Raw genomic sequence first — 57,671 nt, forward strand, 5'->3', positions numbered from 1 at the left:
GAAAAAGAGGCTTTAAATGATCTTTGAAAGGTCTTTGAAGACCCTTTGAGAACCCCTTAAAAACTCTTTGAAAAAAATAAATTGGTACAAAACCTAGTGGCAAAATATACAAAACCTGCTGGCAAGCTACAAACACCTTAAAAACTCTTTGAAAAAAAATAAATTGGTACAAAACCTAGTGGCAAATTATACAAAACCTGCTGGTAAGCTACATCCACACAAGAACGAATAAATACAAAATTCAATGGAGCGGGCGATGGGATTCGAACCCACGACCCCAACCTTGGCAAGGTTGTGCTCTACCCCTGAGCTACACCCGCTTACCGATTCGATATATGTCTTGTCTGTATGGCGTAGGCTTCTACGAATTGCAACAAAAAAATATCATTTTAGTTTGATTTATTTTGTCCATGTTTAAATAAAATGAAATAAAGATTGATTTTAGAAAATTCTTCAGTAATAAATTATTCCTTTTTTAATTTTTGCATGGAGAGGGGTGGAATATAATGTTGAAGAGAATAAATATATTAGGGATTATCATTGCAACTGTTTTTATGATGAACAGTGTTGCAAAGGCCGATGACCAAGTTAAACACGTTAAAGTTGCAATAACGCAAATTATGGTCCATCCTGCTGCGGATGCTGTTCGTAAAGGTGTGGAAGATGTGCTTGCAGCAAATGGTTATAAGCAAGGTGAAAATTTTCAACTTACCTTTTTATCAGCGCAGGGTAATATTTCAACAGCAACGCAAATTGCGCGTAAATTTGTTGGTGATAAACCCGATGTTATTGTAGCAATTACCACGCCTTCAGCACAAACGATGCTTGCGGCAACAAAAACAATTCCTATCGTCTTTGCAGCAATTTCTGATCCTATCGGAGCTAAAATCGTTTCTTCACTTACCAAACCTGGCGGTAATATGACGGGGAGTTCTGATCGTATAGATGTTGCAGAAAGTGTTAGACTTTTACAAGAAGTAAAACCAGATTTGAAAAAAATTGGTTATCTTTATAATGCTTCTGAGGCAAATTCTGTTTCGACACTTAAAACGTTAAAGGATGTAGCAAAAAAAGCTGGAATTGAAATTATTCCCTCATCGGCACCAAAGCCTTCAGATGTTCAGGCAGCAACACGCGCTTTAATCGGTAAGGTCGATATTATTTTTGTTCCTGCTGATAATACGATTTTATCTGTTTTAGAAGGTGCAATAAAGGTCTCAGAGGAAGCCAATATGCCTGTATTTACTGTTGATGCTAATACTATCGGGCGTGGGCCTTTTATGACGCAAGGTGTGAATTTCTATGATGTAGGGGTTGATGCTGGGAAATTGGTTGTGCGTATTCTAAAGGGTGAAAAGCCTGGTGATATTGATGTTGTGCAGGCGGCTAATAATGACATTCGAATTGATTTGAAAGCAGCCCAAAAAGCAGGGATTGTTATTCCGCAGGCAGTTATTGACCGTGCAACAAAAGTGATTCAATAACTTTTATTGATAGAGTGTTGATACAATAAAAATACGTTAAGTTTTCATGGGGATTGTCTTTACATGAATATATTTGCGTTTTCTGGTGCTGTGGAATTAGGCCTTATTTATGCGTTTGTTGCTATAGGGGTTTATCTTTCATTTCGGGTTTTAGATTTTCCTGATTTAACAGTTGATGGATCGTTTCTTCTTGGTTCCTGTGTCTGTGGTGTTTTGATTCTCTTGGGTTTCAATGCATGGACAGCTATGGTATGCGCTTTTTGTGCAGGTATGGCGGCTGGTTTATTAACAGCTCTATTGAATTTGCGTTTTGGCATTTTGAATCTTTTAGCTTCTATTTTAACAATGTCAGCACTTTATACAGTTAATCTTCGTATTATGGGAATTATGGGAGGGTCTAATGTTAATTTAGCACTTGCTGATACGGCGTTAACCCCCTTTTATAATCTGTTTGGTTTGTCCGATATTTTTGTGCGTCCTCTTTTCGTTGGTATTGTGTTGCTCGTTATGGCGTTTTTGATTTGGCGCTTTTTGGAAAGTGAAATTGGTCTTGCTATGCGTGCAATGGGAGCTAATCCACGCATGGCGACGGCGCAAGGTGTTCATACATCAGCATTGATATATTTTGGAATGGGGCTTTCCAATGCGTGTGTGGCACTTGGTGGTTCTCTTTATATTCAAACTGCGATTGCAACAGATATTACCGGTGGAATTGGAACAATTGTTTTTGGATTGGCAGCCGTGATTATCGGTGAAACTCTCTTTCGTACGCGCAATATTTTTTGGATTATAATCAGCTGTATTGTAGGGTCTGTGCTTTATCGTGTGGCGGTGCAATTTGCATTTGAAGCAAATGGCATTGGTATTGATACGTCGACAGATCTTCAGTTGATTACTTCACTGTTGGTTATTTTAACCCTTATTGTGCCACGCTATTGGAGGAGGCATAAACGTGATTGAGTTTTTTCATGTTGGGGTCACATTTAAACCGCAAACACCTTTGGAAAAACAGGCTTTAATTGATATTAACCTGAAAATTGATCAGGGTAGTTTTGTTACGGTTATTGGTTCAAATGGTGCTGGTAAATCAACTTTGCTTAGTGTTTTAGCGGGTGCAACGCTTCCTTCAACAGGGAAAGTGGTTATCAATGGACAAAATGTTTCTAGGCAATCAGTCAGTGAACGCGCTGGAAAGATTGCTTGTGTTTTTCAAGATTCTTTAGAGGGAAGTTGTGGTTCTTTAACAATTGAAGAAAATTTGGCTCTTGCTGCTCTTCGAGGAAGTCGTCGTGGTTTGCGTGCGGCTTTAAATCATGAGAAACGGCAATTTTTTCGAGAGAAAATTGCTCAATTAGGCATTGGTCTTGAAGCATATATTCATAATCCTATGGATAGTTTATCAGGTGGGCAACGCCAAGCAGTTTGTCTTGTGATGGCAACATTAGCACATGCGGATGTTTTATTGCTTGATGAACATACCTCAGCGCTTGATCCTGGAATGGCTGATTTTGTGATGCGGTTGACTGAAAAAATCGTTGAAGAGAAAAAATTAACGACTATCATGGTGACTCATTCTATGCGTCAGGCTCTTGATTATGGCGATCGTACCTTGATGTTGCATGGTGGAAAAGTGATTTTGGATGTCTGTCATGAAGAGCGTAAGGGCTTGGATGTCAATGATTTAATTGGCATGTTTCAGAAAGTTCGCGGGGAAGTTCTTGATGATGATGAACTGTTAATGGATTAATAGTGTGGCTCAGAAAAAAGCACATGAAGTTGATCAGTTTCTAATGCGTTTTTCACGTGCTTTTCCTATTGTTCTCATTTATGGGCCAGATCGTGGTCTTATTTGTGAGCGTGCACAATGTTTTGCAAAACTTACACGGGTAGCAATAGAAGATCCATTTTCGACAATTCGTTTGGATGCTGCTGAAATTGATAAAGATCCTGCACGTTTAGAAAATGAAGCGCGTACGTTATCGCTTTTTGGGGGAGATCGTTTGATATGGATCTCTAATGCTGCTAACCAAAAAGGTTTTCTTGCTGCCTTAAAACTTTTAATTGAGAAACCACCAGAAGCTTGTTTTATTCTCATTGAGGCAGGGGATTTAAAAAAAGGAACAGGGTTGCGCAATGCTATTGAAACAGCATCAAAAGCGATGGCTTTGCCCTGTTTTGCCGATGATATGCGGTCTCTTGACGGTTTGATTGATGAGGTTTTAGGACAGTTTAAGAAGACTCTTTCTTTAGATGCACGTAGATGGTTGCATGAATGTTTAGGGGCGGATCGCCTTGTATCACGCAGTGAATTAGAAAAGCTTTGTCTTTACGCTGCAAATGTTCATATTACTCTTGAAGATGTGAAAGCTGTTGTAAGCGATGTCAGTGCTCTTTCTCAAGATGAAGTCATTGATGCTCTTTTATTGGGCGATATATCAGGCTTTGAAGCGCATTTTAACCGACATGCAGCAGTGCAGGGGGCACTTTTTTTAATTTTGAGTACAGCTCAAAGGCATTTTCAGCAATTACAGCTATTGCGTTATCAGGTAGAGGTTGAAGGAAATTCACCTTTTACGGTGGTTTCTCAGGCACGCCCTCCCATTTTTTTTCAACGGAAAAAGATCGTTGAACAAGCTTTAAAATATTGGAAGTTAGAACAAATTTCTTATGCAATGGAAAGAATTCAGAGTGCTGTTTTAGACAGTCGTAAAAATCCACTTTTGGGCGAAGCTATCATTCGTCAAGTTTTGTTAGGGCTTACAATTATTGCACGACGCCAGATGGCAGCTTAACAGCCTAGAAATATAATGATTTTTTATTTTTGGTATACCACAGAGGTATTTTCAGTAATTAAAACTGTTATGCTATCAAGTAGAGGTTGATGGAACTTGTATTTTTGAGGATGCATTTTAGGAGCTTGAAAGCTTGATAGAAATTTTTCTTCAAAAGAAATAGTTTATTTTCAAAAGGCCATTTTGAAACAGTTTTATTATTTTGTTGTGTCGTAAAATACTGTTTTTAGGATAGTGATACGAGGCCCATATCAAATTTTATGTGTTCGATGTTTTTTGTGTGGGTATTTGGTGAATATTAGGTTGGTTCATAGAGTCTTAATGGAGTAACACCCCCATGTAAAACAGAGTATCTCAAACAACAGAAGACACTTGTATGGTAGATTCATACGCTTTCTTAGAAATATTTTTCAATACGCGTCATATCTATTTCGCGGCGGTGTTTATGAATGGTGTAGAAGTAAAGTTCCTTGTGAAGAATATAAAACCCATAGAGCAACTCTATCTTTATGCTTAATAAAAGCGCAAGTCGACACTCATTATATACTTTGCTAGCCTCTAATGTTACTACAGTTTTTAGCATTAGAGAGCGTTTTTCATCATTTTTTCTCACATGTCTTCTTGTGACGTGTAGCCAAGAGATTTTAATTGATAAGAGGGTTTGTGATGGAAGAATTTTACAGTATTCGAAGTTATGATTCAAATTGAAAAAAAGTATTATTTTTATAAATCAATGTATTATAGATTAATTGAATCACTTAAAATAGTGAGCCAGAGGAATCTTTTAGACAAGAAAATGAATTGTTTGCAGATCGGTATGAATTAAGAATCTTCATGGGATGAGAAGAAAGTCAAAATAGATTATGATGAAAACCACAGCACCTATGGGGAAACTTTTATGTTTGATACAGAGATGATTATCTTAGCAATGAATGTGTCTCATAAACAGAGCTAGCCATTGTTTATTATTAATAATTTATTATTTTTCATATTAAATCAATCAGAACAATGTCTTTTGCACGTCATAAGTGGGGGGGGCGTGTGGATAAAAACTGTACAAGAAAGCACTAAAAATGCCTCTTATGAATGCTCTCAAATTCCAAGGTTTTTTGCAACATTGGGGGTAGGAAAATATAATGATAGTGTTTTATTAAGTGTGAAGAGGGTCGTGCTTAATAGATTTATAGTTATAACATTTACGAACACTGTCGTAAGATAGGCTAGGGAGCGAGATGTCTTTTAAAACAAACCCATGAATTTGTAATCCAAATTTATTCTGTTGAGGGCGTTCTGTTTTACGTGAGGGGTGTGATTCCATTAAAGGGATATTCGGTGTTTTTGTTATCAAACTTTTTCTTTATTGAGAGGGCGTGTTTTTCTCATATTTATTTGATTTATGGTATCCGGAATCGGGAGAGGAAAATGTTTTTAATGGTATCTTTTGGTATGCGTTGTTTTACGGTGTTTTCAATATTCGCGAAACTTATGTTGATGTTGTAGGTGGAGGCGCAATACGTTTTATATAGGTCTAATGTACAAATTAATGAACGTATCGGGATAATTGGAGAAGAGTTAGTGTCTGCTTACGCTTTTGATGTGTTTTTTTGTGAGTAAATTAGTAAGATAAAGTAAACTGATGGGATTTTATGTAGAGTCGTTGTTATCCTAATTGAGAGTGCATTTTATTTTGTTTCGGTGATGCGCTTTGATCAGTAATTAAGAGGGAGTTTTAGAGCGTGATGTTAGATTTCTCGTCATTTATTTTTTATGTGTTTTCTAGGTAAAGTGATCTGTTGTCAGCTTGCGCAGGTGATAATTGGTAAACTGCGTTATTCTTTATTCCCTAGTTGTCATTTTTTAATGTTTTACGCATAACTCTTGAACAAACAAACAAGAAAATTGTGATTTTACAATTAGTCTTTATTGCCATTTGCAAAGAATCTTTGAAGGTGAAAGATGCTCCATATTCAGTTTGAAAAAATAGCACTCATTGGGATCGGTCTGATTGGGTCTTCTTTAGCAAGAGTGATTAAAAAGAAAAATCTTGCGGCTCAGATTTCTATTGCAACACGTCGTCCAGAAACCCTGAAAAGAGCGCGAGAATTGGAGCTTGGGGACTTTTATACGACAGATAATGCAAAAGCTGTTGAAGGAGCAGATTTGGTTATTCTTTCTGTTCCTGTTGGGGCTAGTGCAGAAGTGGCAAAAACCATTCGTGATCATTTAAAACTTGGAGCGATTGTGAGTGATGTTGGTTCTACGAAAGCGTTGGTTATTGCGGAAATGGCACCTTTATTGCCAAAAACGGTTCATTTTATTCCAGGGCATCCAATTGCTGGAACGGAATATTCAGGACCGGATGCTGGTTTTGCTGATTTATTTATGAATCGTTGGTGTATTTTAACGCCTTTTGCGGATAGCGATGCTGCTGCTGTCGCACAATTAACAGCGTTTTGGGAAGCTTGTGGTGCGCGTGTCGAAAAGATGGAACCTAAGCATCATGATCTTGTTTTGGCTATTGTTTCACATTTACCCCATTTGATTGCGTATAATACTGTTGGGACAGCGAGTGATTTAGAAAAAGTAACAAATTCGGAAGTGATTGCTTATTCCGCTTCCGGTTTTCGTGATTTTACGCGTTTAGCATCTTCTGATCCCGTTATGTGGCGAGATATTTGTTTGCATAATAAGGATGCTATTTTAGAAATGTTGAGCCGTTTTAGTGAGGGGCTTGCTTTTTTAGAACGGGCAATTCATTTAGGAGATGGTGAGACACTGTTTAACTTTTTTACACGTACGCGTGCTGTACGCCGCAATATTATTGATGCTGGACAGGAAATTGATGCTCCTGATTTTGGGCGTCAGAATGTTTCTAAAAAAGGGTGAGTAAAAACAAGAGGTTTTTGTTGAATTTCGTTGGTTTTTTCTAAAAACCGATAAGAAGTTTTTTCTCTACTCAGTCATAGATTGCAATAAAAAAGAGTGGCGATTGCTCCGATATAGATAACCATGACTTCAAAAGGTTTTATGTGTGCACGATCATCTTGCTTAGTTCTCTATAGGGCATATGATGTACAGAAGAGGTTACTGATCTGTAGAAGTAACAAAAAAATGAGGTCGTTGTAGAACTTCAGAGAGTGGGTTATTGTTTTTGTTTTGGTATAAAGTCGGGCTTGACCGTATTGATTATTGACCGTTATATTGCAACATTGCAAAATGTTTATTTGCAGAGTTTTGATGATTTTTATAAAACTTGAAATAGACTGAGGAAGAGTTTTACCAGAAAGTATTGAGTTTTGTTAAAAAATATCTTTTGGTATAGCTATCGTATTTTGTGTGACGCAGTAAGTCATTATTGGCGTGATAATGGGAGTGCTTTTGCAAGCCATGTTGCGCTATCGGGGCTTTTAGCATTTTTCCCTTTTTTTATTTTTGGAACATCTTTTGCTCGTTTTCTAGGTGCTTTTACTTATACACCGCAAAAAATTAAAGCACTGGTGCAGTTATTGCCTGATGTTATTGCAGAGCCTTTATCTCAGGAAATTGTTAATGTTTTAACCATTCATCGAGGAGGTGTGTTGACGCTTTCTGTCATTGGAGCGGCTTATTTTGCTTCTAATGGGATAGAGGCTTTGCGTACGGCTTTAAATAAAGCTTACCGTGTTACTGATCGACGGAGTTTGTTATTTTGTCGTTTTCAAAGTCTGTTTTTTGTAATCCTTGGAGCTGTTGGTCTTGTTGTGATTAGTTTTTTATTGATTCTGGCGCCTTTGTTGATCAAAATTATGCAAAATCATTCTTTTTTTATGACTGAATATATTGCTGTTATTCGTGTATGGCGTTATACAGTTGCAATCGTTATTTTGTTTATCAGTCTTTTGATTGTTCATAAATGGCTTCCAGCAGGGCGGCGGAAAATTATAGATATTTTACCAGGAATAGTGGTGACAATGTTTATATGGTTTATGGCTTCTATCGCTTTTGCGCAATATTTAACGATGTTTGATTATATTTCTACCTATGCAGGGTTGGCATCTATTATGGTTGCTATTATTTTTCTGTACATATTGAGTGCAATTTTTATTTTGGGAGGAGAAATAAACGCGGCGATAATGTTTTATCGCAAGGATTTGCAACATTCAGATAAATGAAAGAGCTTATTATTGCTTGAAAGCCAAGGTATGATTATCCCAATAAAGCCTGCTATCACTTTGTTGATTGATGCAGATGCTTGTCCTGTAAAAGATGAAGTTTATCGTGTGATGAATCGTTATCAGCTTAAGACATTTGTTGTGGCAAATCGTTCTTTGTCCCTTCCAGATGAAGCACTCATTGAAAGAGTGGTCGTTGCTGGTGAATTCAATGGTGCTGATGATTGGATCGTAGAACATGTGCATGAGGCAAGTATCGTTATTACCAGTGATATTCCTTTAGCAGCGCGGGTTGTGCAAGCTGGGGGGGGTTGTCTTTCGCCAACGGGGCGTATTTTTGATGTAAATTCAATTGGTCAGGCTTTGGCGATGCGCAATTTGATGGAAGATTTGCGTGGACAGGGCAGTATAATAGGTGGTCCCCGTCCTTTTTCTCGTAAAGACCGTTCTGCTTTTTTGTCAGCACTGGATCTTGTTATACAACGTTTAAAAAGACGCGGTTATTAAAGTTATAGGGCTTCTTTAATGACTGCTTTTATAAGTGCTTTGGCATCGTCATTGGCCCATGGAGCTGCACCATTGAAGGAAGCAATGAGATATCCCTCTTTATCAATGAGCAATGTAATGGGGAGTCCTAAAGCGAGCCCCTGTTTTCTAACATTGTTGAAAATATCCATTGTTTCATCGCGATAGTAAAGCAAATTATCTGAATGAATATTCTGTAAAAATTGCTGAATTTTTTCAAGAGAAGCAGTTTTATCGATATTTATAGCTATGACATCAAAGTTTTCTCCACCTAATTCACGTTTTAATTGCGCAAGTTCAGGCATTTCTGTGCGGCAAGGTGCACACCAAATAGCCCATAGATTGACCAGCATTGGTTTTCCGGTAAATTCGCTGAGTGTGTGCTCTTTTCCTTGAATATCCTTGAAAGAGAGTTTATTCATATCTGAGAGCGTATCAGCAAATCGTATGTGGCTAAAAAAGCCTTTTGCTGCTTTTCGTATCGCCATCATTTTTTCTGCTCGTGCTTTATTAATGTTTATTTCTTGTGCTTGTGCTGCTGAAATGAAATTGAAAAGAAAAAACTCTCTTTTGGTATCGTAGTTTATGGTTGCGTATAAACTCAGTGCAATGATAAAGAATGCAAGGGAGAGTTGCCTTTTTTTATTGTTTTTTTCGCTGATGAAAATTTGAAAAATCATAATTTTGTCCTTTGGATGGGTGTTTTCAGAATATGACAGATGAGAAGTTAAAGAACCAAATGTGGGGTGGTCGGTTTGCGGCAGGCCCTGCTGCAATTATGGAAGAAATTAATGCTTCTATTGATTTTGATCAAAAACTTTATCGACAAGATATTGAAGGTTCTCTTTCTCATGCAGCTATGTTAGCGCAAACGAAAATCATTTCACAATCAGATTATGAAAAAATTGTTCATGGTTTGAAACTTATTCGCCAAGAAATTGAAGACGGTAAATTTGTTTTTTCACGAAAGCTTGAAGATATTCATATGAATATTGAAGCGCGGCTGAGCGAATTGATAGGTCCTGTAGCTGGGCGTTTGCATACGGCGCGTTCACGCAATGATCAAGTTGCTGTTGATTTTCGCTTGTGGGTACGTGAAGCAACGCAAAAGATAGCACAAGCTTTAAAAGGATTGATAGAGCAATTACTTATTCGCGCAGAACAACATGTTGATACCTTTATGCCAGGCTTTACGCATTTACAATTGGCTCAACCCGTAACATTGAGTCATTATATGATGGCTTATGTTGAAATGTTTGGTCGAGATTTATCGCGGATGCGTGATGCTCTTGAGCGAATGAATGAATCGCCTTTAGGGGCGGCTGCTTTAGCGGGGACAGGCTTTCCAATTGACCGTTTTATGACAGCAAAAGCGCTAGGCTTTCGCGAACCTACACGCAATTCAATTGATAGTGTTTCAGATCGTGACTTTGCATTGGAATTTTTAAGCGCTGGCGCTCTTTGTGCAACACATCTTTCGCGATTGGCGGAAGAAATTGTCCTTTGGTCAAGTGCACAGTTTTGTTTTATTCATTTATCAGATGCTTTTTCAACAGGGTCTTCCATTATGCCACAAAAGAGAAATCCTGATGCGGCAGAGTTAGTACGAGCGAAAGCAGGTCGATTGAATGGTGCACTTATGGGATTGTTAACGGTGATGAAAGGATTACCGCTTGCTTATTCAAAGGATATGCAAGAAGATAAGGAATATGTGTTTGATGGGGCTTTGAGTTTGGAATTATCACTAGCAGCAATGACAGGGATGATTGCTGATTTGAAAGTGAATAAAAAAGCCATGAAACAAGCAGCGGATTTAGGGTATGCAACAGCTACAGATTTTGCGGATTGGCTTGTACGCAATTTAGGGATTCCTTTTCGCGAAGCACATCACATCACAGGGTGTGCTGTGGCATTGGCAGAAAAAAAACAGTGTCGCCTTCATGATTTATCATTAGATGAACTTCAAGCAATTTGTCCTGATATCAATGCGGCACTTTTTGATGTTTTGACCGTTGAAAAATCTGTTGAAAGTCGTAAAAGCTTTGGGGGAACAGCGCCTTCAGAGGTTCTTCGGCAAATTGCGTATTGGAAAAAGCGTCTCGTGAGCGCTTGAGTGATTGTATTTTAAAGGTAACAAAGAGATCGAGATGAGGAAAGAGGACAGATGAAAATTATATTAAAGGGGTTGATAATTGTCCTTTTTGGGGGCTTGGGTATCGTTGGGTGTGGGCGTAAAGGGTCATTAGAGTTACCTCCTTCAACAGGAGTGAATTCTTCACAAGGAACTTTTGTTTCTCAAGGTAAAACAGATAAACCTTTTATTCTTGATCGGTTAATACAATAGGAATTTTTATGCGTTTTTTTTCTTATCATCAGGGTGTGCTTCACGCTGAAGGTCTTTCTCTTTTGGAACTTGCGCGAGAAGTTGAAACACCTTTTTATTGTTATTCAGCTAGCGCAATCGTTGCACATTTTAAAGATTATCAGAATGCATTTCATGATATGCCGAGTTTAATTGCTTATGCGGTTAAAGCGAATTCCAATCAAGCAGTTTTACAACTTTTAGCTAACAATGGAGCGGGAGCTGATGTGGTCTCAGAAGGGGAATTACGGCGTGCACTTGCTGTTGGTATTCCTGCGCAGAATATTGTTTATTCTGGTGTTGGTAAAACAGTGAGAGAAATAGATTTTGCTCTTGCACAAGATATTTATTGTTTTAACGTTGAATCAGAGCCAGAACTTGAACAATTATCGGCGCGGGCTGCTGCGCTTTCAAAAACGGCTCGTATTTCTTTACGCATTAATCCTGATGTGGATGCTAAGACTCACAAGAAAATTACAACAGGTAAGTCTGAGAATAAATTTGGTATTCCACTGTCTTTGGCGGGTGATGCATATAAAAAAGCAGCTCAATTGCCTGGTCTTCATGTGTGTGGTGTTGATCTCCATATTGGCAGTCAAATTTGTGATTTAAAACCGTTTGAAGATGCATTTGTTATTGTTGCAGATTTTGTGCGTCAATTATGGAATAATGGTTATGCGATAACCCATATCGATATTGGGGGCGGGCTTGGTATTCCTTATGGTTATGAGAAGCATCCAGTACCTTCTCCTTTTGAGTATGCAGCACTGGTAAAGAAACATATTGCGCCTTTAGGGATCAATATTATCCTAGAACCTGGGCGTAGTATTGTTGGTGAAGCCGGTGTGTTGGTAACATCGGTTGTGTATTTAAAAAAGGGGGAAGGACGAAATTTTGTTATTGTTGATGCGGCGATGAATGATTTCATGCGTCCAACGCTTTATGATGCGTGGCAAAATGTAATGCCAGTGAAAAAAACACCAGTAGATGCCCCTCTGATTAATGCTGATATTGTTGGTCCTATTTGTGAAACTGGTGATTATTTAGGCTTGGAACGTTCTTTACCAGTGTTGAAAGCGGGTGATGTTTTGATGTTAACAGGAGCAGGGGCTTATGGCGCAGTGATGGCAAGCACTTATAATAGTCGACTTTTGGTGCCGGAAGTTCTGGTTCAGGGTACACGTTATGCAGTCGTTCGTCCACGCCTTGATTATACGCAATTGATAGGCTGTGATCATATTCCAGATTGGATTGAGCCCAAATTAGATTGAGCATTATTAAATATTTTGGGTCTTATTTTTACTAAACTTTGATGAAACAATTTATTTTCTAGAAATTGTTTTGTATGGGGTTTATGATCTTAATGCACCACGATAAAAGGGGATAAATGCTTGTTTATGAAAAATAAAAACATCAAAGGTTTTGCAATGAAGCTTTTGTGTGTGCGCATTTTGATGTGGGGGATCCTTTCATTTGAACGGATGTGGGTACGGTTGTTGCCATTTTTCCTCGTTCTTAGTCTCTTTTGTTCGTTTAGCTGGTTGGGACTTTTTGGCATTTTGGGCTATTGGTCACATTTGCTCTTACTTGGGGTTATACTTATTTGTGCTGGGGCGAGTTTATTTTTTCTTATTCGTTTTCGGTTTCCCACAATGCGGGAAGTAAATTGCCGCCTTGAATGCGTCAATGATCTTAGACACCAGCCTTTGAATATTCAGACAGATCGTTTATGTTCTGAAAATGATGAAGATTTTAGTGCTGTTATTTGGCGTGAACATCAACGCCGAATGGCAAAGCAATTATACCATTTAAAAACGGGATTTATCTCTCTTAATAGTGCGGATTATGATCCTTTGGCTTTGAGGGCTTTGTGTGCTCTTCTTTTTGTGTGCGCTTTTAGTTTTTCTTTTGGTTCACAAGGGGGGCGTTTGGCTGATGCCTTTGATTTTCGTCCTGTCGTTGATGAAAAACTCATGCGGATTGATGCTTGGGTAACACCACCTGCTTATACCGGTGTGGCACCGATTTATTTGACAAAAGATGAGAAAACACAACGAGAAATCCCTGAAGGGAGTAATGTTGTTGTGCGTGTTGTCAATGGGGCTGGCATTACAGTAAAAGCAAAGTCTGTAGAAGATGGGAGGGAAGTTTCGTTTTCAGAGAAAACGGAACAAACAGCTTTGAATGATCCAATTGTTCATTTTGAAACACATTTAAAGCATTCAATAAATTTATTTGTATCATCACGTCGTAAAAAACAGCAATGGCATTTGCAGATAATTAAGGACACGCTTCCAACAATTCATTGGTTGGAAAAACCAGGGAGGATTTTAACGGGATCATTGGAGTTACGATATGTGGTGGATGATGATTATGGTGTGACAAAGGCTTTTGTTGAAATAGAGCCTTTTCTTCCTCAGAATAAAAGTGCTTCTTCTCTTTATAATGCTCCGGAAATAGAGCTTCTTCTTCCGCGTGGTGGAAAGGGGAAAATGCGAATGGTGCAGGATATATCAGCGCATCCATGGGCAGGTTCGCAAGTCAAAATTACTTTGGTGGCAGAAGATGGTGCGGGGCAGAAAGGGCGTAGCAAAACTTTTGTTATGATATTACCACAGCGTGTTTTTTCGAATCCTGTTGCACGCGCAGTGGTTGAATTGCGTCGTCTATTAGCTCTTGATGCTTCTGTGAAAGAGCGTGTATTGGATATGCTTTCTGCTTTGCTTGTGCGTCCAGAAAAGGGGTTGCAAAATGCATCGCATTTTATTGTTCTACAAAGTGCGTGGACAAGACTTTCTTTAGCACAAACAGACGAGGATTTGCGCGATGTGGTGGATTATTTATGGCAAATTGCTTTGGGTATTGAAGATAATCAGCTTGAATCCGTGCAAAAAAAGTTAAAACAAGCACAAGCTGCTTTACGTGATGCATTGCGTTACGGTGCTTCAGCGGCAGAAATTGAACGGCTTATGGCAGATTTACGTCAAGCTATGGATGAGTATATTCGTGCTTTGGCTGAAAAAGCACCGGATAGTCAAGTTTCTAAAAATTCTAAAAGCTCAAAAAGTCCTAATCTTTCTGAATCTACATTACAAGAAAAGCTAAATTTAATTGAGGAAATGGCTAAAACGGGCTCTTCTTTAGCAGCTGAACAACTCTTGGCGGAAGTTGAACAGACGCTTGATCATTTGCATGTGCAAAAAGGCAATCAAAATGAGGGAGAAAAAAGCCAATCTGCACAAATGAAAGAAAAGATGGACCAGCTTGGAGATTTAATGCGTCGTCAGCAAGAAATTCTCAATGAAACACATCAGTTAGAGATGGAACAAAAACGCGGAGAAAATGTACCGGAAACACAAAAAAAATCTTTAAAAAAACGTCAAGCTGAATTGCAATCTGAATTATCAACATTAGAAAAAGAATTATCAGAACAAGGATTTGAAACAGGGGGGGCGTTGAAAAGGGCAGAAGAAAAAATGAATTCTGCGGAAAATGCTCTTGATAATGGAAATCATCAGGTATCTATACAAAATCAGTCTGATGCTTTGGAATCTTTGAGGCAAGGTGCACAAAATGTTTTGAAAAAAATGCGCGAAACACTTAAAGAAACGGGAGATGATCAAAATGCTGATTTTGGTCCTAAAGATCCGTTAGGACGTCCACTTTCTTCAACAACAGATGAAGAACAAGAAGGCGAGGCACTACCACAAGAAAGTGATCAAATGCGTACGCGGCAGATTTTGGATGAAATTCGCAAACGTCTTGGTAAAGAGCATCTTTCAGAAGAAGAAAAAAACTATCTTGAAAGATTGCTTCATTTTAATTAACCAGTGTTGGCTTTTTTCTTAATTGATGTCAAAAACAGTGTATGAAGAACCTCTATGGGGTTTATCTCCAAAAAAATGATTAAAGTGCTTGTAAGGCAATAATCATCCTGTTGTACTGATTTTTTAATCATTTAAGTTTAAGATATGCAATATTGAAATGTTCGCTATTGCGGAAAAAAAGCAGAAGTCCATATAGGTTTGGTATATGAAAATCTGTAATGTTTGAAATTTGTTTCTACATGGTATGTTGAGTTGGATATCGTTACGCTGAAAGATTTTTATGCTTCTGCACTTGGACTGCGTGTGCAAAAGACGCTGTGTGACCAATTGAATTTATGGTGGCCTGATCTTACGGATAAACGGATTATGGGATTGGGTTATGCACTTCCTTATCTTTCTACATTGCGTGAACGTGCCCAACAATGTTTTGCTTTTATGCCTGCTGCTCAGGGTGTTTCGCCTTGGCCTTGTTCTGAGCAAGTTGCTACAGCGCTTGTTTTTGAAGAAGATTTGCCGCTTCCGGATGCGTCAGTTGACTGTATTTTATTGGTACATGCATTAGAATATACAGAAAATTCATTTGAAACGTTGAATGAAATATGGCGTGTTTTAGCACCCAATGGCCACTTGATCGTTATTGTACCTAATCGCTCTGGCTTTTGGGCGCGCAATATTACTACGCCCTTTGGTTATGGCGAACCCTATAGTCGGCAACAAATTACTCGTTTGTTCGAAAAAACAAATTTTGTTTCTGGGCCAATACAAGAAATTGTACACTATATGCCCTCTACGGGGTATTTTTCGCGGTTGTTCTCATTTTTTTACGAGCCATTTGCTCGCTATCTTTTGCCTTATTTTGGTGGACTCTTAATGTGTCAGGCACAAAAACGTGTTTATCAGGGTTTGCTCGTACAGCGTCGTCAGTCGCGACGTATTTTTATTCCTGCTTTATCACCACAGACAAGAAATATTTTAATTTATAAAGATAATTAATCATTTTGTCATTGTCATAAGAACCGCAAGTATAGAAGAATTCTCTTATTTCAATTTTTTGCATTTACAATTAAAAAATATTCTTTTGTACATTAATATGTGGAATTGGTATGTGAATAAAAATCTCAAGTATCTATATACCGAACCATATTTCATGAATAGTGGAAACATTTTAAAAGAAAAAAATGCTGGTATCTTCGTAAACGTAAAAATAGCAGAGTCCAAGAGATCTTACATAATATGGTTTATGGTGGTTAAAAACTGTACAAGGAAGGATTACAATGCTTCTTATAAACCATCTCAAGTATCAAGGGCTCCTCTGCAACATCGAGATCTAACATAAGTGTGTGATGGTGCTGGCTTGTTCTTTTATAAGCGTAAAGATGGTGGTGCTCAGTGGCTTTATCGTTAGGATAAACATTTAGCGTTATATCATGAATTATATAACCTCTTAAGAGGAGATAAAGTCATAAAGAATGGAGGAAAACTATAAAGATAAAAAACATCTCTCAAGTTAGGTTAGTGAATGTCAGATAAAGCAGTGCGTGGAGCGGTTTTTCTGAAAAAAATAATCATAAATAGTACTCATCTAAAGATGATAGTTATGATCAAGAATGTTGCTAAAAGATATCACGATTATTTATATGCGAAACATATTAAAAACTTTAGAAAGAACAAAAGTATGTGAAACAGAAGTTACAAAGTATATCGTGAGGGTTGAAAGCATTTTTGTTTCTGGTTCTCATGTTGGAATATTTCGTTTTTTATTCATAATGTTATATATTTTGTCATAAAAGTAAGTTCTATGTAATAGCATTCGAATTATACGTGAAGTTTTTTCATCTCGTTTCTGTTTTCATTTAGGATATTAAAATTATTTTTGAAACAGTAAATCTCGAATTAAAGATTTAAACGGTAACCATTTTGATCTGTTATGAGAATTTGTGCATTGGAGGGATCGTTTTCGATTTTTTGTCGCAAACGATAGATATGGGTTTCTAAAGTATGGGTGATAATATTTTCATTATATCCCCAAACTTGTTCTAACAATGTTTCACGGCTGACAATTTTATCATTGGCATGATAGAGACATTTAAGGATCGCTGCTTCTTTTTCTGTGAGACAGATTTTATTGTTGCATTGATCAAGAAGAAGTTTTTGTCTTAGTTTAAAAGTATAGGGACCAATATGAAAGGTTGCGTCTTCATTTTGTTCATATTGGCGCAACTGTGCTCGAATTCTCGCCAATAACACCGCAAAGCGAAAGGGTTTTGTTACATAATCATTGGCGCCTGTTTCAAGATCTAAAATATTATCACAGTCTGTATCATAATTTATTATCATGATAATGGGGGCACGAAATCCTTGGGTGCGTAATTGTTTAACGGCTTTGTAGCCATCAAGATCAGGAAGTTGAAATCCCAAAATAGTGAGATCAATATTTTCTTCTTGGATTATTCTTATTCCCGCTTCTGCTGTTTTTGCTTGGAAAATTTTAAACTCTTGATGCATTTGCAATTGTTCTACTAAAATGGGGCGTAGATCATCGTCTTCAACGATTAAAAGAGTATAGTGGTTCATGTTTTTCCTTATAGGCATGTTGATGCACTGATTGATATAGTTTCATGAAAAATAAGATTTCATGCAAGAAAAATTAAAAGAGGAAAATTAAAAAAGAGCGCTTCTAAAAAATAAACTTTTATAATTTCTAATGGTTGCTTGCTGAAAAGAAGGTATTCCGTCTGCAGGGTATTTTACGTATTGGTTGGAAGCGTTTTTTATGTTCTAGAAGGTGTTTTAGCTATTGAGTGTCATCATCTTTACGCTTATGGAGAAACAAGCTGGCACTATCATTCACTTTACCAGCTCGTGGGTGTTGCGGACAGTCCTTGGCACTTGAGACGATTCATAGGAGGAATTTTTAGTCCTTTCTTTCACGTTTTTTATCTATATGGGACTTTCTCCGCTTAGAATGTGCAAGCAAATAGCTTTTGATTGATTCAATATAAAACAGGTTGGGAATGAGAGAATCCTGCGGTATGAGGCGCACTCGTCCAACATGCAAAACAATAAACACGCAATATGATGCGTTTTTTAAGTGTGAAGAGAATTGTGCAACACCTAGCACATATGCACTGTTTAGGAGAATTTCACGATCATTTTTATTGTTTTTTATCCACGTTCAGTTTTGTTTTTTCGTTGCATTTGTGTGCGAAGGGGCTGTGTGTTATGTTCATGGTGTTGCTTATTATAATTGTTGAGTAAGCCTTGCTTTTAGCAATGCCGAAAAGATGCATCATAAAGAGGTTTTTTGTGTAATTTGGAAGGAGACTGTATTGAGAAAGAGTGCAGGATAAAAAATGACAAAAAAAATATCATATTTATGCATTTAGCATGAGAATACCTCAACAGAAGGAGGTGTTGTGCTTATTCTTCTGCGCTATGAAGCATCTTTTTATATGAGTTAATGAATAAAAATTATTGTTTTAAGATAAAAGCATTTCCCTCTTAAGGTTGCCCATCAAACAGACTTCTTTCCATTCATCTTCTGTCACGGGTTGCACTGATAAGCGGCTGGCTTTGACCAGCACCATATTTGCTAGTTTGGGATTAGCTTTAATTTGTTTTAATGAAACAGGTGTTGGCATGTCACAAAGTGCACGGATGTCCACACATTCCCAGCGTGGATCAGAGCTTGTAGAATCAGGGTGCGCTTCAGCACATATTTCTACAATTCCTACAATTTCTAAACCTTTATTTGAATGATAAAAAAAACCTTTATCACCATATTTCATAGCGCGCATATTATTACGAGCTTGATAATTGCGTACACCATCCCATTGTTCGCCATCAGCTCCTTTTTTCTTTTGCATCTCCCATGACCATTTATGGGGTTCAGATTTAAAAAGCCAATAAGCCATGTGTTCACCTTTTTCATAGATTGTTATGCATTCGTCATGTCCAATTTTTTATAAGTATCTTTGTAATATCATCAAGGGTGATTTTTAAAATGGAGTAAAGAACGGGCATTATCTGTTTTTTCTTATTTCAAAATAACTTGTATATAGAAAAATGCGCTCCATTGATATTTTATGTTGTATAAAGGTATTTTGCTTATCTTGTAGCAGAAAAATATATCAGTGTATCGAAGTAATAGACTTAAAATTGCTCAGCCATGTGGAAGCTTAATCATCTTTTCAGCTGCTGTTTGAAATGTAGTTACTATAGGATCATTGGAGCATTGCGTTGGAGAGAATTTAGCAAGAAAATTGGTTCTAAAAAGCTTTAAAATTACAATGACAATGAAACGAATAAATGGTCAAAGATGATGAGGTCAACGAATGGCATTCATATCTATGCTTTGTGGGATAGAGTGCGTCTTATTATGCTGTAAAATACCGTCATTTGAAGTGTAATGATATAAAGCAATTTTTTGAAACATGAAGTTTTTAAGAATGTGTGGTGAATATTTAGGTTTACGTGTCGATCTTTGGGTTAAGTGAATTGTGTGAGTGGGAAGCAGGTGGAATCTGCTCGATAGAGAATTCGGACTATCTATAGACCGGATTGAGTAGAAATCTTCGTTCTTTAAGATGTGTGTGGGACGTCAATTTTATTATGCTTTTGTTCCACGGCGTCCCATCCCGATCAAGGGCGGGGCTTTTTCATCTAATGGCCAGCGTGAGCGGGGTGCAATGTCAAGAGAGCTTGTTTCTCCTCGTGCGAGTTTTTGTGCACCGGCAAAAGCAATCATTGCAGCATTATCGGTACACAAGGAAAGAGGAGGGGCTATAAATTCAAAACCATGTTGACGGGCAAGTTCTTGCAACGTAGAGCGAATGGCTTGGTTTGCGGCAACACCGCCCGCAACAACTAAAGCAGGAGAATGCTTTTCTTGATCATGAGAGAGAGGATATTGGTGGGCAAAGTGTTGTAAAGCTAGGTGAACACGATCACGTACCGTATCAGTCACGGCGGCTTGAAAACTTGCGGCAATGTCAGCAATATCATTTTCTGTAAGAGGAGCTATGGCTGTTGCGGCTTGTCGAACAGCAGTTTTGAGTCCTGAAAAAGAAAAGTCTAACCGTTTTTCACCTTTTAAAGGTCGTGGAAGAGGGATGCGATTTTTATCACCAAATAAAGCTGCTTTTTCAAGTGCTGGTCCACCAGGATAAGGAAGACCTAAAAGTTTTGCTGTTTTATCAAAGGCTTCTCCTAATGCATCATCAATAGTGGTTCCTAAACGTTGATAGTTGCCTACTCCATGAACAATAATTGTTTGTGTATGACCTCCTGAAACTAAAAGTAATAAATAAGGAAAGCTGACGTTGTGCGTTAACACAGCTGTTAAAGCATGTCCCTCTAAGTGATTTACCGCAATAAATGGTTTGCCAGTGGCAAGAGAGAGTGCTTTTGCGCTCATAACGCCTACCAACAATCCTCCTATCAAACCAGGCCCACTGGTGGCTGCAATGCCATCAATATCTTTTAATTTTGTGTTTGCTTCTGTTAGTGCTTGCAGAATTAAATGATCAAGAACTTCAACATGGGCACGAGCAGCAATTTCAGGAACAACACCGCCGTAAGGTGCATGGTGATCAATTTGACTCCAAACAACATTGGAAAGAATTCGGCTGTTTGATTCATTGTTATATTCAATGACAGCCGCTGCCGTTTCATCACAACTTGTTTCTATTCCCAGCAGACGCATTTTAAACAAAACCTTATATTGAAGCTTCTTTCCTGCGTGCGTACCATGAACAGAAAAAGATGCAAAGTATTTCTCTTAGAATTGTTTTTTCTATGAAAAATATGTGTTTTGGCGTTTTCTTTGAATTTTATGATATCATTGATTAAAAAATAAAGCTGTATTTTCGAGTATAAAATGCAAATGTTTTTTTAAAACTTGTCTATTAAAGGCGATAATTGTAAATATTATTGAGAAAAGCTGCGTTTTTAAAACTTTTTTCATTTTATTATTTTATCATTAAAAAAAGTGTGCACGAAAAGTGACAGAGATGGTCGATTCTTCAAAACCAAAAGTTAAACCACATTATGCTGGTACGCGCCGTAAGAAACCAGTTATTGAACATGAAGCTGTTCCCCATGATTCAGAGGAAAAAATCCATAATTCTGTAGAATCTCATGCGCGAGAAAAACAGAATATGCAAGGTCAGGATAAAAGTATCTCTAGTACAACTTGGCTTTTCTTGTCCCTTTCTGGGATTTTGGGAGGATTCATTGCTTTGGGAGTTTTTATGGGGCTTCAATGGGCTGGTTTTTTTCCTTCTCCTTTTGTGGAAAATTCTGCTGGAGGAGAAAAAGCTTTGCAGATTGCTGAAGCCGCAAAAAGTCAAGGTGAAGACACAAAGGAACAATTGAGGCGGGTCTTTCAAGAAATTGATACGTTAAAAACAGAGTTTTCTTCTTTTTCATCACAACAGTTTAAAACAACGAAAAATGATGAACTATCGAAAGAAGAAAGCAAAAAAGCTTTTGCGATTTTAGAGGAAAAAGTAAAAGCTCTTGAAGAAACTGTACAAACTTTTGTTAGAAAGTCGAAAGAGATAGAGACGGCTTTGTCTGTTGGGCAGAGCAATGCAAATGATCTTGCTGCGTTAAAACAACAGTTAGAAGCACTACAGGAAGAAACTGCTGTTAAAAATAGTGAGAAAAAAGAAATAGATACCGCGCTCTTTACTGCAATTAGTTCATTAAAAAATGCTATAGAGCGTGGTGGATCTTATAATAATGAATTAAAGCTGTTACAACAATTATCGCCTTCGATTAATGGACTTGATGTGTTGCAAAAAACAGCTACTGTGGGTCTTCCAAGTTCAGCACAACTTTCAGTTGATTTTTCTCATGTTGCCGATGCAATTGTTGGTACGCAAAATCTTGTTGCGTCAGATGCTGGTTTTTTTGACCGAATTTTAGCATGGATAAAAGGGCTTATTGTTTCGCGACCGATTGGAAATGTTGAAGGGCCAACCCTGGGGGCTATTGCGGCACGCATGGAAGTTGCCATTCAAGCTGGTGATTACGAAAAGGCTTTGAGCGAATGGCAATCATTGCCTCAAAGTGCAAAAGATGTTTCAATGGATTTTGTTAAGCAGCTTGAAAGACATATTGCTATTCAACAGTTGTTGCAGCAATTGTTATTGTCTGTGCAACAAGGATCTTTTAAAGCAACAAAGATGTAAATAGGCCCAAGATGATACGTGTTTTTATTTATATTTTTGTTGTTTGTATCCTCGGTTTAGCTTTCACGTGGGTAGCTAATCACAATGGTATTTTTGTTCTCACATTTTTGCATTTCAGATTTTCTGCTTCATTTCTTACAGTGTTAAGTGTGCTTATTTTATTTTTTGTAACGCTGGTGCTTTTATGGTGGTTATTGTCTTTCTTTTTTTCCATACCGAATGCTCTTTCCAATTATTTTTATAAACGCCATCAAAAGCGTGGTTACGAAGCTCTTTCAAAGGGGATTCTTGCAACTTTTGCTGGTGATAGTATGGTTGCGCAAAAAATGGAAGCACGTGTTGCTAAATATCTTGCAGGGAAACAAGAGCCATTGGTAAAACTCTTACAAGCGCAAACCTTGTCTTTACAAAATGACTCTGTTCGCGCCATCGGTCTTTATGAAGAGATGAGAAAGGAAGATCCGACAAAACTGGTTGGACTTTATGGTTTGTTTCGTGAAGCAATGAAGAGTAAAGCTTATGAGGCAGCGCAACAATATGCTGAAGAGGCACTGACTTTATCGCCAGCACTTTTATGGGCGCATCAGGCGGTGCTTGATCGGTTAAGTACTGAGGGTAAATGGGATAAGGCACTTACTATTTTTGAAAGAACGCAAAAAGCTCTCCCGCGTTCTATTCGCGCGATTCCAGAGCGGCAGCATATACAGGTTTTACTACTAAGTGGGCAGGCACTTTCTTTGTTTGATACACATCCTGTACAAGCACGTGAAGCTATTTTGAAAGCCCATAAATTGGCGCCTGATTTTGTTCCAATAATAGTTATTGCTGCTGATATTCTTTATAAATTAAACGAAACGCGTAAAGCGGATAAAATGATTATAGCGGCTTGGCAAAAGGAGCCTCATCCTGACTTGGGAGCGCTTTATCTTGAAAGAGAAGAAGGAGCCATTGGGCGATTGAAAAGGGCTAAGACACTTGCTTCTTATAATAAAGATGCATTTGAGTCGGCTTTCCTTATTGCTAAAGCAGCTTTGGATGCTGGTGAAACAGCATTAGCAAGAGAGAAGGCACAAAAAGCATTACAATGTCATCCACGGGAAAGTGTTTATTTATTGTTGGCAGATATTGAAGAGGCACAGGGAAACAATCAAGGTGCTGTGCGTCAATGGCTTTCTTTAGCACTTCGTGCTGAACGTGATCCAGTGTGGATGTGTGATGGGGCCATTTTTTCTTCTTGGTCAGTGGTTTCTCCAATCAGTGGACGTTTGGGCTGTTTTGAATGGAAGGCGCCTCCTTGTATGCCTTCTCTCACATTAGAGGCGGACAATATTGTGTCGAAAAGGCAAGACAAAGAGTATGTTATGGGAAAAAGTGATGATGTTGGAGATAAGAAGCTTGAAAAATTAACACCTATAGATGATTCTCTTTTGCATAATGTGCAGGTGGAGAAACAAGATATAAAAGAAAAAGATGTAAAAATGTTCAGTCAAACTCACTTAAATGTTGATGATCCAGGGGTTAAAACAGAAGAAGAAACATCTTTATCGAGGAAAAAATTTCGTTTATTTTAAATTGCACCAATGTGATAATACGAATGTTTTCTCAGAAGAAACAATTGACCTAGAAGAAAAAATATCGTTAGTCTTGTCCAATAAAATTATTCTCTTATGCTTTAAAAATAAAGTTTTGCTTGGTAGCAGAGGTGATTGGTTAAAAAATGTTTTTAAATCAGAGATGTCTTGATAAAAAACAAAAAAATAACAAACCAAGGATTGCTGTCGTTATTCATCGGCGCTCTACCTATACTGGTCGGTTGGGAAAATTTTTACAACAAAATGGTTTTGTTCTTGATATTTATCGTCCTATTTTTGGACAAAAACTCCCTGATACATTAGAGCATTATGCCGGCGTTGTTATTTTAGGGGGACCGATGAGTGTGAATGACAGCGAAGCCTATATTGGTGAGGAAATTGATTGGATTTCGTTATCACTAAAGGAAAATAAGCCTTTTTTGGGTATTTGTCTTGGAGCACAAATGTTAGCGCGAAATCTAGGGGGGCGCGTTGGTACAAGAAGTGATGGGACTGTTGAAGTCGGCTGGTATCCACTAGAAGCAACCCCACAAGGGAAGGAATTGATGAATTGGCCAGAGATGGTCTACCATTTCCATGATGAAGGTATTTATGATTTACCGAAAGAGGCAATGCTTTTGGCAACAGGGAATACATATCCTACACAAGCTTTTCGTTATGGAAACAATGCATGGGGCTTGCAGTTTCATGCTGAATTTACACGCGCTATGATGCGGCGTTTGGTCGTGCGTTCGGCACATAAATTGACTGAAAAAGGTGCTCAACCTGCTTGTGCACATTTGAAAGGTCGTTTAATCTATGATCGAGCTTTGAGCCAATGGTTTGAAAGCGCATTACACCAGATTTTTTGTACACCGCCCGTACTTGTGTGATTGTTGACAACGAATTGATTTATATAGGTAATTCACGGTTTTGTATATTGAATGAGAACCCCGAATATAGTAAGGTTTTTTCATTCCAAACCTGTGTATGTTGACTCAATAAAAACCTCTTGTTTGCATGTCACAAGTAGGGCTGGCGTGTGGGCAAAAACTGTATAAGAAAAGACTAAAAATGCTTCTTATGAACTGTCTTAAGTGCCAAGGGCTGTCGCAACATTTGGGGGCTAGCCAAATATAATGATGGTGCTGGCTTTGGGGTCTCCATAAGCGTAAAGATGGGGGGCTCAATGGCTTTATCGTTAAGAAACACTATTCATTATCATTTTTGTTGTGCTGTAAAACAGTATGGTTTAAGCTAGAGGTAGAAAATCTATGTAAAACTTTACACATGAGGTGTTTTTTGTTAAAGGGTGTAATGGGTTTTTTTTAAGAAAATCTTGTTTATTGAGCTTATGAGATACTGTACTTTAGAACGATGTATAGGGACTTCTTGAAGTGATCAGTAGATAAAATCCGGTCGATTAAGAAGTTGGATTGTGTATAAACTGAACGTGGTTGGGAATCTTTATCCTTTTTAGGGTGGGGAGGAAGTTAAGAGATAAAGAAAGTTTGAATATTGTCTAAATCCTTTCAAATACCATCATCACAAAAAAGTTTTTCTTTGAGTTATTTAATTTGTGGGCTCTTTTGTCTTGCTCTGATATTTATTTATAGCGCACTCTGGTTTTTTTTTCGCGTAAAATAGAAGACTATGTTTCTAATATATTCACAAAAGTATCTTCCCATAATATGGCGGCGGTATGTGAGAATGTGCACAAGGATGGTTATCCTTTACGTGTCGGTGTTGTTTGTGACAAGTTTCAATTTTCTTGGCCTTTACATGGAGTTTCTTTATCGACGGGGCGTTTGACAGCTGGTGCACCAATTTACGCACCTCATTTGGTCGAGTTTAATGTTCATTCTCCTGCATTAATTGTTTTTTCCGGAAAAACTCCCATAGTATCGCATTGGCGCAATTTGGTGATTGAAACAGAGCCTTATTGGAAAACGGGTAAAACATTGAAGTTTATAGCTGAAGGGCTTGAGATTTCATCTTTTTCCTCTTCCCCTGAAGATCAAAAGCTTCAAGAAGCATTAAGAGCACCAACGACAGATAAAAAAACGACACAAGAAAATATTGAAGATCCGGCATCTTTGCAAAATACGCATGACGTGATTATTCAGCCGTTAGAGCCACAAGACATGCCTCAAAAAATAACGGCAGAATTTTTTCGACTTGATCTTAAACATGAAAAGAATGATTTATCGGGACATATAACTTTTGACGGTTTTGATGCTTCTCCCTTTTTAAAATCTTCTTTTGTTGATATTCCTAAAATTGATGGCAATTTGAAATGGATTTTAAATGATGCCTCTCTTCTGTTTGAACATGAAGAAAAAAATTGGCAACAGCGACTGTATGGAAAAAGTGGACTTTTAAAGCAAGGTGAATTGACTTTTCATACAGGTGGTGCAGTGCGTATTAGTGGACCTTTTTCTTTTGATGATGAAGGATATTTGACAGCAAAATTTGAACTTGTCCTTATTCAGTCCATGAAGCTTCTTGACACTCTGCAGCGCTTATTTCCCGCGCAAGCCAATAATCTTCAAGCGTTATTTTTTATTTTGGGTGCTTTGCCTAAAAATGCGGACGGCGCTCCCGTTCTTTCCTTGCTCATTAACAATGGGTGGGTAAAACTGGGATTTTTAAAACTTGGTCGTCTTGCTCCACTTTAGGTGTTGTACCAAAGCCTTTTTTCATTTTTACTACCAAATTTCGATTTTTTCTGATTTTCATACTTTTTTACAATTTTAGAGTGTCAAAATCTATTTTAACAAAATGCGTATTTAATGGTAAAAAAAATAGCTATAAAAATAAAAAATTACCACCTACTCCTAACTCGTCCAACCTCTTTTCACTTAGTACAAAATCTTATATCAAACTACATATAGTAACAGTGTTTGTATGGAAAAAGTGGCATTTTAAAGTATGCTGAATTGCCTTTTTATACAGGTGGTGTGGTTCTTGTTAGGAACCTTTTTCTTTATATATGGAATGAGCATATTGCATATATCTGTTTGGGTGTAACCTCTTAAAACAAGTAAATAGCCTAGTTGGAGGAAGATATGAAGTTGTAAAGGGGAAAATCAACATCCATCTTTACTGTCATTTTTTATTCGATTTTACGCATTTCAAAAGCAGTTACAGTTATATCTTTTAAATAATGGATTAAGCTTATCCTTTTATTTCTGATATTTTTTAATGAAGCTATATGTCTTCCACGTAAAACAGAATATATTTGTATTGCATATTTACGCATTTATTAAAAAAAATATTTCTCAGTGCTTGCTATTTCACGATGTCGCCTATGAATGGTATAACGATAAAGCCATTAAGCACCACCATCTTTTCGGTTATGGACTAACAAGCTAGGGGGAATAACCATCATATTATATTTGCTAATTCTCAATCTTACTGTAGTTTTTAGCACTTGAGGCGGTTTATGAGGGGCATTTTTAGTCCTTTCTTTACTGTTTTTATCTATTCGGCTTTCGCATTTGCAATATGCAAGGGGAAATGGGGTTAATTGATTGAATATAAACAGATTTTAAATGAGACAAATTTAGAATATCGAATTATCAGTCATCATAAAAATGATAAAATTATAACTGTAAATCAATATATTATATTTTTATGATGAAGGATATTTGACAGTAAAATTTGAGTTTATTTTTAGTGCTCTGTCTAAAAATGCGGGATAGCGCCTCCGTTCTTTCCTTGCTGCTTCGTCATGGATGGATAGAACGGAGCAAAAGCTTAGCTGTTTTGTACTGCTTTTAAGTCTGAAAGTTTATGTTTTTAGGGTGAGAAATCAATCCTGTTGTTTTTTTGAAATTGTTGCAAACAATTCTATTGTGATAAATAGCGAGATTTTTATTTTTGGTGTTATGTCTAAAATGCAAACTTCTGCTCTGTCTTAGTTGGTTTGTTGTGGTGGTGGGATAGAACGGGAGATTGAGAGGGTCGTTTTGTATTTTCTTTAGGTTTGAAAGCCAATATTTTGAAGTTGAGAAATCAATCCTGCTGCAAAAGTAAAACGAGAAATATTGAGATCATTTTCAATAAGGGCGCTAATGCGGTTTGTAATGTTGTGAATATGATCTTCTTCTGTTTTTTTCCAAGTGTCAAAAGGATCTTTTTTCTTTCCATAATTTTTGAGGATTTTCATAACGATTTGCCGAAAGCTTTCAGAAACATTTTCTTTGGCTTGGCTTAAAGCCATACTATCATAATAATCTACTACAGGAATTATACGACTTGCTTCGTTAATGCGGTTTATACGAATGATTTGCGCAAGTGAAAAGTAGATCTCTGCAGTTTTAATAAGATCACTGTTGCTTTTTTTTGCAATTAAAGAAATATCACAGATTGTTGAAGCAGCTTCCAAGAGGGCTAATTGTTTCGCTAATGCTTTTGGTGCTCCCTCTTCGCTGTAGTGTAATGCTTTTTCTTCAATCTTTTGCTTAATATCGTTGTCGTGAGAATGCATAAGCTCTTTTTCAATAACGCTACGGGCTTGCTTTATTGTTTTTACAATTTCTTCTAGTGGACGTGAGAGATCTATGTTGTGCAAACCCCAATTGGTTGTTTCAAAGAGCATTGGGGTCATTGTTGCGTAGAATTTATTTTGGACAAGACCGGGTATTTTATTATCAAGCTTATCAATTTGCTCAGACAATTGAGGAATTTCGAAACCATCGCGGATGGCAATAAAAACGCGAATAATATTTTCAGTCTTTTGTTCTGTTGCATCGTGTAGTCTATTAACAAAAGTGGGGCCTCCACGATTTACAATATCGTTGGCAATCAGCGTTGCGATAATATTACGACGCAATTGATGGTTAATAACTTCCTTCTTAAAATTTTCTTGAATTTGGGTTGGAAAATAGTTCAGCAGGGCTGTATTGAAATAGTGATCATCAACAATGGGGCTATTAGCAATTTCTTCTTTTAAGGTCAATTTAGCATAGGCAAAAATAACGGCGAGTTCTGGACGGAGAAGACCTTTGCCTTGGGTTGTTCTTTGTCGTAAAATTTGCTCATCAGGGAGTATTTCAACTCTGCGATCTAGAAGCTTTTTTTGTTCCAAATCGTGCATAAAGCGTATTTGATAGGGCAAATCAGTAGTGCTTTGGTTTTCCGCCAAAGAAAGCGCAAGAGGTTGTAGATAATTGTTACGCAAGACGAGTTGCTCGACTTGAGGCGTCATTTTTTTCAAGAGCTTATTGCGATCTTCGCGGGTTAACGTTTTGGCACGTAGTGCTGATGCAAGAACAATTTTGAGATTGACCTCAATATCAGAACAATTCACACCAGCAGAATTGTCAATGGCATCCGTGTTGCATCGACCACCATTTAAGACATATTCAATCCGTCCACGTTGTGTAACACCAAGATTAGCTCCTTCACCAATAATTTTTGCACGCACTTGTTCTCCGGTAATGCGTATTGCATCATTTGCGCGATCACCTACTTGGGCATCATTTTCTGTTGCAGCACGTATATAAGTACCAATGCCACCGAACCATAAAAGATCAACAGGGGCTTTGAGAAGAGCAGAGATAATTTCAAAGGGTGTTCCTGTTTGTTTTTCGAAACCAATGGCTTGTGCTGCTTCAGGTGAGAGAGTAATGGTTTTTTCTTTTCGTGAGAAGATACCACCGCCCTTTGATAATTTGGTTTTATCGTAATCCTGCCAGCTTGAGCGAGGCAGTTTGAAGAGACGCGTACGCTCTACATAGCTTTCGTCTATGTTCGGATCTGGATCAATAAAGATATCGCGGTGATCAAAAGCGGCAATCAATTTTGTTTGTTTGGAAAGCAGCATTCCATTGCCAAAGACATCACCAGACATATCGCCAACACCGACACAGGTGAAGGGCGTTGTTTGAATATCGTAATTAAATGATTCTCTAAAATGTCTTTTGACGGCTTCCCATGCACCTTTAGCTGTAATACCAATGTCTTTGTGGTCGTAACCTGCTGAACCTCCAGAGGCAAAAGCATCATCAAGCCAAAAGTGGTTTGCTTGGCTGATGGCGTTGGCTGTATCAGAAAAAGTTGCTGTTCCTTTGTCCGCCGCAACAACAAAATAGGGGTCAGGGTCATCATGACAGATGACATTGTGGGGAGAACTTATTTTGCCGTTAATCAGATTGTCTGTAATGGAGAGCAAAGCTGTTATAAAGTCTGTATAAGCTTGTCGTGCTGCTTCTATGATGACAGCACGGTCATTTGTTTGGGGAAGCCGATGGGGATAGAATCCACCTTTTGCACCTGCAGGAACGATAACCGCATTTTTAACTTGTTGGGCTTTGACTAAGCTAAGCACTTCGGTGCGGTAATCTAATGCACGGTCAGACCAACGAATGCCGCCACGAGCGATAGGTCCAAAACGCAAATGGACCCCTTCAACTTCTGGTCCATAAACAAAAATTTCTCGGTAAGGGCGCGGTTCAGGCAAACCTTCAATCTGGCGTGGATTTAATTTGGTGGCTAAAATACGCCGTGGACTTCCATCAGGAAGAGGCGTAAAGGCATTCGTTCGTAAACTCGCCTCGATAAGGTTACAATAACGGCGTAAAATGAGATCATCATCTAAACCAGAGACTTTCCGTAATTTTTCTTCAATGCGCTTTTGAATAACTTGTTGGTTTTTTTCTCGTTCTTTTTCTGTATGGCTTTGATGAAATTTTAAATGAAATAAAGCATAAAGATCTTGGGTAATGTCAGGATAAGCATTTAAAGTTTGGGCAACGCGATCTTGCGAATAAGGAATTCCAGCTTGTTGGAGATAGCGCCCATAATGGCGCAAAATAACAATTTCATGCCAATCAAGCTCAGCTGTTTGGGTGAGAGCATTAAAGCCGTCATTATCAGCATTTTGTGCCCAAATGGCTTCAAAGGTTTCGGCGTGTTTTTGACCGTCTTTTTCAAAATCGATACAGCGTTGGAAAGTACTTTCTAGCTGCATATCATGAAGATACACAGAGCGTCCATTGCCATCTGGTAATTCAAGGGTTTGTTCAGCAATAACGCGAAACCCCATATTTTCAAGGAGTGGTACACGTTTGGAAAGGGCAAGTGCTTCATGGCGGTGAAAAAGCCGAAGAGAAATGCACTGTTTTTCTTTGTTTTGTGCGTGATAAAAGATCACGAAAAGGGGCTTTTCATCATGAAGACTTAGAATATGTCCGGCATCGTTAATAGCGTTTTCAGCTGAAAATAAATCACGATAGCTGTTGGGGAATTCACTGGCTAGACGTGTTTGTTGCTCTGTTATTTTCTTGTTAAGAGCGATGGCTTGAACCCTGTCTTCCCAACTTCGTGCAATCGAACGTACATGTTGTTCAAGTGTGGAGCGCTCGTGAAGGGGAACAGTTTCGTTTCCTTTGCGATGGATGATATAATAGACACGTATAAGGGTACTTTCCAAAAATAGCGGATAAGATTCAAAAAAGTCACCTTTATAAAGCTCTACAAAATGTTCGCCAACTTTTTCACGCAGGCTGCTGCTATATTGGTCACGCGGTACGTAGACAAGGATAGAAACAAAGCGTCCAAAAGAATCAGTGTGGGCAAGAACCCGTAAACGTGGGCGTTCATCTAATTGTAGAATAAGCTTAGTGTTTTCTGTCAATGTATCAACATCAGAGCGAAACATTTCATCTCTTGGATAGGTTTCTAAAGCACTGATGAGTGCTTTTCCTGAATAATCGGCGTGATTGTGTCCAAGACGTTGAATAATAGTTCGGGCTTTTTCTTTTAAGAAAGGAATTTGCAAAATAGAACGTGTATAAGCTGAGGAGGTAAAAAGCCCTACAATGCGTAATTCTCCACAGAGTTGGTTTTCTTTATCAAAGATTTTAAGACCAATATAATCGAGCCAAACAGAACGGTGAATTTTGGAGCGGCTGTTCGCTTTTGTCACGATAAACAGATTATCGCTTTCCATGAAGGATAAAACTTCTTGAGGAGGTTCTTTCATACTTTTATCGTCAACAATATGAATAGAAGCATCCGTGAGTATACCAAGTTCAATATTACTTGCCGTAAAGGATTTTAGGGGTTTTTGGTCTTTAATGAAGTTGTAAGTGCGCATACCAAGGAAAATGAAATTATCGTCCATTAGCCAGTGAAGAAACTCAATGGCCTTTTCGCCTTCTTGTTTGTAGTGCGGGGGAAGACTTATTTGGTAGGCATGAATATGCTTTTCAACTTCTTCAAGCATAGGTTTCCAGTCTTGTACAGCAGCATTAACCTGTTCAAGAACTAAGGTGAGTTCATTTTCAAGTTTTTGTATTTGCTGTTTGTTTAATGACTCGATGTGAATTTGCATCAGACTGATGCGTTTTCCAGAAGCACAATCAATAATGGGGTGTGCAATCAAATAGATATGGTTTTTGTGTTGATTAAAAACATTTAAAATAGAATCCAGAAGGAAGGGTTTGTTATCATTGACAAGCGTGATAACGGTTATAGGTTTGTTACTGCGGGTTAAATTTTGCTCAAAGCAGATGGTATTTTTTCCCGTCTGATGGAGATTAAAAGCTTTTACCGCGATGGCTGTGGCTTTTTGAAGTTCTTCATTTTCATAATAAGCAATATCTTCTTTATCGGTTTGGGCAAAAAGGATTTGTTCTATTTTATCTTGGGTGTTTTTTGTCTCTGTTTTTTTTTGGTGCAACACATTCACTCTCCCTTTTTGCTCTTAAGGGGTCTTTATTAAAAGCAGACCATTATATTTTTTATATACTGTAACACCTTCTTTCTAAAGAAAATAGCTCTTTATTTGGAAAGAATGAGTTTGTTTTTGCTATTTTTTAGTAATATTTTGTACTTTAAAGAAATATTTTGCTTCAAGGAAAGGGCGCTTTTAGTATTTTTGTATGTTAATAGTTTGTTTTTTAAAATATACAAAATGAAAGTAAAAAAAGAAGCAAAAGTAAAGAGAGAATGGCGCATTTACCAGAAAGACTTTTAAGTGGTTACCAAAACTTTATAAACAATCATTTTTTATATAAAATAGCAGATTATCAGCAATTGGCGATTGAGGGGCAGAAACCTGAAGTTTTGGTCATTGCTTGTTGTGATTCGCGTGCAGTACCAGAAATGATTTTTGATGCTAAGCCAGGGGAAATTTTCACTCTGCGCAACGTGGCGAATGTGGTTCCTCCTTTTTCTCCTGATGACCAATATCACGCAACATCAGCAGCTCTTGAATATGCTGTGCAATTGCTTGAGGTGAGACATATTGTCGTTTTTGGTCATGCCCATTGTGGAGGCATTCGTACTGCTCTTAATGAGACATATAAATCTTTATTATCAAATGATTTTATCGGTCAATGGATAAGTCTTTTAGCACCAGCAGCAGAAATCGTTTTGAATAATAAGTCGTTGTCTTGGCCAGAAAAACAGACGGCATTAGAGCAGCTTTCTATTCGCCATTCGTTGAGAAATTTAGAGACGTTTCCGTGGATAAAGCTTCGCAAAGATCAAGGTTTTTTGACATTGCATGGTGTTTGGTTTGATATCTCTAGCGGAAAATTATGGAGCATGGAACAGGAAACAGGTTGTTTTATGCGTGTTGAAGTTGAAAGTTTTGAAGTATAGTATTTGTTGTTTTTATTTCTTCGTATAAAAAGATATTTTATGATAAAACTTGACAAAGCTGGGGTTTTATTGTTTGAAGGAGCAAGCTTTCAGTGACAAAATTAACTTGGAGCCACCGACTGAGACCCCAGTTTAAGGGTATAAAGAGATCTCAGAGGTCAACATCCGACGGCGCGATGCGTTCTCGGATGCTATTTTGGTTTGTTTGTTATGCAACAATGAGGTAAATGATGTTTGAATCCTTGCAAGAGCGACTTGGTTCTATCCTGTCTCATTTGACGGGACGTGGCGCTTTATCGGATCAGGATGTTGTAGAGGCGCTGCGTGAAATTCGTCGCGCTTTATTGGAAGCTGATGTTGCTCTTGATGTTGTGCGCTCTTTTACCGATAGAGTTCGGGAAAAAGCTGTTGGGGCCGAAATCGTTAAATCAATTAAACCAGGCCAAATGGTGGTTAAAATTGTTCATGATGAATTGGTTCATATTCTTGGAAATGAAAGCGTTCTGAGTGATTTAAATGCACCAGCTCCAGTTGTTATCATGATGACTGGTTTGCAAGGTTCGGGAAAAACAACCACAACAGCAAAGCTTGCAAAACGTTTTACTGATAAGCACAATAAAAAAGTTCTCATGGCGTCATTAGATACACGCCGTCCCGCTGCACAGGAGCAATTGCGCCAATTGGGAGAACAGGCAAAACTTGCAAGCTTGCCTATTATTGCGGGTCAGCTGCCTGTTGATATTGCATCACGTGCCGTACAGGCTGCTAAATTGGGTGGTTATGACGTGCTTCTTCTTGACACAGCAGGACGTAATCATATTGATGAAGCTTTGATGCTCGAATTGGCTGAAATTAAAGCATGTTCCCTTCCTCATGAGATTATGTTGGTGGCTGATAGTTTGACGGGGCAAGATGCCGTTCATCTTGCTCGTTCTTTTGATGAGCGTGTAGGGATTACGGGGATTATTTTAACACGTATGGATAGTGATGGGCGTGGTGGCGCTGCTCTTTCTATGCGTGCTGTTACAGGTAAACCAATTAAAGCAATTGGAACTGGTGAAAAAATAGATGCTTTAGAAGAATTTCATCCCAGTCGTATTGCTGATCGTATTCTCGGAATGGGGGATATTGTTTCTTTGGTTGAAAAAGCTGCTGAAACAATGGATCACGAGAAAGCTGCTGCTTTTGCAAAAAAAATGCAAGCTGGAAAATTTGATCTGAATGATCTTGCAGAACAGTTGCAGAAAATGAAAAAACTGGGTGGAATGGGCGGTATTATGGGCATGTTGCCAGGAATGGGGAAGGTCAAAGAGCAGATTGCGGCTGCGGGGTTTGATGATCGTTTGTTTGATCGTCAATTGGCCATTATTTCATCTATGACACCCAAAGAGCGGGCGAATCCAGAGCTTTTAAAACATAGCCGCAAACAACGAATTGCTAAGGGGTCTGGTACGACAGCGGCTGATATTAATAAACTTTTGAAGATGTATCGCCAAATGGCTGATATGATGAAAGCCATGGGTGGTAAAGGAAAAAGTGGTTTTATGGGAAAGATGTTGGGAGGCCTTGGTTCCAAAATGGGTTTTGGTGGTATGGGAAACTTGGGAGGGGATTCTCCAGCTATGCCGGATTTGTCGGGATTGGATCCAAAGCAATTCTCAACGCTTCAAAAGCAAATTGAAAATGGTAATGGAGGGAAGCTCTTGCCCGGACTTCCCAAGCGTGGACCTACATTTCCTGGTCTTTCCAATGGCATTGTCGATGGGGGAAATTTTCCTCAGCATCCTAAGAAAAAATAAGATGTAAAGAGGGAAAGGAATATAATGCAGGAAACAGTATTAAACGAATTGGCACATTTACGAGCATCCATTGATAATTTTGATGCAACTTTGATTCATATCTTAGCAGAGCGGTTTCGTTGTACGAAAGCTGTTGGGCGCTTAAAAGCGCGTTATGATTTACCTAAAGTAGATCCTCTGCGTGAGCAATATCAGGTAGCGCGTTTGCGGCAATTGGCTATGGATAGTGATCTTGATCCTGATTTTGCTGAAAGATTTTTAAAATTTATTATTAAAGAAGTTGTGAGTCATCATGAAGTTATTGCTGAAGAGCAAAAAACAAAAAAAGTCAATTTAAACGAAAGCCAGAGCTGACAATAGGAGATAAAATATGGCATTGAAAATTCGTTTGTCCCGTGGAGGTTCAAAAAAACGTCCTTACTATCATATCGTCGTTGCAGATGTTCGTAGTCCGCGCGATGGGCGGTTTCTTGAACGTGTTGGTGCATGGGATCCAATGTTGCCTAAAGATGGACCGAGGGTGAAACTTAATGAAGAACGTATCCAATATTGGCTTGGGCAAGGGGCTCAACCAACAGATCGCGTTTTACGGTTTTTAGATGCAGCTGGCTTGAAAAAGCGTCCAACTCGTAATAATCCACATAAAGGTGAACCGGGTAAAAAAGCACAAGAACGTATAGCAGCAGCAAAGCAAGCAGCAGAAGAAGCAGCGGCAGCGGCTGAAGCAGAATCTGCTTCAGCATAAGAAGCATGGTTGTTTAATCAATGTGTTTTTAAAAGCTTTAGAAAAATAAATATTATCCGTTTTTGTCTATCAAAAACGGATTTTCATTAAAAAGCTGCTTGTTTAAATTGCGCCGTTTTTTTTAAATCAATGGTTTTAAAAATCAATGGCGCGGCCTTTAATTTCCCAGTCTCCATAGCGGGAAGGGTCTTTGCCGCCGCGTCCGCCGTTTTCTAAAGGTTGTTCTTTTTTTGCTGCGCGTTTTCGTCTTTCTTCAGCTTCTTTAAGGGCGCGTTGTGCTGCGGGAGAAAGAGATTGCTGTTTAACGACAGTTGCATTTTTTTTGCTTGTTTTCTCATCTTTTTTATTCATTTTACACCTATTCCATTGAAGAAGCAGAAAGAAAACACCATCATATAGTATTGATTGACTTTTATCATGGAGTTTTTTGAGTAATGAATATAATGCGTACAGCTATGCTTTTGGCTTTTTTAACTGCTCTCTTTATGGGAGTTGGTTATCTTGTTGGAGGGGGCGGTGGCATGGTCATTGCTCTTTTGATGGCAAGTGGTTTAAACTTTTTTTCTTATTGGAATTCAGATAAAATCGTTTTACGCATGTACGGGGCGCGTGAAGTTGATCAGCATTCAGCACCAGTTTATTATAAGATTGTAAGCGATTTAGCACAAAAGGCTTCTCTTCCTCAACCAAAGGTTTATGTTATTGAGAATGCACAGCCAAATGCTTTTGCAACGGGACGTAATCCGCAAAATGCAGCTGTTGCTGCAAGTACTGGGTTGTTAGAGCGGTTAAGCGCTGAGGAAATTGCCGGCGTTATGGCGCATGAGCTCGCACATATTGAGCATCGTGATACGTTAACAATGACTCTAACCGCAACGATTGCAGGGGCAATTTCAATGCTTGGTAATTTTGCTTTCTTTATGGGAGGACAGCGTAATTCTTCAGAAGATTCTCATGGCGCTGGGGCAATTGGAGGATTTATTGCATTGCTCGTGGCGCCTTTTGCAGCGATGCTGGTGCAAATGGCGATTAGCCGTACACGGGAATATGCTGCGGATCGTAGAGGGGCTGAAATATGTGGTAATCCTTTATGGTTGGCTTCGGCATTGCGTAAGATTGCTGATGGGGGACGTGGGGTATATAATGAAGAAGCAGAGCATAATCCAGCAACCGCGCATCTGTTTATTATTAATCCTTTGAGCGGTGAGGGAGCGGATAGTCTTTTTTCGACACATCCAGCAACTGCAAATCGTATCGCTGCTCTTTATCGGCAAGCAGAAGAGATGAAAGGGGCTCTTGCCAAAAGTGTGGGATGGAATAAAGAAGACGCTATACATGAAAAAAGCAGCGGGATGAACTATGGAGATTTTCATAGTGGTCAGGCTCATGCATTAGGTGAGCAAGAAAACAGTTCTTTTCAGCGTGTTACAAAACGTCCTTCTTGGCTTCGTTATGAAAATTCAAAAAGATCTCGTTCATAGAATTATTGAGAGAGCTCTTGAGAAAACTGTGATATAAAGGTGGTGTTTTGAAACACAAAAAAGCGGGGCATGTGTCTGAAAAAAATGTTCCAGGATTAGCTGTTCGACAGGTGTGTGTGCGTCTTTTGGGGGCGGTAGTTGATAAGTACACGCCTCTGTCTGGTTTGACGGATAATGAACACGGACATCCACAATATTTGAAGCTTTCACAACGAGATCGTTTGTTATGTCGGGCTATTTTAACAGCTTCATTGCGTCATCGAGGGCAGATTATGGCGGCTCTCTCACGCTTTTTGGCGCGTCCTTTGCCTTCACAAGCACTTTCACTTCAGCATCTTTTGCATATCAGTGTTGCACAAATTCTTTATCTTGATATTCCCGATCATGCGGCTATTGATTTAGCTGTGCGTGTGGCGAAACTTGATCCTCGAATGCGCCGTTTTTCAGGGGTGGTGAATGCTCTTTTGCGCAATGTTGCACGTGAGGCAGAGCCTTTACGCCAACAAGTTCCTACCATTGAAGGTGTGCCAGCGTGGTTTGGACAGCTTTTAATATCAGCTTATGGAACAGAAAAGGTACATCAGATTATCGCAATTCAAAGTGTGGAACCTCCTTTCGATTTGACAGTGAAATCTGATAGTGGTGGATGGGCTGAAAGGCTTGGCGGTGTGGTATTGCCCAATGGTTCTGTTCGATTGAAGCGTCTGGAGTGTTCTGTTTCTGATTTACCAGGCTATCGTGAAGGGTCTTGGTGGGTCCAAGATTTTGCAGCAGCTTTGCCTGCTTGTTTACTTGGGAGTATTGAGGGTAAACGCGTTGCTGATCTTTGTGCGAGCCCTGGAGGAAAAACAGCACAATTGGCTTTGCAAGGGGCTGAGGTGACTGCAATTGAGCTTTCTGCTAACCGCATAAAGCGTTTAAAAGAAAATATGGAACGGCTTCATTTTTCAGTTCATATTTGGCAGGGCGATGTGAAAAATTTCCATTCAACACAGCTTTTTGATGCGGTTCTTCTTGATGCTCCTTGTTCTTCTACAGGAACAATCCGTCGTCATCCAGATATTTTATGGACGAAATCGAGGGAAGATATCGTCAAGTTAGCGGCGTTGCAATATGATTTGCTTGTCGCAGCAATTTCTTTGGTAAAGGAGGGGGGGCGGATTGTTTTTTCCAATTGTTCATTGGCAAGAGAAGAAGGTGAAGATCTTATTGAGAAAATTTTATCGATACGCAATGACATTGTTTTAGACCCTATTTATCCAGAGGAAATGGGAGCACTGGAACATTTGCTTTGTGGGGGGATGTTACGGACAACGCCTGCGGATTTTTGTCATAAAAATTTTGATGCTGAGAAAACCGTATTTTTAGGAATGGATGGTTTTTTCGCTGCGCGCTTACGAAAAATTGCTTAATTAACGCTTCATTTACAAAAATGGTCGAAATTGTATTTGATTCAGCATAAATGGAGATGAAATTTTGGCGGTTGCGGTAAAAGCTCCTCAGGTAAAAGTGGCAGCCTGTATCGATACGATACAGAATGTTATGCGGCGTTTATGGGTTGGACCATTGTTTCGTTGGCGATTTTCAGGGTTTCGTCCTCATAAAATTTTAGCGCATCCCATGGATTTGCATGTAGCTGATCCGATGATGGCGCATGAATTTTATCATGGTCGTTTTGCTTTTGCTGGTCACATTGTTCATTCTGGTGCTGTTTCGCCGTTTTCATTGGTTCCACCAACGCTAGAATGGGAAGCGGCTCTACATGATTTTCATTGGTTGCGCCATATGGAGGCAGCAGGAAGTGATTTAGCTTCTGCACATGCACGCTCTCTTTTAGAAGACTGGTTTGACCATGCTGGTAAGAAGGTAAAAGGGCTTGCTTGGAGTGATCCTGTTGTGGCGCGGCGCTTGATTTCATGGATTTGTCATTCGAAAATGTTGTTAGAAGGGGCAAGTGAACGGTTTGAAAAACGCTTTTTACGTGCACTTGGTTTGCAATTTCGTTATTTGCGCGTAACAGTTTGTAGTATGGAGCACAATGATCAACGTTTACAAGCAGCAGTGGCTTTGACATTCGCATCTCTTGCTTTGCCTGTTTCAGCGGCAGTGAAAAAAAAGGTACAAACCACACTTATAGAGGAGCTTTCCCGTCAAATCCTAGTTGATGGTGGGCATATTTCCCGTAGTCCTGTTATTTTGCTGAATTTGTTATCGGATTTATTGTCGTTACGGCATCTTTTTATGCGTAGCAATGAAACAGCACCCCGTATTTTGATTGATTCTGTTGAGCGTATGTTGCCAGCTTTACGATTCTTTATCCATGAGGATCAAACGTTGGCCCATTTTAATGGGGTTGGTCCCCTTGTATCGGAACGGTTATCATCACTTTTGGAGCTTGATGAAACAGGAGGACATCCTTTTAGTTATGCCCGTTATTCAGGATTTCAGCGCTTAAAAGCCAATCAAACAACAGTGCTTGCAGATACAGGAAAGTTTCCACCTCGCTCTGTAGCACAGCAGGCTTGTTCGGGGTGTTTGTCTTTTGAAATGTCTTCACAAGGGCACCGTTTTATTATCAATGCCGGTGTTAATCCTGATGGGCGGGAAGAGTATCGACATTTAGGGCGTGTTACTGCAGCACATTCAACAGCTACGCTTAATGATTGTTCAGTGGGTGCTTTTTATCATAAAAAGAAAAATGGCGCGCCATTTTTGTTTGATGGACCAACAGATGTTCAAGTGTGCCGTATAGAGGATTCAGAGAAGACAGGTTTTATTGCGAGTCATAATGGTTATGTGCGACCCTTTAATCTTATTCATGAGCGTGGTCTTATTTTGGCGACAAATGGAGATACGATCGAAGGTTTTGATCGCTTTTTTATGCCAAATAAAGGGAGAAAGAGACACAAGAGTGTGCAAAATGAACAAAATTATGTTGCTGTTCGGTTTCATCTTCATCCACAAGTTGAAGTTAACTATGATGGCAAACGTGTGTGTTTAGCCGTAAAGAACGAGAACGTGAAGAGTGAACAAATATGGTATTTTATATCGCCTGACGCAGATATTTGTCTTGAAGATTCGATTGATTTTGCAGAATTAACAGGTCCACAACGGACACAACAGATTGTTTTATATTTTCGTCCTGCATTTCAGGAAAAAGTTCGTTGGCGTTTTATCCGTAAAGCGTTTGATAAAAAATTAGAACATTGTTCCAACCCATAGTATATTGCGTTTTATTTTGCGTGTCGCAAAACATTATTGTTTATTGTGGTAATATTCTCAAAATTTGAAGATCATATCAATTTTATACATGAAGAGTTTTGTTAGAGTATGGGTTGGATGTTTTTAGGCAAGGTTTGCTCATAGAATCTCATGAGGTGATGCTAAAAGGGATTGGCTCCAGAAAAAAGGTTTTTTGAAAGACCATTGTTGACAGATGAGTACTAGTTAAGGATTTTGATCCTTTAAAGATATGGAGAGAAAATTAAGCCGTTGCTTATCTTCGATAAGTTTTTAAGTGTGCTGTTGGGATCAATATTTCTCTCTGAGAGAGTTGCATTAATAGGATTACGCTCTTCACGAAAAACAGAGCGCTATTGTATTGTATATTCACGGACTTATTTTAAAGAAAAATCCCTTAACGCTTCCAAGCCTATTTTGCGACGATGCCCGTGATGGGTATAACGGTAAATCCATTAAGCACCCCCCATCTTTATGCTTATGAAGGAGCAGTTCGGCACTATCACACTATTTATCAGTGCCCAATGTTTGTAACAAGCTCTTGGCACTAGAGATAGTTCATAAGAGGCATTTTTAGCCTTTTCTTAATAGCTTTTATCCATACAGCTCCCCCGCTTGTAACGTGCAGGCGAATGGTTTTGGTTGATTCAACATACACAGATTTGAAATGGAAGAATTTTACGGTATTCGGGGTTCTAATTTAATATGAATAACGCTAAATTATTATTACAAATCAAATGTTGTACATCACAGAAGCATTGAAAATTCGAGAAACAATACATAACAATGGCCGAGAAAAATAACTCTTCTGCTCTTTGTTATTATACTAAAAATGAAGTTATAATAACAAACCACAAAATGCGCGCTTTTTTATAGCAAAGCATTCTCTCAAATATCTTAAACAATTTTCATAAAGATCTACGCGAATAACGTCGTGCAATTGAATCAATATCACCTCGACAAATTCCAAGATCGCTGAGTTCATATGTTGAAAGACGACTTAACGCATTAACGGTTCGACGATAACGGCGCCAATTACTATAAAAACGTAGAATATTCATATCCTCTACTCAAACTTTTCATTACACTCTTTAGTTTAAGAATAGAGTATATTACTAAAAAGAGTTGTGTTATAATATCATAGCAGGTATGCATCTAATACAAGATAATGTCCCTTTAACATTTTTCTCATGCGAAAAGTTAACCATTAAAAACATCAACAAGAACATCTTATCCCTAACCAATGGCTAAATTATGTGCATTTTCTGCGGTGATAAACTTCTTCACGTGTAGCTTCTTTGGATTGAATAACTGCTTCCATTTCAACATTTATCAATAGTCATACGATAATTATGAAAAATTCCTTGAAACATTTGTCTCATACGAAAAGAAAAGCAGCAAAATTATTAATGGCGGAAGTGACGTGTTCCTGTAAAAACCATCGCTAACCCCTGTGCATCAGCAGCGGCGATAACTTCTTCATCACGCATGGAGCCTCCTGGTTGAATAACTGCTGTTGCTCCTGCTTCAGCTGCTGCTAATAAACCATCAGAAAAAGGAAAAAATGCATCTGATGCAACAACAGATCCTTTTGTAAGGGGTTCTGTTAAGCCTGCTCTTTGCGCACTTTCTGCTGCTTTACTTGCAGCAATTTTTGCTGAATCGATGCGGCTCATTTGTCCGGCTCCAATTCCAACTGTTGCGCTATTTTTCGCGTACACAATAGCATTTGATTTAACGTGTTTTGCTACACGAAAAGCAAATTGAAGATCACGCATTTCATCTTGAGTTGGTGCCCGCTTTGTCACTACTTGCAATTTAAGATCATCGACTACCACGTTATCACGTGATTGCACTAAAATGCCTCCTGCAAGTGTTTTCGCAAGAAGTCCTCCACAACGTGGATCAGGAACTCCACCTGTAATGAGCAAACGAAGATTTTTTTTCTTGGCAATAATTTCACGTGCCGCCATTGTGGCATCAGGAGCAATAATCACTTCTGTAAAAATTTTAACAATCTCTTCAGCACATTCCTCATCAAGGGTTTGATTTAAAGCAACAATTCCACCAAATGCCGATACATTATCACACATAAGAGCTTTCAAATAAGCTTCTTTCAAATTTTCTCCTTCCGCAACACCACAAGGATTGGCATGTTTAATAAGAGCGACAGCAGCGGTTTTTTGCGGATCAAATTCTGCCACAAGTTCAAAGGCTGCATCTGTATCATTCAGATTGTTATAAGAAAGCGCTTTGCCTTGTAAAAGTTTTGCTGTTGCAATACCAAAACGTTTTTCATTATTGCGATAAAATGCTGCCTGTTGATGTGGATTTTCTCCATAGCGCATAACACTTTCAAGATGACCAGAAAAACTCTGCCACGATGGAGTTTCAATTTCTAAATCCCTTGCAAACCACGATGCTATTGCCGTATCATAAGCAGCGGTGTGTGCATAAGCGCGCATTGCTAGCTGATGACGCATAGATAAGCTTAAACATCCATTATGCTGCTTTAATTCAGCTAGAATCGAATCATAATCTTTTATCGCTGTTACAACACCGGTATAAGCATAATTTTTTGCCGCGGCGCGAATCATCGCCGGTCCACCGATATCAATATTTTCAAGAATCGTTTGCCCATCAGCTCCCGAAAGGATCGTCTCTTCAAAAGGGTAAAGATTCACCACCAAAAGATCAATTCCATGAATGCTGTTCTTTTCCATAGCTTCCCTATGGTTAGGATCTTCTCTTACCCCTAACAAAGCACCATGAATCAAAGGATGGAGTGTTTTTACACGCCCATCCATTATTTCAGGAAATCCGGTAACTTCAGCAACATCTTTTACGGGTAAACCAGCTGCTATGAGGGTTTTTGCTGTTCCTCCTGTTGAAATCAATTCAACATTGTAAGTAGCATGAAGGGCTTGTGCAAAAGCAACCACACCCGTTTTATCAGACACAGAAAAGAGAACACGACGAACCCGATGAAGATCAGGTATGGGAAAATTTTTGGCAACAACACCCATAACAGCAGCCTTAAAAATGAAAGAGTTAAAATTCTAGTAAAACACGCTTATACGTTTATAGCATAAGCCTTTAGCAAAATACACTGAAAGGATAAACTGTCTTTTTAGAATATAGGATGATTCACCTTTTTCTATTATCCTGTAAAAACCTCTCATTTGAGGTGTGGTGATAGGTATAAAAGTCTCATTGAGACATTAAATATTTTTTTGTTGCTTATAACTCAATATCTCATCTTCATAGCAGTTTTGAAACAAAAAATGCATCCGTATGTTCTCTGCTATATTAGCCTTTATACTAGATGAAGGCGAAAGTATTGCATATATCAATTGGAGTAATCTCTGAAATGGGAAATAATCTAATGAAGCAAGAATATAAAATTATAAAGGCAAAAATGAGTGCTCATCTTTCCTATCATTTTTAAATTTAACTTTATATTTTTCAAAAGCGTTTATGACAATTCTTTTTAAGAGTGAAGATAATGCATTTCTTCACATTTTAGGGCATTACATCTTTAATGAATCAACCCTATTTTATGACGATTTTTTGAAAAGTGTCGCGTAAATCTTTTGTGGATGGTATAAAGATCTATTGTATGCCTATGATCTTTATTTAACAAAGGCGCAAGTTGGTAGATTTTATTCTCTTTATCAGTTTTCAAGATTCTAAAAATTTTTGTTACTTGAGATGGAAGAGGTATTTTTTTTAGTTTTTTTGCCGTAGCAGAAAAAGAAAACCTCCTAACACACCAGCAGCTAAAATAAACCACGTGATTGCATAAACGAGATGATTATTTCGAAAATGGATAATCGTAAGACCAACGACGGGAAGTTTTGCTTGTGGAGATGTTTTTCTGGCATCAATGAAATAAGGGGCAACAGTGGACAAACCAAGTTTTTGTGCTATAGCGGGGAGATCGCGCGTATACCATAAATTTTTGTCAGGATTATTTTTACGCGGGAAAAATCCATTTTTTTCACTCATGCGTAATAAACCTATAATCGTTGTTTGTTCTGTGTCTGTGGTAGAATTTTGCTGAGATAAGGCATTTGTATGTGATTGCTCTGTGTTTTGAAAATTGTTACGTTCATCCATGGGGATAAAGCCACGGTTGATAAAGATCAGTGTATTATCAGCAGTTTGTAAAGGAGTCAAAACCCAATAGCCTGTAGTATTTTGAGCGGCAGCAGTGACTAAAATATTTTTATCTGTTAAAAATTTTCCTGTGATAATAACAGGTTGATATTCATATTTTTCAAAAGTAACATCTGACCATTGATTTTTTGGAGGGGCTTTTATGGGGGGTAAATGAATGCGCTGATTGGTACTGGTGATAAGATTTGTTTTCCAGTTTAACCGTTGTACTTGCCATATACCTAATGCACTGAAGAGAAGAAAAAAACAAATACATAAAGTTCCAAATAAAAAAGAAGAAAAACGGCAAGAATTTCCCTGAAGCTTTGTCATGGGGGGGTCTTTTTTGCTCATGATTTGTGCTTCCTTTCGGGACAATAGGCTTTTATTCTAACATGGTATATATTAAAAAAAACATTTTGTACGCGTTTTGGTGGAATTTGCACGCCTTATTGAGGAAAAAGATGAAAAATGAGCCAACAAGAGATGAAAAAGGTTTTATAAAAGACTTGACCTTTTGTTGTCGACCCCCTATTAGAAAGAAACTTCCCAATGATGCCCGTTCAAGGTTGCATTGCGCGTGTTTTGCGTTCATTGTGTCCTTTGGGTATGGGGATTTGAAAGTTTCTTAGAGTTTAAGGATGAAGTTTATGTCTCGTGCATGTGAATTGACAGGGAAGACGGTTCTGTATGGTAATAATGTTAGCCATGCGAATAATAAGACTCGGCGTCGTTTTTTACCAAATCTTTGCAATGTGACATTGATTTCAGAGGTGTTACAGCAAAGTTATCGCTTGCGTATTTCAGCAAGTGCATTGCGTTCTGTTGAGCACCGCGGTGGTCTTGATGGTTTTTTGATTAAAGCAGACGATAAAGAGTTGTCACAACGTGCGCGTTTGTTAAAACGCCAAATCGTTAAGAAAAAAGCTGAGCAAGAAGGTGAGCAGAAGGCTGAACAAGCAGCGTAATTTTCAGCGTTATTGTTTTTGGCTTATTAACGCTTTGATTTCGGTTTTCTGTTCTAGAAGTTAAGTTTTTTGCAGATTGATCGTTTCATTTTATTGGTTCCATATCCCAGGTTAAAAAAAATGTCTTCAAGCGGTCTTTTATTAGAACAGCAAAAGAAAAGGTATGTTGTTTTTTCTATTTTTGCAATGTGCCTTGCTGTCACGGCTTCTAATATTTTAGTTCAATATCCTGTCTATTGGTTTGATTTGAATGCGCTGTTGACTTATGGGGCTTTTACCTATCCATTTGCTTTTCTAATCAATGATTTGACCAATCGTTTTTATGGTCCATCTGCTGCGCGGCGTGTGGTTTATGCTGGTTTTTTTACGGGTGTCTTTGTTTCTTGGATATTGGCGACACCACGGCTTGCACTTGCTTCTAGTTTTGCATTTTTATTTGGGCAACTCCTTGATATTGTTGTTTTTACTCCTTTGCGACGTAAAACATGGTGGAAAGCACCTTTAGCAGCAGCGTTGGTTGGTTCAGCTTTGGATACAGTGCTGTTTTTTGCTCTTGCTTTTTCTAGCTCGTTTGCTGTTCTTGATAAGATAACAGGCTATGCTGATAGTTCACTAGTGGAGAGTACTGTTTTGGGAGGGATAGGCATGCCAGTTTGGCTATCGCTTGCTTTTGGTGATTTTTCGGTAAAAATTATTATGAGCCTGTTTATGTTGATTCCTTATGGAACAATGCTTAATATTGTAAAGCTTCCTCTTTATCAAAGTCCTTCAAAGGATGATTCTTCTTTTGTTTGTAACAAATAATGGTCTTTGTTCTTTTGTTTTGCTAAAGAAGAGGGGAGGGGAGTTCTGTCCTCTAAGGGCAGAATTTAAGCGGATTTATAAGAGGTATTTTGATTCTTTTCTCAAGTTGTATTTATCCATACATCATCTATGCTTACGATGTGTAAGGAAATGGTTTTGACTGATTCAGTATGGGATAAGAGCATCTTATCAGCATTAAAAACAGATAATAAAGCTCTTATAAAGGATCAAAAATGTTTTGTTAAGAGTTGTGATGTCTTACTTATGATTATTTGAGCTATAAGAAACTTGGTTCTTATAAAGGAAAAAACATTTCGATATACATTTGGGTAGTATATAAATAGAAAAATAAATACCAATGGTATCAAGTCTTTTTTGACAGTTTTAAAATTTGGTTATACTGATATTTATCATTATTTTAGTAACAAATGTTTGTGCAGATATGTTAATGAATTTACAATTTGTTATAATGCGATCTCTGTAGAATTTGGCAAACGCTTCGAGTGTTTATTTTAGATAATTGTAGGTTAGAAATGCGATACTTGGAGCTGATAGTATGAATAAAATGATAAATCAAACAGATCATACAGAGGCTTTATTTGATAATTTTGTATTAACTTCCTTGAAAAAACAGAGAGAGACTAGGGAGTTGCCTATTGTAAAATCACCTCTTCGTTATCCGGGAGGGAAAAGTCGTGCTGTTCCTATGATTATTAATAACTATATAAGGAAACAGAAAACTTTATGTTCTCCTTTTGTGGGAGGCGGTTCAATTGAATTAACCTTAGCAAAAAGAGGAACAAGGGTTTATGCTTATGATGCTTTTAAGCCGCTTGTTATTTTTTGGCAGATGCTTTTGAAAGATGCTTCAGCTCTTGCAGAAAAAGTGAGAGAATATGAAGATATGACTCCCGTAATGTTTTATAATCTCCAAAAAACTTTTGGGAATATTAAAAATCAATTAGAGATTGCTGCCGTTTTTTTTGTTCTTAATCGTTCTTCTTTTTCCGGAACGACACTTTCTGGTGGTATGTCTCCAGGACATCCCCGATTCAATTATCGTTCTATTGAACGGCTTAAAGATTTTAAGATTGAAAACTTCATAGTGGAACACAGAGATTTTACAGAAAGTATTCCTAAACACTCTAACGATTTTCTTTATTGTGATCCTCCGTACCTTATTAATCAAAAACTTTACGGTCACAAAGGCGATAAACATAATTCTTTTGATCATCAAGCTCTTGCTGAACTTTTGAGAAAGCGTCAAGGATGGGTTTTATCTTATAATGATTGTGTGGAAGTTAGAGAACTTTATAAAGGACATACAATACTTAATCCTGAATGGACTTACGGTATGGGAAACAATAAAAAATCAAATGAACTCGTAATTTTGAGTAAGGATCTTTAGGAAATTGCATGAATCAGGTAGAAAATGGAAAAGCCTTTGAATATGCTTTGGCTATGGGTTTTAAAAAAGCAACAAAGGCTTCTATAGAGTTTAATTCGTCTTTTCAAATAGCGGAGTCTTTTTATAATTTATTTAATGATACTGAAAAAAGGCTTTTAAATCTTGCTTCTATTGAAGCAGCCGTTTTTTTACAGTTACATGATAAAAATATTAGAAACACGAAAACTATTGTTCTTCAGGAAGATTTTGTTGGGATCAAAGGAGATGTCCGTGATATTATTTTAAAAGTTCCTGAAAATCCTATTGGTATTTCTGCAAAACATAATCATAGCGCTATCAAACATCCTCGCCTTTCCAGTAAAATAGATTTTGGTAAAGAATGGACAGGTTATTCTTGTAGCAGCGTTTATTTCAATGAGGTTAGGCCTATTTTTGATTATTTAGCAGAGCTTAGAGATAAGAAGATGTTCTTTAGAGATATAGAGGATAAAGACAGCAGAGTTTATCTTCCAATCCTAGAAGCTTTTTCTAAAGAACTTCAAAGGCTTTGTTTAGATTATCAAGATAAATTTGTGAAGCTATTGTTTCAGTATGTTATAGGTTCTTATGATTTTTATAAGATTATGATAGATACAAGATCTAAACAAAAACGGGTTATTATTCAGTCTTTTAATTTGAATGGCACTCTAGGATATGGTCGTAAATGGAAAATTCCAAGCAAAATTTTATCCGTTTCACTAAAACCAGAAAGTAAAAACAAACTCATTATAATTTTTGAAGGTGGTTGGAGCATTTCTTTTAGGATTCATAATGCATCCAGTAAAGTAGAAGCTTCCTTAAAGTTCGATATTCAATTTGTGGGATTATCTTCTCAGGTTGTTAGTCATCAAATTCCGATGGTTTAATGATAGAGATAATTTTTTAAAATGTAATCGTTGCTGATTCAAGGCAGGTTTATTTCTTATGAATATGAGTTCTTTTATCACTAAAAAGTATTTCTAATTGTTTTGTTATGGCGTCGGCGAGTTCTTCAGCATTCATAATTGTTACAGCACGTTGATAATAACGTGTGACGTCATGACCAATTCCAATGGCAATGAGTTCGATAGGGGAGTGTGTTTGGATTTCTTGAATCACTGCGCGTAAGTGTTTTTCTAAATAATTGCTGGAGTTGACCGATAGTGTCGAATCGTCAACAGGAGCACCATCAGAAATGACCATGAGGATGCGACGTTGTTCACGCCGTGATAAAAGGCGTTGATGAGCCCAAATCAAAGCTTCTCCGTCGATATTTTCTTTTAATAATCCTTCTTGCATCATTAAACCTAAATTGCGTCGTGCGCGACGCCATGGGGTATCAGCACTTTTATAGATGATATGGCATAAATCATTGAGGCGTCCAGGATTATGGAGTTTGTTTTGGGTAAGCCATTGTTCGCGCGATTTTCCCCCTTTCCAAGTTTTGGTGGTAAAACCTAAAATTTCAACTTTGACACCACAACGTTCAAGAGTTTGTGCCAAAATATCAGCACAACTTGCAGCAACGCTAATGGGGCGTCCGCGCATTGAGCCAGAATTATCAATGAGGAGTGAAACAACTGTGTCCCGAAATTGGGTGTTGCTTTCCATTTTAAAAGAAAGGGGTTGCATGGGGTCAATAATTAGACGTGGAAGCCGTGTTGTATCAAGATATCCTTCTTCAAGGTCAAAGTTCCAGTTGCGATTTTGTTGCGCCATCAAGCGGCGCTGGAGACGGTTTGCTAAACGTCCAACGATGTTTTGGAGATGATTGATTTGCTTATCAAGATAACGGCGTAAGTGATCTAACTCGTTTTCAGAACAAAAATCTGTTGCTTCCAAAATTTCATCAAATTGACGGGTGAAGATTTTATAATTGCCAAGTTTTTGCATTTGTTCCGAATCAGAAAAAAGGTGTTTGGGTTTGCTCGGCTTTTCTTGCCAAGGTCCATTTTTTTGCTCGCCGTCAGCTTGATCATTGTTGTTTGATTGTGTCGCTTGTATTTTTCCATCATCTTGCACATCACTTTCTTGTTCAGTGCTGGTTTGTTCTTCACTTTGAGCGTGTTTTTTGTTTTTACTCTCTTCTTCTCCTTGGTCTTGAGGTTCACACGCATTTTTTAATTTTTTATTGTTTTCACTGTTAGAAGCTTCAGCTTGTTGCACTGTCATTTTGAGTGTAACAAGCATTTGGCGAACAATCTGTGCAAAAGCTTGTTGGTTGTAAATATGATGTGGGAGTTCATTGAGTTCTGCTGCTGCTTTTTGTTCGAGTTCTTTACGCCACAATTCTAAGACAGAACCCGCTTCTCTTGGAGCTGCGCGCTTTGTTATTTTTTCACGCAATAAAAGTGCAATCGCTTCTTGGATGGGGGCTTCACTTTGGTTGCTAATTTTATGATAATGGGCTCTTTTGTATTTATCGGCGAGCATGACATCAAGATTTTTTGCAAGTCCCTCCATGGTTAAAGTACCAATTGCTTCAACACGTGTTTGTTCGAGGGCATCAAAGATAGCACGTGCTTCTGATTCTGGTGGAGAAAATTGCATGTGAATGCGGTTGTCATGCCATGCTTTGCGCAGAGCCATGGAATCACCTAGTCCGCGGGTAATAGTGATGTCTTTATTCGTTGCGTATTGAGGTAATTCTGGTAAACGCGCGCAACTTTCGCTTAAAGATGGTCGGTTATGACTAAAGGAAACTTCAAGGTTGTTTGTGCCTGCAATTGCACGCATACAGGTGGAAAGTGCTTTTTTAAAAGCTTCAGCATTAAGAGTGTTGTTGGAAGAATCTTTTGCCGGATTTTTGTTGTCGCCAATATCGGTAGCCATGAGTGACAGATTCCTTAAGGCGAAACACCATGAATGAGTGATTCGGGAAGCTCTTGTCCAAAGGCGCGTTGATAAAATTCTGCAACAGTGGCACGTTCGAGTTCATCACATTTATTGAGAAAGGTTAATCGGAAGGCAAAGCCGACATCTTGAAAAATTGTTGTATTTTCTGCCCAAGTAATGACGGTACGTGGACTCATGACAGTTGAAAGATCTCCATTGATAAAAGATTGGCGTACCATATCAGCAACATGAACCATTTGTGAAATTGTCTTTTTTCCCTCAGCCGTTTGAAAAGATTTGACCTTTGAACAAATGATATTAACCTCTTTATCATGGGGTAAATAATTGAGTATCGTAACAATAGACCAGCGGTCCATTTGAGCTTGATTGATCTGTTGGGTACCATGATAGAGACCGGTTGTATCACCAAGACCAATGGTGTTTGCCGTTGCAAAAAGACGAAATGCTGGGTGTGGAGAGATGACACGGCTTTGATCAAGTAAGCTTAGTTTTCCAGAGGTTTCAAGAACGCGTTGGATGACAAACATAACATCGGGACGCCCCGCATCATATTCGTCGAAAACAAGAGCAATATTATTTTGATAAGCCCATGGCAAAATGCCCTCTTTAAATTCAGTGATTTGTAAGCCATCTTTTAAAACGATAGCATCTTTTCCTACAAGATCGATACGACTTACATGACTATCGAGATTAATTCGAAGACAAGGCCAGTTAAGACGTGCAGCAACTTGTTCAATATGCGTTGATTTCCCTGTACCGTGATAGCCAGAAACCATTACACGGCGGTTAAAGGTAAAACCTGCGAGAATCGCTAAAGTTGTTTGCTGATCAAAAAGATAATCAGGATCGATATCAGGAACATGGGGACTTTTTGTGCTAAAAGCAGGGACTTTCAGATCTGTTTCAATATGAAATAGATCGCGAGCACAAAGTGTAATATCGGGCAAATTTTCAACGGTAAGATTTGTCATTATGTTTCTGGAAGGGAGAGGACGCTATTTATTCATTAGAAACGATACAAGAGTTAAAGTATTTATGCAATGCTCTATAATGAGAGCCTTAGATATTGAAGAAAGATTTTTTTACGTATTCTATAATGTTTTGCAAAAAAAGTAACATTTTGCGCAAATAATGATGGTCTAAATGAAAATAGACTCATATAAGCGCATGTTTTCAGCACAAACCAGACTTTTTTAGCAAATTGTAAGCATGTAAAACATCACGAAAGCGCTCTTCTGAAGCACGATTACCACCATTGGAATCAGGATGGTGCTTTTTTACCAACTCTTTATATTTCATTTTGATGTCTTCTGCTGAAGCGTTTGCCTGTAGTCCCAGTGTATCAAAAGCTTTTGCTTCTAAGGGCTTTAATTTTCGTGAGAACTTATTGCTTGAATGCTGCCCAGTAAAAAGCGTGAAGGGATCGCGCATGCGATTTTGATAGGCAGCTGTGCCAGAGCGAATCTTTGCATAATTCGCGGCTGTTTTTTTCGATGTACCATTGCTCAGATCTGTAGGCCATGTCGGACGATGTCCTGTGAGAGCATCCTTTTGAAATTTTGCGATATCTTTATTGCTAAGACCAGAGAAGTAATTAAAATTTTTATTATAGGCGCGTACGTGTTCAATACAAAAATATAAATATTGTCCTTCGTGATTTCGACCTGCTGGTGCTTTATGGGACCCTGTTTTTTCACAACCTTCCCACTGACACTGTTGTGCTTCTGGCTCAGCTTTTTGTTTTTTATTTGAGCTTATGCGAATTGAATCGAATAATTTAGATGTTATTGTCATATTATTGGTTTATGCAAAATTGATTAATTTTACAAGAATTGACTTTTGAAAAATTTGTTTTCACACTTATTCTATTATGAAAAAGGTGTATCTTTGCACGTTCATTTTGTTTGAGGAATGAAAAATGTTTATAGAAACAATAATTCAGAGAAAGCTTCAGGATGCTTTTCATCCGCAAAAGCTTGAAGTGATTAACGAAAGTCATCTTCATGAGGGGCATCCTCATAATGAACATGCTTTTGATGGTAAAGGAGAAACACATTTTCGAGTGAAAATTTTATCTTCTTCTTTTTCTAATATGACACGCGTAGAAATACATCGAGCGATTTATAAAGTTTTACAAGAAGAGTTAGCTACTTGTGTTCATGCTTTGGCACTTGAGGTTGAAACACTCTAATTTTTTGATGAGACGTTTTTGGAACGGGGATGGGCCTTTTGATAGATTTTTAACAAATGGTCTGTATCGACGTGGGTATAGATTTGTGTGGTGGAAAGACTAGCGTGCCCAAGAAGTTCTTGAATCGTGCGCAAATCTCCCCCTCGTGATAAAAGATGGGTGGCAAAAGAATGGCGCAGTGTATGAGGCGTTGCAGTTTCTGGTAAACCAAGGCTTGCTCGTAAGTTGCGTACAGTTTTCTGAATAATGGCGGGCTGTAGGGGACCGCCTCGCGCCCCACGAAATATGGGTTGGTTATCCACTAAAGGATATGGGCAACATTTGAGATAATTTTGTACAGCTTCGTAAACAATTTTGATGAGAGGAACAAGGCGTGTTTTGCCGCCTTTTCCTGTTATAAATAAACTTGTTTTTTCAGGATCAGAAAATTGTTCTGGTGTGAGGCTTAAGGCTTCTGATATTCGCATTCCACAGCCATAGAGAAGCATGAGGACAGCAGCATTACGAGCGCTAATCCAAGGTTCATTTTCCAGTTGATTTTCTTGTTTGACTATGTGAAGTGCTGATTTTATCGCTAAAGGTTTTGGGAGCAATTTGGGGTGTTTGGGGCTTCGGATAAGTTGAGCCGCGGGAACATTGACGATTCCTTCACGTGATAAGTATTTGAAAAAAGAACGGATGCCTGCCACCCCTCGGCTTAAAGAGCGCGCACTTACATTGTTTGTACGCCGATAAGCAAGATAAGCACGCAAGTCACTGATGCGTAAATGAGCAAGATCTGTAAGGGTTGGTGTATGGCTTAAGTGTTGACAGAGAAAAGACAAAAATTGCCGCGTATCACGTTCATAGGCTTGCACTGTTTGTGCTGACATACGACGTGTTTGGGTAAGACACTCTAACCAATTTTTCCTTGCGTTTAAAATTGCATGGTCTGCTGGAATAAGAGGAATATTTTCATCTTTTCTCTTGTCGTTTTTGATGGGCATTATCTAGTTGAGAGTTTCTTTCTTTTTAGCTTTTTCATCGTTAGAATGACCATTCTTGTTTTGGGGTTGCTCTTCACGATTGATAAGTTGCTTTTCACCTTTGAGAGAGAGTATTTTCACAAGATTGTGTGTTGACATCAAATGCGCAAAAATTAATCCTAAAAAGCCATTTTTATGAAGTTTGGCAAGTTGGCTTGCTGATAATTTATTCAATTTTTCTTCATCAACAACCCAAAAATGTTCCAATTGCGCTGAGAGACCTTTATCGTTTTTCACATTGATGGATTTTTGGCTTAGAAGATCCATTTCTACAAGAGCATCAATAAACTCAGAGGTTTTCTCCATAGCGATTTTAAAACTTTCAAGAAAGCGAATACGTTCTTCCATAAAAGGAGAAATAGAGCCATCGGAATTAAAAAGTTCTGTTCCTGCAACTTCATTAAACATACCGGACTGTTGATCAAAGCAGACAGAAAGTTCTTTTTCATTGCTAATTTGTGCCAAAACAAAAGGATAGCGACGGACAAAAGCTGGAACATAAGTATTGTTTTTCCAACTTTTATCAGAAGCGATATAGTCATTTTCGTCATTAGAAAGACCGACAAGAGCTGCGGATGTGTAGTGCCGTTTTTTTTGTTCATCTTCGGCGCACATAAATAAAATAGGATAGTCTAGCGCTGCTTGAAAATATTCAGTACTTGCTAAAGGAACCCAATGAGTATCCTTGGCAAAAGACATATCAGTTGGAGGAGCAAATTTTAGATTTTTATGGGAAATTTTGTTGATTGGTGTGATATCTTTGTAAAATAGCATAATATTTGCCATAAGACTTTCTCCTTTATTAATTTGTTTTTTGTTACCAAGAAAGGTCTTTTAGAAGATTGTCTCATATGGCAACAAGATTGAATAGAAAACTATAAGATTGAAGGGTTCATTTTTGAGAGATAATATTTTTGCATGAAGTATAATAAAGAAAAGCTTAAAAATAAAGTCTATCTTGCCATTATTGGTATGCCTCATGGTATAAAAGGAGATGTTTTTGTTAAAATTCTAAGTGCTGAGCCACAGCGTTTCAAGTTTTACAGCACTCTTTATGATGATATGGGGCGTTCTTATGAAATTGTAACTCTTCGCATACAAAAAAATAAGGCGATTGTACGTTTTAAAGGGGTAGAAAATCGTAATGCGGCTGAGTCTTTAAAAGGTATTCGCCTTTATGTGACGCGTGATCAATTAATTGATGATTTGATGGAGGATGAGTTTTATCAAGTCGATTTAATAGGCTTGTGTGTCCAAGATTGTGGGGGGAAAATCTTAGGTGAAGTGTGTGGTTTTTTTAATTTCGGGGCTGGTGATTTGCTTGAAATACGTTTGAATACAGGTAAAAGAGTTCTTATTCCCTTTAGTAAGGCGGCGGTACCAGAAATTTGTATGGATTCTGGTTTTCTTGTTGTTGATCCCATGGCCGCTGGTTTAATTGATGGGGGAGACAATGATAAAAAGGAAATAGCTTGAATCTAAAAATAAAGATGAAGGTAAAAAACAACAGATGAATTTCGTCAATAAAAAGTGGAATGTGTGAAAATATTAAAAATGCTCTTTTGAGCAGATATTGTAAGCGCTTTATCTCGAAATAGTCCTGAATTTTTAGAGTCTTTTTTAGTGCAAGTATTTAGAAGGATCGTATTGAATATGGCGCAGATCAAGAAGACTCAGATTAACGCTATAGCGTTAAAAGTCTTGTTTGTGCTATTTTGCTATTAAGAGTCTGTTTAAGAAAATAAGGATAAGAAATAAAATGAAATTTCAGGCGCGCGTTTTAACCCTTTATCCTGAAATGTTTCCTGGTTTTTTAGGGTATTCTTTAGCAGGGCAAGCTTTAGAGCGTGGAATTTGGTCACTGGAGACGGTACAGATTAGGGATTTTGCTTTAGACAAACACCATAGCGTTGATGATAAACCTGCTGGTGGGGGAGCTGGTATGGTAATGCGGGCGGATGTATTGGCGGCTGCTCTTGATTGCTGTCCACAGGATTCGCCAAGATTGTTGATGAGTCCACGTGGGCGTCCTTTTGACCAAGCTTACGCGCATAGCTTGGCTCGTGATACGGGTGTAACGTTAGTTTGTGGACGTTTTGAAGGGGTTGATGAGCGAGTCATAGAAGCACGAGAATTAGAAGAAGTTTCTATTGGTGATTATATTCTTTCAGGGGGTGAAACAGCTGCATTGGTTATCTTAGATGCTATTATACGTCTTCTGCCTGGAGTGATGGGGAATGCAGCTTCTGCAAGGTGTGAAAGTTTTGAAAATGACTTGCTGGAACATCCGCAATATACCCGCCCTTCTCTTTTCGAAGGGCGGGGTATTCCGCCTGTATTGCTCTCAGGTCATCACAAAGCGATCGCAGATTGGCGTCAAAGCCAAGCCGAATTGTTAACACGTCAACGTCGCCCTGATCTTTATGCGCGTTATAATAAAAATCATCAGAAAACTTGATTCATATGATAAGGTGGTGTATTGCATGGCTCTCTTTTTAGAGAGTTTTTTATAAAAGGTTTTCTGTAGTTCCAAAATTAAAATGAAGGAATGGTGTATTCGCTCCTGTGTAAGACATAGCCTAAAGAGCTCCTTATTCTTAATAAAGGCTTTTTTGGTAAGAGTTGAGCGCTCTGACTGTTCGATAAAGAACATGAAGGATAAAAGAAATGAATATTATCGCACAGCTTGAAGCTGAACAATGTGCAAAAATTGAAGAAAAGCGCCAATTTCCAGCATTTCAGCCAGGAGATACAGTCCGTGTTATGGTGCGTGTGACAGAAGGTACACGGACGCGTGTTCAGGCTTATGAAGGTGTCTGTATTGCGCGTTCAGGCGGTGGGTTGAATGAGACCTTTACAGTACGCAAGATTTCTTATGGCGAAGGGGTGGAGAGGGTATTTCCTGTTTATTCTCCTTTGATTGAAGGTGTTGAGCTGGTGCGCCGTGGTAAAGTGCGCCGTGCAAAACTCTATTATCTACGTGGCTTGAGAGGTAAAGCTGCACGTATCGCTGAAAAGAGAGATTATCGGAAAAAAGCTGAAAAGGTTGTTGAGAAAGTAGAAGCAGCATCTGTCAGCACAGATGTTGAAAAGCAAGTTTCTGAGTAAAGATTATATCGGCTAAACTTTATGCAAAAGCGGCTTTTATGCCGCTTATTTGTGTCTTTCTTGATTCGTTTTGCCTTTTAAAAGGCTTGGAGGGGACATAAAAATGTTTAATCTATCAATTTTTCCTCTTTTTATTCTTAATCATGGGTGCAATTTAAGAGACCATTGCATATATCGTGGATACTCAAAAGGATAAGTTTAATCTGAAAAAATGTCTGTTTATATTTGGAAAAGATTTTAGACCTTTGACGTGAAGATAAAAGTGTATTAGATTAAGGCGAGTTTTGCGGATCATATCCGGGGAGTAATCGGTTTTTTTATGCGTGACCTTTAATCCGTTATTTGAG

45 protein-coding genes and 1 tRNA gene are annotated in these 57,671 nt (G+C 38.3%); 31 read left to right on the forward strand and 15 right to left on the reverse strand.

Annotated features, from left to right (window positions below):
- Nucleotides 1-245: 245 nt before the first annotated feature.
- A tRNA-Gly gene (locus ACFINH_RS06270) sits at nt 246-320 on the reverse strand.
- 186 nt (nt 321-506) lie between these two features.
- On the opposite strand from ACFINH_RS06270, the gene ACFINH_RS06275 reads away from it, so the two are divergent.
- The 7 genes from ACFINH_RS06275 (at nt 507) to ACFINH_RS06305 (ending at nt 8,934) form a co-directional block, all read left to right on the forward strand.
- Nucleotides 507-1,484: an ABC transporter substrate-binding protein gene (locus tag ACFINH_RS06275; RefSeq protein WP_273790096.1), complete on the forward strand. Its 978-nt coding sequence runs from the start codon at nt 507-509 to the stop codon at nt 1,482-1,484.
- A 63-nt stretch (nt 1,485-1,547) separates the two neighbouring features.
- On the forward strand, nt 1,548-2,444 hold the full coding sequence (locus tag ACFINH_RS06280) for an ABC transporter permease (RefSeq protein WP_375632417.1): 897 nt from the start codon (nt 1,548-1,550) through the stop codon (nt 2,442-2,444).
- Nucleotides 2,437-3,231, forward strand: a complete 795-nt coding sequence (locus tag ACFINH_RS06285) for an ABC transporter ATP-binding protein (RefSeq protein ID WP_375618340.1) — start codon at nt 2,437-2,439, stop codon at nt 3,229-3,231. The genes ACFINH_RS06280 and ACFINH_RS06285 overlap by 8 nt, the downstream gene beginning before the upstream one ends.
- A gap of 4 nt (nt 3,232-3,235) precedes the next feature.
- Nucleotides 3,236-4,276 (forward strand): DNA polymerase III subunit delta, encoded by a 1,041-nt coding sequence (gene holA / locus ACFINH_RS06290; protein WP_375632418.1) that lies wholly within the window; start codon nt 3,236-3,238, stop codon nt 4,274-4,276.
- Nucleotides 4,277-6,232: 1,956 nt separating this feature from the next.
- A complete protein-coding gene (locus ACFINH_RS06295) occupies nt 6,233-7,162 on the forward strand; it encodes a prephenate/arogenate dehydrogenase family protein (protein WP_375622095.1) in 930 nt (309 codons plus the stop codon).
- A gap of 410 nt (nt 7,163-7,572) precedes the next feature.
- Nucleotides 7,573-8,427, forward strand: coding sequence for a YihY/virulence factor BrkB family protein (locus tag ACFINH_RS06300; protein WP_375612736.1), 855 nt, complete (start codon nt 7,573-7,575; stop codon nt 8,425-8,427).
- A gap of 30 nt (nt 8,428-8,457) precedes the next feature.
- The gene (locus tag ACFINH_RS06305; RefSeq protein ID WP_375632440.1) at nt 8,458-8,934 is read left to right on the forward strand and encodes a YaiI/YqxD family protein; all 477 of its coding nucleotides are present in this window, start codon (nt 8,458-8,460) and stop codon (nt 8,932-8,934) included.
- A 2-nt stretch (nt 8,935-8,936) separates the two neighbouring features.
- On the opposite strand, the gene ACFINH_RS06310 is transcribed toward ACFINH_RS06305, so the two are convergent.
- Nucleotides 8,937-9,632, reverse strand: coding sequence for a TlpA disulfide reductase family protein (locus tag ACFINH_RS06310; RefSeq protein ID WP_375632419.1), 696 nt, complete (start codon nt 9,630-9,632; stop codon nt 8,937-8,939).
- 32 nt (nt 9,633-9,664) lie between these two features.
- Between ACFINH_RS06310 and argH the strand changes: the two genes are divergently transcribed.
- The 5 genes from argH (at nt 9,665) to ACFINH_RS06335 (ending at nt 16,134) form a co-directional block, all read left to right on the forward strand.
- Nucleotides 9,665-11,065 (forward strand): argininosuccinate lyase, encoded by a 1,401-nt coding sequence (gene argH, locus ACFINH_RS06315; RefSeq protein WP_375632420.1) that lies wholly within the window; start codon nt 9,665-9,667, stop codon nt 11,063-11,065.
- A gap of 51 nt (nt 11,066-11,116) precedes the next feature.
- Nucleotides 11,117-11,296 (forward strand): LPS translocon maturation chaperone LptM, encoded by a 180-nt coding sequence (locus ACFINH_RS06320; protein ID WP_375622099.1) that lies wholly within the window; start codon nt 11,117-11,119, stop codon nt 11,294-11,296.
- Between the two features lie 8 nt (nt 11,297-11,304).
- Complete coding sequence (gene lysA, locus ACFINH_RS06325; protein ID WP_375632421.1) at nt 11,305-12,585, forward strand: diaminopimelate decarboxylase; 1,281 nt, start codon at nt 11,305-11,307, stop codon at nt 12,583-12,585.
- Nucleotides 12,586-12,711: 126 nt separating this feature from the next.
- On the forward strand, nt 12,712-15,141 hold the full coding sequence (locus ACFINH_RS06330) for a TIGR02302 family protein (protein ID WP_375632422.1): 2,430 nt from the start codon (nt 12,712-12,714) through the stop codon (nt 15,139-15,141).
- Between the two features lie 222 nt (nt 15,142-15,363).
- Nucleotides 15,364-16,134: a class I SAM-dependent methyltransferase gene (locus ACFINH_RS06335; protein ID WP_375632423.1), complete on the forward strand. Its 771-nt coding sequence runs from the start codon at nt 15,364-15,366 to the stop codon at nt 16,132-16,134.
- 900 nt (nt 16,135-17,034) lie between these two features.
- Here the strand turns inward: ACFINH_RS06335 and ACFINH_RS06340 are convergent.
- From ACFINH_RS06340 to tsaD, 3 genes are all read right to left on the reverse strand, one after another.
- Nucleotides 17,035-17,715, reverse strand: coding sequence for a response regulator transcription factor (locus ACFINH_RS06340; protein WP_375632424.1), 681 nt, complete (start codon nt 17,713-17,715; stop codon nt 17,035-17,037).
- Between the two features lie 905 nt (nt 17,716-18,620).
- Nucleotides 18,621-19,055: an EVE domain-containing protein gene (locus tag ACFINH_RS06345; protein WP_375632425.1), complete on the reverse strand. Its 435-nt coding sequence runs from the start codon at nt 19,053-19,055 to the stop codon at nt 18,621-18,623.
- A 695-nt stretch (nt 19,056-19,750) separates the two neighbouring features.
- On the reverse strand, nt 19,751-20,845 hold the full coding sequence (tsaD, locus tag ACFINH_RS06350; protein ID WP_375632426.1) for a tRNA (adenosine(37)-N6)-threonylcarbamoyltransferase complex transferase subunit TsaD: 1,095 nt from the start codon (nt 20,843-20,845) through the stop codon (nt 19,751-19,753).
- Nucleotides 20,846-21,152: 307 nt separating this feature from the next.
- Here tsaD and ACFINH_RS06355 point away from each other — a divergent pair, with 307 nt between their 5' ends.
- The 4 genes from ACFINH_RS06355 (at nt 21,153) to ACFINH_RS06370 (ending at nt 26,586) form a co-directional block, all read left to right on the forward strand.
- The gene (locus ACFINH_RS06355; RefSeq protein ID WP_375632427.1) at nt 21,153-22,337 is read left to right on the forward strand and encodes a COG4223 family protein; all 1,185 of its coding nucleotides are present in this window, start codon (nt 21,153-21,155) and stop codon (nt 22,335-22,337) included.
- A gap of 11 nt (nt 22,338-22,348) precedes the next feature.
- A complete protein-coding gene (locus ACFINH_RS06360) occupies nt 22,349-23,908 on the forward strand; it encodes a heme biosynthesis protein HemY (RefSeq protein WP_375632428.1) in 1,560 nt (519 codons plus the stop codon).
- Between the two features lie 146 nt (nt 23,909-24,054).
- On the forward strand, nt 24,055-24,801 hold the full coding sequence (locus ACFINH_RS06365; RefSeq protein WP_375606037.1) for a glutamine amidotransferase: 747 nt from the start codon (nt 24,055-24,057) through the stop codon (nt 24,799-24,801).
- A 798-nt stretch (nt 24,802-25,599) separates the two neighbouring features.
- A complete protein-coding gene (locus tag ACFINH_RS06370; protein ID WP_375632429.1) occupies nt 25,600-26,586 on the forward strand; it encodes a DUF2125 domain-containing protein in 987 nt (328 codons plus the stop codon).
- A gap of 1,304 nt (nt 26,587-27,890) precedes the next feature.
- Here the strand turns inward: ACFINH_RS06370 and ACFINH_RS06375 are convergent.
- The gene (locus tag ACFINH_RS06375; RefSeq protein WP_375632430.1) at nt 27,891-32,600 is read right to left on the reverse strand and encodes an NAD-glutamate dehydrogenase; all 4,710 of its coding nucleotides are present in this window, start codon (nt 32,598-32,600) and stop codon (nt 27,891-27,893) included.
- Nucleotides 32,601-32,866: 266 nt separating this feature from the next.
- On the opposite strand from ACFINH_RS06375, the gene ACFINH_RS06380 reads away from it, so the two are divergent.
- The 4 genes from ACFINH_RS06380 to rpsP all read left to right on the forward strand — a co-directional run bounded on the left by ACFINH_RS06380 (nt 32,867) and on the right by rpsP (nt 36,067).
- Entirely contained in the window at nt 32,867-33,523 is a 657-nt protein-coding gene (locus ACFINH_RS06380; RefSeq protein ID WP_375612226.1) for a carbonic anhydrase, read from the forward strand.
- A gap of 230 nt (nt 33,524-33,753) precedes the next feature.
- On the forward strand, nt 33,754-35,322 hold the full coding sequence (gene ffh / locus ACFINH_RS06385) for a signal recognition particle protein (protein ID WP_273790300.1): 1,569 nt from the start codon (nt 33,754-33,756) through the stop codon (nt 35,320-35,322).
- Nucleotides 35,323-35,346: 24 nt separating this feature from the next.
- On the forward strand, nt 35,347-35,676 hold the full coding sequence (locus ACFINH_RS06390) for a chorismate mutase (protein ID WP_273790075.1): 330 nt from the start codon (nt 35,347-35,349) through the stop codon (nt 35,674-35,676).
- 16 nt (nt 35,677-35,692) lie between these two features.
- Nucleotides 35,693-36,067 (forward strand): 30S ribosomal protein S16, encoded by a 375-nt coding sequence (gene rpsP, locus ACFINH_RS06395; RefSeq protein ID WP_273787601.1) that lies wholly within the window; start codon nt 35,693-35,695, stop codon nt 36,065-36,067.
- A gap of 135 nt (nt 36,068-36,202) precedes the next feature.
- Here rpsP and ACFINH_RS06400 read toward each other — a convergent pair whose 3' ends face one another.
- Nucleotides 36,203-36,418 (reverse strand): DUF1674 domain-containing protein, encoded by a 216-nt coding sequence (locus ACFINH_RS06400; RefSeq protein WP_273790074.1) that lies wholly within the window; start codon nt 36,416-36,418, stop codon nt 36,203-36,205.
- Between the two features lie 83 nt (nt 36,419-36,501).
- Here ACFINH_RS06400 and htpX point away from each other — a divergent pair, with 83 nt between their 5' ends.
- The 3 genes from htpX to ACFINH_RS06415 all read left to right on the forward strand — a co-directional run bounded on the left by htpX (nt 36,502) and on the right by ACFINH_RS06415 (nt 40,770).
- On the forward strand, nt 36,502-37,548 hold the full coding sequence (gene htpX, locus ACFINH_RS06405) for a zinc metalloprotease HtpX (protein ID WP_375612723.1): 1,047 nt from the start codon (nt 36,502-36,504) through the stop codon (nt 37,546-37,548).
- Between the two features lie 47 nt (nt 37,549-37,595).
- Entirely contained in the window at nt 37,596-38,960 is a 1,365-nt protein-coding gene (locus tag ACFINH_RS06410; RefSeq protein ID WP_375612722.1) for an RsmB/NOP family class I SAM-dependent RNA methyltransferase, read from the forward strand.
- Between the two features lie 64 nt (nt 38,961-39,024).
- Entirely contained in the window at nt 39,025-40,770 is a 1,746-nt protein-coding gene (locus tag ACFINH_RS06415; RefSeq protein ID WP_375612721.1) for a heparinase II/III family protein, read from the forward strand.
- A gap of 926 nt (nt 40,771-41,696) precedes the next feature.
- Here ACFINH_RS06415 and ACFINH_RS06420 read toward each other — a convergent pair.
- The 3 genes from ACFINH_RS06420 to ACFINH_RS06430 all read right to left on the reverse strand — a co-directional run bounded on the left by ACFINH_RS06420 (nt 41,697) and on the right by ACFINH_RS06430 (nt 45,300).
- Nucleotides 41,697-41,849, reverse strand: a complete 153-nt coding sequence (locus tag ACFINH_RS06420; RefSeq protein WP_375612720.1) for a DUF1127 domain-containing protein — start codon at nt 41,847-41,849, stop codon at nt 41,697-41,699.
- Nucleotides 41,850-42,194: 345 nt separating this feature from the next.
- A complete protein-coding gene (gene purH / locus ACFINH_RS06425; RefSeq protein ID WP_375632431.1) occupies nt 42,195-43,814 on the reverse strand; it encodes a bifunctional phosphoribosylaminoimidazolecarboxamide formyltransferase/IMP cyclohydrolase in 1,620 nt (539 codons plus the stop codon).
- Between the two features lie 703 nt (nt 43,815-44,517).
- Nucleotides 44,518-45,300, reverse strand: coding sequence for an SURF1 family protein (locus ACFINH_RS06430; RefSeq protein ID WP_375632432.1), 783 nt, complete (start codon nt 45,298-45,300; stop codon nt 44,518-44,520).
- A 296-nt stretch (nt 45,301-45,596) separates the two neighbouring features.
- Between ACFINH_RS06430 and rpmB the strand changes: the two genes are divergently transcribed.
- From rpmB to ACFINH_RS06450, 4 genes are all read left to right on the forward strand, one after another.
- On the forward strand, nt 45,597-45,914 hold the full coding sequence (gene rpmB, locus ACFINH_RS06435; protein WP_375622115.1) for a 50S ribosomal protein L28: 318 nt from the start codon (nt 45,597-45,599) through the stop codon (nt 45,912-45,914).
- Nucleotides 45,915-46,034: 120 nt separating this feature from the next.
- Nucleotides 46,035-46,718, forward strand: coding sequence for a VUT family protein (locus tag ACFINH_RS06440; protein ID WP_375632433.1), 684 nt, complete (start codon nt 46,035-46,037; stop codon nt 46,716-46,718).
- A gap of 556 nt (nt 46,719-47,274) precedes the next feature.
- On the forward strand, nt 47,275-48,126 hold the full coding sequence (locus tag ACFINH_RS06445) for a DNA adenine methylase (protein WP_375620949.1): 852 nt from the start codon (nt 47,275-47,277) through the stop codon (nt 48,124-48,126).
- Nucleotides 48,127-48,134: 8 nt separating this feature from the next.
- On the forward strand, nt 48,135-49,031 hold the full coding sequence (locus tag ACFINH_RS06450) for a HaeIII family restriction endonuclease (protein WP_375632434.1): 897 nt from the start codon (nt 48,135-48,137) through the stop codon (nt 49,029-49,031).
- A 49-nt stretch (nt 49,032-49,080) separates the two neighbouring features.
- Here the strand turns inward: ACFINH_RS06450 and cobT are convergent, their stop codons facing one another.
- From cobT to ACFINH_RS06465, 3 genes are all read right to left on the reverse strand, one after another.
- A complete protein-coding gene (gene cobT / locus ACFINH_RS06455) occupies nt 49,081-50,976 on the reverse strand; it encodes a cobaltochelatase subunit CobT (RefSeq protein WP_375632435.1) in 1,896 nt (631 codons plus the stop codon).
- A gap of 14 nt (nt 50,977-50,990) precedes the next feature.
- Nucleotides 50,991-51,971: a cobaltochelatase subunit CobS gene (gene cobS, locus ACFINH_RS06460; protein ID WP_375612717.1), complete on the reverse strand. Its 981-nt coding sequence runs from the start codon at nt 51,969-51,971 to the stop codon at nt 50,991-50,993.
- Between the two features lie 202 nt (nt 51,972-52,173).
- Complete coding sequence (locus ACFINH_RS06465) at nt 52,174-52,794, reverse strand: J domain-containing protein (RefSeq protein WP_375606021.1); 621 nt, start codon at nt 52,792-52,794, stop codon at nt 52,174-52,176.
- A 124-nt stretch (nt 52,795-52,918) separates the two neighbouring features.
- Here ACFINH_RS06465 and ACFINH_RS06470 point away from each other — a divergent pair, with 124 nt between their 5' ends.
- Entirely contained in the window at nt 52,919-53,191 is a 273-nt protein-coding gene (locus ACFINH_RS06470; RefSeq protein WP_375612716.1) for a BolA family protein, read from the forward strand.
- Here ACFINH_RS06470 and ACFINH_RS06475 read toward each other — a convergent pair.
- Together ACFINH_RS06475 and ACFINH_RS06480 are read right to left on the reverse strand one after the other, a co-directional pair.
- Complete coding sequence (locus tag ACFINH_RS06475; protein ID WP_375632436.1) at nt 53,188-54,177, reverse strand: tyrosine recombinase XerC; 990 nt, start codon at nt 54,175-54,177, stop codon at nt 53,188-53,190. The two genes, ACFINH_RS06470 and ACFINH_RS06475, sit on opposite strands and share 4 nt — an antisense overlap.
- A gap of 3 nt (nt 54,178-54,180) precedes the next feature.
- Nucleotides 54,181-55,002, reverse strand: coding sequence for a SapC family protein (locus ACFINH_RS06480; protein WP_375632437.1), 822 nt, complete (start codon nt 55,000-55,002; stop codon nt 54,181-54,183).
- A 132-nt stretch (nt 55,003-55,134) separates the two neighbouring features.
- On the opposite strand from ACFINH_RS06480, the gene rimM reads away from it, so the two are divergent.
- The 3 genes from rimM to rplS all read left to right on the forward strand — a co-directional run bounded on the left by rimM (nt 55,135) and on the right by rplS (nt 57,324).
- On the forward strand, nt 55,135-55,692 hold the full coding sequence (gene rimM, locus ACFINH_RS06485) for a ribosome maturation factor RimM (RefSeq protein WP_375618306.1): 558 nt from the start codon (nt 55,135-55,137) through the stop codon (nt 55,690-55,692).
- A gap of 283 nt (nt 55,693-55,975) precedes the next feature.
- A complete protein-coding gene (gene trmD, locus ACFINH_RS06490) occupies nt 55,976-56,674 on the forward strand; it encodes a tRNA (guanosine(37)-N1)-methyltransferase TrmD (RefSeq protein ID WP_375612244.1) in 699 nt (232 codons plus the stop codon).
- A gap of 209 nt (nt 56,675-56,883) precedes the next feature.
- Nucleotides 56,884-57,324 (forward strand): 50S ribosomal protein L19, encoded by a 441-nt coding sequence (rplS, locus tag ACFINH_RS06495; RefSeq protein WP_375612245.1) that lies wholly within the window; start codon nt 56,884-56,886, stop codon nt 57,322-57,324.
- The last annotated feature ends 347 nt before the right edge of the window (nt 57,325-57,671 follow it).

It is taken from the genome of Bartonella sp. AA74HLJMH (assembly GCF_042197045.1).
GTDB lineage: Bacteria > Pseudomonadota > Alphaproteobacteria > Rhizobiales > Rhizobiaceae > Bartonella.

Excerpts from the sequence above, each read along its gene's own strand:
- ACFINH_RS06280 (WP_375632417.1), top strand. The coding sequence starts at position 1,548 with ATGAATATATTTGCGTTTTCTGGTGCTGTGGAATTAGGCCTTATTTAT.
- ACFINH_RS06440 (WP_375632433.1), top strand. The coding sequence starts at position 46,035 with ATGTCTTCAAGCGGTCTTTTATTAGAACAGCAAAAGAAAAGGTATGTT.
- ACFINH_RS06320 (WP_375622099.1), top strand. The coding sequence starts at position 11,117 with ATGAAAATTATATTAAAGGGGTTGATAATTGTCCTTTTTGGGGGCTTG.
- ACFINH_RS06465 (WP_375606021.1), bottom strand. The coding sequence starts at position 52,794 with ATGACAATAACATCTAAATTATTCGATTCAATTCGCATAAGCTCAAAT.
- ACFINH_RS06445 (WP_375620949.1), top strand. The coding sequence starts at position 47,275 with ATGAATAAAATGATAAATCAAACAGATCATACAGAGGCTTTATTTGAT.
- ACFINH_RS06355 (WP_375632427.1), top strand. The coding sequence starts at position 21,153 with ATGGTCGATTCTTCAAAACCAAAAGTTAAACCACATTATGCTGGTACG.
- ACFINH_RS06450 (WP_375632434.1), top strand. The coding sequence starts at position 48,135 with ATGAATCAGGTAGAAAATGGAAAAGCCTTTGAATATGCTTTGGCTATG.
- tsaD (WP_375632426.1), bottom strand. The coding sequence starts at position 20,845 with ATGCGTCTGCTGGGAATAGAAACAAGTTGTGATGAAACGGCAGCGGCT.
- ACFINH_RS06345 (WP_375632425.1), bottom strand. The coding sequence starts at position 19,055 with ATGGCTTATTGGCTTTTTAAATCTGAACCCCATAAATGGTCATGGGAG.
- ACFINH_RS06295 (WP_375622095.1), top strand. The coding sequence starts at position 6,233 with ATGCTCCATATTCAGTTTGAAAAAATAGCACTCATTGGGATCGGTCTG.
- ACFINH_RS06330 (WP_375632422.1), top strand. The coding sequence starts at position 12,712 with ATGAAAAATAAAAACATCAAAGGTTTTGCAATGAAGCTTTTGTGTGTG.
- ACFINH_RS06390 (WP_273790075.1), top strand. The coding sequence starts at position 35,347 with ATGCAGGAAACAGTATTAAACGAATTGGCACATTTACGAGCATCCATT.
- ACFINH_RS06480 (WP_375632437.1), bottom strand. The coding sequence starts at position 55,002 with ATGGCAAATATTATGCTATTTTACAAAGATATCACACCAATCAACAAA.
- ACFINH_RS06360 (WP_375632428.1), top strand. The coding sequence starts at position 22,349 with ATGATACGTGTTTTTATTTATATTTTTGTTGTTTGTATCCTCGGTTTA.
- ACFINH_RS06400 (WP_273790074.1), bottom strand. The coding sequence starts at position 36,418 with ATGAATAAAAAAGATGAGAAAACAAGCAAAAAAAATGCAACTGTCGTT.
- purH (WP_375632431.1), bottom strand. The coding sequence starts at position 43,814 with ATGGGTGTTGTTGCCAAAAATTTTCCCATACCTGATCTTCATCGGGTT.
- cobS (WP_375612717.1), bottom strand. The coding sequence starts at position 51,971 with ATGACAAATCTTACCGTTGAAAATTTGCCCGATATTACACTTTGTGCT.
- ACFINH_RS06420 (WP_375612720.1), bottom strand. The coding sequence starts at position 41,849 with ATGAATATTCTACGTTTTTATAGTAATTGGCGCCGTTATCGTCGAACC.
- ACFINH_RS06475 (WP_375632436.1), bottom strand. The coding sequence starts at position 54,177 with ATGCCCATCAAAAACGACAAGAGAAAAGATGAAAATATTCCTCTTATT.
- ACFINH_RS06310 (WP_375632419.1), bottom strand. The coding sequence starts at position 9,632 with ATGATTTTTCAAATTTTCATCAGCGAAAAAAACAATAAAAAAAGGCAA.
- lysA (WP_375632421.1), top strand. The coding sequence starts at position 11,305 with ATGCGTTTTTTTTCTTATCATCAGGGTGTGCTTCACGCTGAAGGTCTT.
- rpmB (WP_375622115.1), top strand. The coding sequence starts at position 45,597 with ATGTCTCGTGCATGTGAATTGACAGGGAAGACGGTTCTGTATGGTAAT.
- argH (WP_375632420.1), top strand. The coding sequence starts at position 9,665 with ATGACAGATGAGAAGTTAAAGAACCAAATGTGGGGTGGTCGGTTTGCG.
- ACFINH_RS06275 (WP_273790096.1), top strand. The coding sequence starts at position 507 with ATGTTGAAGAGAATAAATATATTAGGGATTATCATTGCAACTGTTTTT.
- ACFINH_RS06430 (WP_375632432.1), bottom strand. The coding sequence starts at position 45,300 with ATGAGCAAAAAAGACCCCCCCATGACAAAGCTTCAGGGAAATTCTTGC.
- ACFINH_RS06305 (WP_375632440.1), top strand. The coding sequence starts at position 8,458 with ATGATTATCCCAATAAAGCCTGCTATCACTTTGTTGATTGATGCAGAT.
- ACFINH_RS06380 (WP_375612226.1), top strand. The coding sequence starts at position 32,867 with ATGGCGCATTTACCAGAAAGACTTTTAAGTGGTTACCAAAACTTTATA.
- cobT (WP_375632435.1), bottom strand. The coding sequence starts at position 50,976 with ATGGCTACCGATATTGGCGACAACAAAAATCCGGCAAAAGATTCTTCC.
- ACFINH_RS06365 (WP_375606037.1), top strand. The coding sequence starts at position 24,055 with ATGTTTTTAAATCAGAGATGTCTTGATAAAAAACAAAAAAATAACAAA.
- rplS (WP_375612245.1), top strand. The coding sequence starts at position 56,884 with ATGAATATTATCGCACAGCTTGAAGCTGAACAATGTGCAAAAATTGAA.
- ACFINH_RS06470 (WP_375612716.1), top strand. The coding sequence starts at position 52,919 with ATGTTTATAGAAACAATAATTCAGAGAAAGCTTCAGGATGCTTTTCAT.
- ffh (WP_273790300.1), top strand. The coding sequence starts at position 33,754 with ATGTTTGAATCCTTGCAAGAGCGACTTGGTTCTATCCTGTCTCATTTG.
- ACFINH_RS06340 (WP_375632424.1), bottom strand. The coding sequence starts at position 17,715 with ATGAACCACTATACTCTTTTAATCGTTGAAGACGATGATCTACGCCCC.
- trmD (WP_375612244.1), top strand. The coding sequence starts at position 55,976 with ATGAAATTTCAGGCGCGCGTTTTAACCCTTTATCCTGAAATGTTTCCT.
- htpX (WP_375612723.1), top strand. The coding sequence starts at position 36,502 with ATGAATATAATGCGTACAGCTATGCTTTTGGCTTTTTTAACTGCTCTC.
- ACFINH_RS06370 (WP_375632429.1), top strand. The coding sequence starts at position 25,600 with ATGGCGGCGGTATGTGAGAATGTGCACAAGGATGGTTATCCTTTACGT.
- rpsP (WP_273787601.1), top strand. The coding sequence starts at position 35,693 with ATGGCATTGAAAATTCGTTTGTCCCGTGGAGGTTCAAAAAAACGTCCT.
- rimM (WP_375618306.1), top strand. The coding sequence starts at position 55,135 with ATGAAGTATAATAAAGAAAAGCTTAAAAATAAAGTCTATCTTGCCATT.